Raw genomic sequence first — 57671 nt, 5'->3', positions numbered from 1 at the left:
AGAAGATGACCGAGGTCATGGCTGCGCTGGACCGCGTCACCCTGCACGCACCCGTCCGCACCGGGCAGGTGGTGCTGGCCGACGTGTGCGGCACCGGCGTGGACATTGTGGCAACGCGAAATCTGTGATACACACTCCTGAAACGATACGGAGGGAGCAAAAGCATGAGTACAAAATATGTTCTGGCGCTGGATCAGGGAACCACCAGCAGCCGTGCCATCCTGTTCGACAATGAGCAGAATATCATTGCGGTGCAGCAGCGCGAGTTTGAGCAGATCTATCCGCAGCAGGGCTGGGTGGAGCACAACCCCATGGAGATCTGGTCCACCCAGTATGGAGTCATGAACGAGGTGGTGGCCCAGAGCGGTGTCGATGCCCACGATATCGCCGCCATTGGCATCACCAACCAGCGGGAGACCACCATCCTGTGGGAAAAGGCCACCGGCCGCCCCATCTACAATGCCATCGTCTGGCAGTGCCGCCGCACGGCTCCGCTGGTGGATGAACTGCTGCAGCAGCCCGGCATGGCAGACTACATCCGGGAGAATACCGGCCTGATGCCCGATGCCTATTTCTCCGCAACGAAGATCAAGTGGATCCTGGACAATGTGCCCGGTGCGCGGGAGCGGGCCGAGGCAGGGGAGATCCTGTTCGGCACTGTGGACACATGGCTGGTCTGGAAGCTGACCGGCGGCAGAGTGCACGTCACCGACCGCACCAACGCCAGCCGCACCATGCTGTATAACATCCGCACGCTGGACTGGGACGACACCCTGCTCAAAGCGCTGGATATCCCGCGCTGCATCCTGCCCCGCGTGACCGATTCCAGCGAGGTCTACGGCACCACCGATCTGTGCGGTGTGCAGATCCCGGTGGCCGGCATTGCCGGTGACCAGCAGGCTGCGCTGTTCGGACAGAGCTGCTTTCGCAAGGGCGAGGCCAAGAACACCTACGGCACCGGCTGCTTTTTGCTGATGAACACCGGCGACACCATCTGCCGCAGCCGGAACGGCCTGATCTCTACCATTGCCATCAGCCTGAACGGTAAGGTGGAGTATGCGCTGGAGGGCAGCGTCTTTGTGGGCGGTGCCGTCATCCAGTGGGTGCGCGACGGCCTGCGCATGATCCAGGAGAGCCGCGATGCGGAATACTATGCCCAGAAGGTGCCGGATAACGGCGGCATTTACATCGTGCCGGCCTTTACTGGTCTGGGTGCACCGTACTGGGATATGTACGCCCGCGGTGCCATTGTGGGCATTACCCGCGGCACCACCCAGAACCATATCATCCGCGCGGCAGAGGAGTCCATTGCCTACCAGAGCGCAGACCTCGTGGCTGCTATGGAAAAGGACACCGGCGTGCCCATCACCTCGCTGAAGGTGGACGGCGGTGCATCCCGCGACCAGTTCCTGATGCAGTTCCAGGCCGATATCCTGAACAAGACCGTGCTGCGCCCGGCCATCCGGGAGACGACCGCTCTGGGCGCAGCCTATCTGGCGGGCCTTGCCACCGGCGTATGGAAGGACCGGGACGAGATCCGCAGCCTGTGGCATTGCAATATGACCTTTGCCCCGCAGATGGACGAGGCTGAGCGCACCCGTCTGCTCTCCGGCTGGCACAAGGCTGTGGGCCGCAGCTGCGACTGGGCAGAGCATTGATAGTTTTCGCCCAACTTTATAGTTCGCGCACAAAATATTTTTTAATTGTTTATTTTCTATTGACATTTTGTTACAAAACGCTATACTAGAAGCATCCCAAGAGAAGTGAGATGGGGATGCACTGTATCGTCCAGATGCAGTGTGTCCCCATTTTTATTACGGAAAAATCAGATTCAAAAAGGAGGTCCCAAGCATGTCGCATCAAAAAGGTAGGTTGAAAAACAGCAAATTCTGGTTGTGCCTGTCACTGATTCTTTGCCTTGTAAGTGCCATCGTAGCGTCCGCTGTACAAACTTCTGGTGGGATCAGGATCAAGGAAATGAGCTGGGAAAGTCCCTCTGGACACCAGCTGGCCGCATACCTTTACATTCCACAGAATGCAACCAAAGACACACCGGCGCCGGGTGTTGTTACAATCGAAGGATGGTATAACAACAAAGAAATGCAGGACTTGTATAGTATTGAGCTGGCTCGCCGGGGATATGTGGTGCTGGCACTTGATCTGCACAGTCATGGCGACTCGGAAAGCCTGTCGATTGCAGAACTTTACGATGGTGCTGTGGGCGTCGATGGTGCAGTTCAGCTTATTGCAAGCCTTCCGTACGTTGACACAGCTCGTATTGGCGTTACAGGCCATTCCAGCGGCGGTACAGCTGCTAATATGGCGGTAGAGATCGATAATTCCCGGGAAACTCCTTTGATTGCTGCCGTTCTGCAGCAGGCTGGTGACTGGCAGGATGACACCGGCGGTGATCATAGCGGAGATTACGGCTCACGCAGTGTAGGTATTATTGCCAGTACCCATGATGACTTTTACTTTGGAACCTATGATGACGCTGGAAATATGCTGACCAATCCGGCAGCCTTCATGGAAACAGATGGTGCTAAAAAATTCCTGAATTTTAATGAGGACGGCTTTGCCGGTATCGCAGAAGGCGGCAAATATTATACGCGCGATTTTGATGGAAAGACCGCTTATCGCGTGATTTATCGGCCGAACATGATCCATCCTCTCGTTGCTTTTTCTACTACTTGTGTCGGCTATGCCGTTGATTTTTTTGATACAACGCTCGGCGCTCCAAAGCCCCTGCCTGCCAGCGATCAGATCTGGCCCATTAAAGCGGTGTTCAACAGCCTCGGCGTGATCGGTCTTTTGATCTTCATGGTCAGTTTCACGCTGGTTCTGCTTGATACTCCCGTATTTTCCGCTCTCCGCAGTGGTGAAATTGTACAGCCAGCCCCTGTGCAGGACAACGGAGCCAAGGCATGGTACTGGGTTCTGCTGATTATCGGTGCAGTTTTTTCCGGTGCAAGCTTTTTGTTCTGCATGAATACCGTTTACTCAAAGACAACAAACTTCTTTGTGCAGACCGGCCCCCTGACGATCGGTACATGGGCTGCTCTTTGCGGCGTCTTTGCAATATTCTGCTCTGCTGTTTTTTACGGTGCTTATGGAAAAAAACACGGTTGGAGTGCTCGAAGAGCGGGTCTTTATTTGAATCTGGAGCAGCTGTGGAAGACCATTGCCCTCGCTGTTATCGTGATCGTTGTTTCGTTCGGCCTTGTTTTTGCAGCACACTATTTCTTCCAAGTTGATTATCGGATGTATGTCGTTGCGTTCAAAACCTTCGGCGCTGATAAAGTGCTGATCGCACTTCGCTATCTGCCATTCTTCCTGCTGTTCTACGTTATGAACTCGATCTCGGCAAATTGCTTCAACTACAACACCATTGGCGGAAAAAATGGCAACATCTTGATTTTTGCATTCTTTAATGCGCTTGGTGCTATTTTTGTAGTTGCAAGTCAATATATCTACTTCTATGCAACGGGTTATCAGCTTTATGGTTTGACCGAAGGCCAGCGCATTGGTCCCATTTGGCTGTTCCCCTGTATGGTTCTTCTGTTTGTCACGCCCATCATGTCCCGCATCATCTACAAACGCACCCGCAATCCGTACATTGCAGGTCTGATAAATGCAATGTTTATTGTAATGATCAGCTGTTCCAATACTACTACCATTCTGGGCGGCGGTGAGCTGATTGCAACCACATTCTGATAAAACCTAGATTTTACATTACAGCCGCCGTGTAACTTATTTACATGGCGGCTTTTTTGTAGAATAATATAAATCAAGTAATTGATAAAAAAGGAGTCTTACCCAATGCATCCTCTTGCTGAAACCCTGCTGGACGAACCGGTGATCGCCGCCGTGAAAACGGACGAAGCCCTGACTGCTGCGCTGGCCTCGCCCTGCAGCGCCGTTTTTCTGCTGGCAAGCACCCTGCTCACCGTAGACGGTCTGGTGCACCGCATACATGATGCCGGAAAACTGGCCGTGGTTCACATCGACCTTGTGGACGGTCTTTCGTCGCGGGAGATCGCGGTGGACTCCCTCAACGCCCTATGCCACCCGGACGGCATCATCTCCACCCGCCCGACCCTGATCCGCCGGGCGCGCCACCGCGGCCTGCTGACCGTCCAGCGGGCATTCATCCTGGATTCCCTCTCGCTGACCAGCCTGTCCGGTCAGCTGGAGCAGGGCAAGCCGGATTTTGTCGAGATCCTTCCTGGCATCATGCCCCGGGTCATCGCCGAGATCAGCGCCCGTACACAGGTGCCTGTCATTGCAGGCGGCCTGCTGCGGGACAAAGCCGACGTCATGGCCGCCATGCGCGCAGGTGCCGCCGCAGTTTCCACCTCTGCGCCCTCCCTGTGGGATATCTGAGCCAGAACAAGATCCCAGCTGAAGTACGAAAAGCATAATCGTATCCTGGTGTTTTATTGGATATGCCCGCCCACCGATGGAGCCGGATCTCCACGGTGAGCGGGCATTTTTTCGTTTTCATTCGATTTGAGTGAATCTATTCGGCCTGCGGATTAACTCGATAATTTAAAGCAATCCTACAAGTCGCACTCCCCTTAAAGTCTTTCTGCTTCCTGCATCTTAGCATCATACTGGATGGCAGAGATCGGCACGAGGCCCTCGATCATATCCAGTTTGCTGTTGACAAGGTCATCGTACACATCTTTGATGGACGACGTAATGGAAGGCTCCAGCTGTTCATTTGCAATTACGCTTTCCACCAGTGCTTGTTTGTTTTTCAGTTTCTGCGCCATATCGGGCAGGAAGTAATAATTTTCAATCATGCGCAGAATGATGTTTGCCATAAAATTTCCGCGGATGCTGCTCAACTCGATATAAATCGCTCCGGCATCCTCCACGGAAATTTGTGCGATGCTCATCAGGTAATCAGCCAGAGTCGTTTGCGTATCGTTCAAAATTCCCTGACTTGCCATACTGCGTTGCAGGATATTCATTTTTCGATAGTCCTGAATTATACCGGTTTTTATCAGTACATTCCACCACTTTATGCAGTCACATGGGTGGCATTCTCTTTCACCGAATTGATCGTATCCATCAGTTCACTGCCTGTTTTGCCATCAAACAGGCGGGTAAACAGAATGGGCTGGTCAAAGGGTGGTTTCATCAGAACCGCTTTGCTTTCCACATAACCGTTCTGCTCGATGTAATGAATGACCTTCTGCACGAACGCGATCTGCTTTGCATTCAGCGATTCGTCGTTGATGAACTTGGAAAATGCCTGCATGGCAGCATCGTGGTCCAGCTTTGCCACTTTACGCACCAGCAGACCAAAGGGTGTATCCCGAAACTCCCGTGCATAGTCCTCTTTGCTGCCCAGCTCACAGGTGAAGATATGTTCCAGCTCGGTATAGTCGCCCCGGGAAAGCGGAATGTTCTGGGTCAGCTTGTGGATGGCCAGCGTATCGCTGCGGTGCTCCATGATATAGCGGTTCACACGTTCCCGGTACTCGCCGAAATCGTAGCCGGAATCCAGCGTTTTGCCCTCGGTCTGTTCCAGTACCGGGTCGGCAAGGGCCGTGTAGACAGGCTTTTGCCCCTCGCCGCCCTCCACCAGAAACTTGATGAGTTCCCGCAGTTCCTGCCGCATTTCCTCAAAGCGGAGCAGATCATGCGAGGTCAAAAATTCGTCCGTCTGCACCTCCCGGATGAGCGGCAGCTTTGCCTGCACCTGTGGGATGGTAGCTTTCCCTTCCAGCATTGCCGCCGTGCTGCGCAGCTGTTTCTGGGCGCGGCCCAGCCCCGGCAGACCTTCCAGTTCACAGAGCAGCAAGCCATACACAAAGTTATCGAACCGCTTGGCGGCCTCGTCCTTATCGTCCAGCGAGATGAGCGGTGCCACCTCTTTTATCAGAGTACCCTTGTCCGTTTCGGTCAGGCTGACAAAGGCTTCCGGCTTTTGATAGTGTTCCACAGCCTGTCGGTGCAGCCGCACGGATACCAGCTCCGGATTCAGCGCTCCCACTTCGGCACGGCAGGTCTCCGTTAAGATCTTGCGCCAGTTCTGGTATTTTTCGTCTGTATAGGCTCCATCCTGCAGCGCGGCGGCGATCCGCACCTGCTTGCAGAAAATGCTCTCGGACAGGCTTTTGGTGTCCGCGCTCTCGTAGCCGTTGGGTTTCTGACGGAAAAATTCAAAGTTGCCGCAGTAGTCGAAGATCAGAAACCGCCGTTTGCCCGTATATTCGCCGTCGATGGCATCCACGCAGGCAAGGGATGGGCACAGCCGTGTACCACGGCCGATCATCTGCCAGAACTTCGTTTTGCTGCGTACTTTTTTGAAGAACACCAGATTCGCGCACTCCGGCACATCGATGCCCGTGTCCATCATATCCACCGAGACCGCAATAAACGGCGGCTTGTCCGGCTGCTTGAAGTCGTCAATGATGGACTGTGCATAGGCGTCGTCGCAGACCACCCGCTGGATGAATCCCGGGTACTGGGTCTCCAGCTGCGGGTAGAGCTTGCCAAAGCGTTCCCGGATAAACTCCGCATGGCGCTTGTTCTGGGCAAAGATAATGGTTTTGCCGATGCGGTCGCCGCCCGCCGTCTGGATGCCGCGTTCCATCAGGTCTTGCAGCACCGTGTCCACGGTGTTGGCGTTGAAGATGAACTTGTTCAGCTTTTCGGATGGGATGAAGGTGGGCAGGGTGTCGTCCTCGGCAAAATCGTCCTCGTAGCGGGCCTTATCCTCCGGTGAAAGCTGGTCGTAGTGGATGCCCTCTTCTGTGAATTTCGTCTTGACCTCGTAGTTGTAGTAAGGCACCAACACATGGTCGGTGTAGACCGCCGTGTCGTAATCGTAGGCGTAGGTGGGGATGCCGTGTTCCATCTCGAAAAAGTCGTAGGTGTTGCGGTCTACATCGGTTTTCGGGGTGGCGGTCAGACCCACCAGAACGGCATCGAAATAATCAAAAATGGCGCGGTATTTCTTGAAAATGCTGCGGTGGCTCTCGTCCACGATGATAAGGTCAAAGTGGGCGGGCGAAAACAGCGGCACGCCGTCTTTGGTCTTGGCGTTGTCGATGGCGTTGAGCATGGTGGGATAGGTGGAAAACACGATGCGCGCGGCCTTATCGTCCTTGGAGGAGCACAGATTGCACAGCGACTGGTCCGGCAGATACTTTTTGAAGTCGTCCTTTGCCTGCTTGACCAGCGCAGTGCGGTCCGCCAGAAAGAGCGCGTTGGTCACATGACCGCCCCGGCTCAGCACATCGGTCAGGCTGGATGCTGTACGGGTCTTGCCCGTGCCAGTAGCCATGACCAGCAGATTGCGCCGGAAGCCCTGCGCGATGTGGGCGCAGACAGCCCGGATGGCGTTTTTCTGATAGTAGCGGTCGGTGATTTTATCGTCAATTTCGATGGTGTCCAGCGTTTTTTTCTCGGTGCGGCGGTTCATCAGTTTCTGTAAATCGTCCTTGCAGAACACCCCGCTCACAGCACGCTGCGGGCCGCTCTGCTCATCCCAGAAATAGGTGGTGTAGCCGTTGGTGGTAAACAGCATCGGACGGCGGCCAAACTTCTGCTCCAGACAGTCTGCATAAAGCTGAGCCTGCTTGCGCCCGATGTTGGGGTCTTTTGTGCTGCGCTTGGCTTCAATGACCGCCAGCGGCAAGCCGTCCTTGCCCATCAGCACATAGTCCGCATAGCCCTTCTGCCCCAGCACGCCGTTCATATTGTCCACTTCGTACTCGGTGCGCACATCGGCGTCCGGCCCGGTGAATTTCCAGCCCATGGCCTTGAGGTCGATGTCGATGATCTTCCGCCGCGTCTCGGCCTCGGTCAGGTCGGCGGCGGTGAAACTGCGGCTCTGCTGGTTCTGCTGTTTGCTGGCCGTGTACGCCGCCGAAAGACTCTCCACCTGCTTGCGCAACGCTTCCAGCTCGGCATCTTTCTGGGTCAGCAGGCTTTCCTGTTCCCGGATCTTCTTTTCGTCCAGCGTTACCTTTTCGCCGGGGATGGCTGTTTCATCAAAGGAGCGCTCCACATAGTCCGTGCCGTAGCAGTAATCCACCCACTGGATGAAATCGAACAGCCCCCGCAGGCTGAACACTGCATCCGCCGCCGACACACTATGCCCCGTATGTACCGCCAGATTGCCCGCCTTCACGATGCTGGGCAGCACGCTCCACACATTGCGGTCCACTGCGAACCGGAAGCTCGGCTCATGCAGCAGGGATTGCAGGTTGTCCTTGTAGGGCATCGTGATGGTTTTGTCTGCCGCATACACCCACTTCACCGCCAGCTCCAACGCCTTCCGGCACCCCACCGCGCACATTGCCGGGGAGGTGGAGAACACTTTCTCGGCCTCGATGGCGGCAGAGGCAAAGAGGGAATATTCAGGTTTGGTGGCAAGATAGGAGAAGTTGGACATGGGGAGGGCTCCTTTCAATAGTAAATCGAGCACTTAATTAAAGACTTCATCCAGCATTTCTGACACTTCTGCATCAGTTGCGGTCATTTTTTCTATCTCGGAACGAACCCGTTCGGTTATATCCTTACTATCTTCCATTGTTTGAGGCTGTCCTCCCAACTGTTGCGATTTCACCAGATTCATCGAAAAAATGTCGTGATTTGTTTGAATATGAATTTGACTTTCCAGTGGCTTTTTCTTGTCATCTGAAACTTCTCCATATGTAAAAAGATTTCTCCGAATTCTCTTCACAGTGCGGTTCCATTGAAACACTGTCTGTGAACCAGCCTCATGACTTAACACAATCAAATGCCTCGCTGAATTTTCCTGCAACCACTCCATAATCAATTTCCACCACTTCTTGTCCGTAGAACCAACAGACATTCCATAAATGCAAACAATTGTGCTGTTCTTTATTAGTTTTGTTGCACGTTCATCATAGTTCATCCGAATAATTTGATTTTGTACAGGCTTAATTATTCCCTCAATAACATCCAAATTTTCAGCGAAAGCCTTATTTGCGATTTGTGTCTCATCATTGACACCCATTATGAGATCATCTATATACCCATGGACATGAACAAGCTCGCTAATATATCCGCCACTGAATTTACAGCCACCGGCTTTCTCCTTAACCGCATTGAAACACTTATCTAAGCAATTGGTATAATTAAACGTCACAAAGTTAAAATAGACATCGTTTCTATCAATAACTCTTCTGAGCACCTCTGCGTCAGCAGGCCGAATCTTATAATATGTACTGAATGCCTTACTCATTCCCTCAACTGCATTGTCCAGTTTTGATTCATCAAACCGCTGTTCTTCATTTCTTATATAACTTATAAAAGAGTTGACAAAATTTTCAAACAGTTCCAAGTACACCGCTGTATCATTGAGCTCGCTTGAATATTTGCCAAATGCATTTTCAAAGTCGGACCACGTTTCTGATTTCAACTGAATAGCGGACTTAAAGTTCCTGAGATTCTCGTCATCTTTTTGTGTTTCAGCACAATACACTCTATAAAAATCAGAATAGGCCGTTTTTAGCCCAATTCCTAAATCGAAACCATTTCCGATAAGAAAAGTCACCTGCATGAACGTCCCTCGCAATACACGTTTTTTATATCATATCACCGAAATCTCAAAAAGTTAATATGCTGGATTCTTTCGTCTTGATTTTTCGAGATTTGCGCAGAACTTCTTCCGTCACGGCTGCACCGTGCCACCTCCCTCAAGGAGGGAGGCTTTTGCCTTGCGGTCACGTTAAGGCTCCCTCTTTGAGGGGGCTGGCGCCGTCAGGCGACTGGGGGAGTTACCCAAAATATTCCTGCATCAGCGCCTTTTTCATCAGTTCCAGCTTTTCAAGGCTCTGCTGTACGGTCTGCTTCTGCTGGTCTACACGCTCCACAAAGGCAGCAAAGCGATTTTGGAGGGAAAGCGGCGGTACAATAACATTTAGTTCACTTAAAATTTTAAGATTGATATTTTTCTGTGCAACTTGAGGTGCTTGTTCATCCAAAATCTTTTGAAAAAATGAAAACCAGTAGTGGATGAAAAGCTCATTCGTCATGTTTCTGGAAATAAAACCAACAACACTATCTGGAAAGCACGCATCAAAAGTCAAAATACTTGTCTGTGCTATATTTGCCGCAATGGTGATGCATAGCGTCCCCTTAGGCCACATTTTGCTTTGAGCAAGTCCTTTTTCGGAATAGGTACTGTTAAACGATGTGATATATGTCTTAGCATTGGCAACTTCGCCTGTTTGAATTAACGGATATGGCCCGCCAAGTAACTCAGGAGAATTTCTTGGACGCGCTTTAGATACTCCTCGATTAAGCTCCCCTAACTCCGATAAAGGCTTTATTTCCCAATCCATAGTATTCTTTACTGGGTCTCCAAACATCTCCACAAACCTTGCCTTTACCAGCTCGTCCAGCTTGGCAAGTTGCTGCCTACGAAGAAAAATTAGCTTTGATGCCTTATCCAGCACTTTTACAATTTGCATTTGGTGTTCAAGCTCAGGGAGTTTTATATCCAGTTGACTAACCTGTTTGAGATAAATTCCTTTCTGTGCTACACCACGAGCTTCTTTTTCTAAAAACGGCCGCATATTTTGGAGTTGATACATCAGATAACGATTGTTTACAACTTCTCGCTCGGGCTTGATTACTGCAACACTTCGTTGCAAACAAATGCCCTTCAATTCTTCCGGAACAATTGCAACTCGGCCAATCGTTCCTACAATCGTCATTAGCAAATCGCCTTCGCTAACGGTTGTTCGCTTATTTTCTGCGATGTAGTCACTATGTGAAAGAAATCGTGGCGAATCCAATGTAATAAAGTCATCATCGATATTTTTAGAGCTCAGCATCAGGTACTCGCTCTGTTCAACACCCGATGGCGGGTTATGACTACCATCTGTAATCTGAATGCAAACCTCTCCCAACTTCGCCATCACACCATCTCCTCCAGCTCTGCTAGACCCTTGGTGATCTCCATTTCCAGCTCATGCAGGTCGGCAAGGATCTCCGTGGTCGAGGGATACTCCACCGGCACATACTCCGTCTCTTTGTACTTATTGATGGACAAATCGTACCCATTGGCGGCAATTTCTTCTTTGGGCACAAAGAAACTCTGCTCGGTGCGCTTGCGGTCAGTTTCGGCATCAAGGCTGTGGAACCGGGCGATGATGTCCGGGATGTCGTTTTCCTTCACCTCGGTGCGCTTGTCGTCCAGCGAGAGGCCGTCGGCTTTCATATCGTAGAACCACACCCTGTCGGTGCCGCCCGCGCCGGTCTTGGTGAACACCAGCACCGCCGTGGACACGCCTGCGTAGGGCTTGAACACGCCGGAGGGCATGGAAATGACCGCCCGCAGCTGGTGGTTTTCAATCAGTTCTTTTCGGATGCTCTGGTGCGCCTTGCTGGAACCGAACAAAACGCCGTCCGGCACGATGCAGGCGCAGCGTCCGCCGGTTTTGAGCATCCGCAGGAAGAGCGCAAGAAAAAGCAATTCTGTCTTTTTGGTGTTGGTGACGGCTTTCAGGTCGTCGTTGATGCTCTCGGCATCCACGGTGCCCTTGAACGGCGGGTTCGCAAGGCAAATGGTGTACTTGCTGCAAATGGAGTTTTGCTTCGACACGCTGTCCTTGTAGTCGATATCCGGGTTGGTGATGGAGTGGAGCATCAGGTTCATGGCCGAAATGCGCAGCATGGTGCGGTCCGTGTCAAAGCCGGTGAACATCGGGCCGGCAAAATGCTGCCACTGCTCCGGGGTCATGCTGTCCTCGTAGTGGGCGCGGAGGTACTGCGCGCTGGACACCAGAAAGCCCGCCGTACCGCAGGCGGGGTCGCAGATGAAGTCGTCCGGCGTGGGCTGCACCAGCTCCACCATCATGTCGCGGATGTGTTTGGGCGTGCGGAACTGGCCGTTCTGCCCTGCGGTTGCCAGCTTGCCCAGCATATACTCGTACAGGTCGCCCTGCATATCAAGGTCGGCAATGTCGTGGGTGTAAAGATCTTCCAGCCCGGTGATGATCTTTTGCAGCACCTGCGGCGTGGGGATCAGGAACATGGCATCGTCCATATACCGCGCAAAGGCGGTGTTGCCCTCATCCGGGCGGGTGGGGTCGTCTGCGATTTCCACCAGCTCGCCGTTTGCGTCAAAATCCGGCAGACGGCCATATTTCATCTTTTTGATGGCAGGGAACACCCGCTGCTGCATGGTCAGGAAAATTTCGCGGGAATCTTTATCCTTGAAGCGGCTCCACCGCATAGACTGTCCTGCTTCGCTGGCCGGGAAGATGTGCTCCATCTTTTCGCCCGCCATGTTCTCAAAATCTTCGGTGGCAAGCTCTTTCTCGTCCAGTGACCGGATGAACATGAGATAGGTCAGCTGTTCAATGACGGTCAGCGGATTGGTGATGCCGCCTGCCCAAATGTCCGTCCAGATTTTGTCTACCTTATTTTTAATGGCTCCTGTTACCATGCGTTCCTCCTGAATGTTTGCCAATCGCAAACGCTTTGCATCTCGAATTTTTGGTGATAATATCACAATTTTATTATAGCAGTGTACGATTATATTTTCAATGTAGAGCGTTTAGCAGACGTGCTTTCTTGATCGCAAGGCAAGAAATTAGTGGAACGTTAAAACAGCAATTTGCGATATGCAATTCAACGCTGTTGCTGTTACATGAAGAAGTTGAATTGCTATAAAACGGTAAAGTGAATTTTACCTGCTTTGCCGTTTTTTCTTTACATCTGGACTCCAACATGCTTTTGTGCTATTCAGCGATTCCATCGCGCAGCCTGCGCTCTGCTTATCAACTGATGATCTCCGGCGGTGATGTGAAGGCCGTACAGGAAACAACACCTGTGCAGGCTACCCCGGTTGAAGCAGAACCGACCATCTCCATGTCGGCACTGTTGGAGCTTCTGAAGGACGCAGACCCTGCCGTAAAAGCACAGCTCCGCCTGGCTTTGCTGACCTGAATTGCAAAAAATAGCACGAATTGCAGAGTAATTCACAGACTTACTCCATCTGACACGAAAAATGCGGACCGTGCAGAGGCCGTGCAAATGGCGTATAAAAAGAAAATCCCACGAGGAATCTTACGATTCTTCGTGGGATTTTGGTGCGCTCGAGGGAACTCGAATCCCTGGCCCTCTGATTAAAAGAATCCAAGGCGCATCATTCGTCAAATTTCAAAAGTTCGAAGAAGCGTTATTTTTATCGTATCATCGCAAAACACGCCTTTGCACACACCGCATTGTCTGCATACAGTGTAATGCTTTGCAACCGTTATCCAGATATTCAGGTGTGCAAAAAGTGTGCAAAAATGTGCAGACGGGCAAAACAAAGCCCAATGGACAAATCAATCACCGGTTTTATGGCAGGGTTTAGGACATCCGAACAGACACCGTTTGATATAGAAATGAGGTTCACCATGAACAAACTGCTTTCCTGCCGCTTCAATATGGACACCAACCGGGTGGAAGCCCGGTTCGAGGATGGCACCACTCTTGCCATCGACTGCATCGCCGTGGAGGACGAGTACGGCAGCACCCCGGCACAGCGGGCAGAGCTGGACTGGCTGCTGTATAATAAGCCCTTGGAGTACGCCCAGCTTGTGCTGGGTGGAGAGATAGAGCGTTATCTGTCGCTTGGCTGCGACCATGGCAGACTGGAAGATTGATTACTTCGAAAGGCCATTGCCATTTGAGTACCAATTGAATATACTATAAACAGGAGAGCGGACGTCACTCCGCTGGTGTGGCTGACACCTAAAATCCGATCTGATGCAAGACGTAAGGGCTTGAGGCTGGCGGGCAGCGATAAAACCCGAAAGCGATGCAGGACATAGGAGCCTGAGGTTGGCGGACAACGATAAAATCAGTCACAAGGGACATCGGACAGCACCACGGTGTTGTAGATGCCCCTTTTATTTCTGCTCAACTCGCTACCGATAGCAGACCTATTCCATTATCTTCCATAAATTCAGTTTTTGTCAAGACTATCACAATTTCAAGATTTTTCAGATGTTTTGTTAATTTTTCTGATTTTAGGTGTATAATCAGTACAAACAAGAAACTGCACTCTCATGCATATTTCTGCAATCACCTTATCTGGAGGTCTAATATGGATTCTGAAAAGATTGCTACAAATCATGTTGAACTTGCCATAAGCAAAACGGGTCACTTGGTTTCTCACATCAATTCCAATGATAAAGAGCCCTCATGGGATGGAGATGTAGAAGTCTATAAAAAGTCCGGCCACGTTCATGCAAAAGCTGACTTGATTTTAAAAGTACCTGTTCAGGTCAAAGGTCATATTAAACCAAATCTAAAGAAAAAGAGCATAAAGTATTCTATCCAATATTCTGATTTAAGAAACTATCTTTATGTTGGAGGAACCATCTTTTTTGTCGTGTATTTCGATAAGGAAGATGAGCATTATACTATATACTATGTTGGACTTCTTCCGTTCGACCTCAAAAAAATGCTCAAGGACTATAAAGGAGATTTCTCTAAATGCAAAAGCATTGAATTAAAAGTTTTTCCGACCAAAAAAGAAGATATCGATGATATCTTCCTTAATTTCGCGCATCACATGAATAGGCAACGCGCCGCTATCAATAGCGCGCTCTTATCCTTCGATTCAGACTTACCCACCAACACTATTTCTCTAGGCTATTCTACTAGTGCAGCAAAACATTACGATTTGCCCCTTGATTATTTTTTTGACCACGAAACTTACATTTATGCTGTTCTCCCTCAAAAAGTCGAACTGCCCATTGCTCATCTTGACCGTATTGAGTTATTTTCGTTTACACGAGATGCTCCTATCAGCATTGATTCTAAAGTTTATTTTGAGAGTTATACTGTCACACGTTCTAAATCATCTACGGTCATTCGTTTTGGTAAGGGAATACAGATGAGTTTCAGTACAGCGCAATCCTTGCCTACAAAATTCAATTTTACTTTATCCGGAACACTATCAGAGCGTATCAAAGATGCAGAGTTTATGGTTGCTGCCCTTTCTGCCCATCACTATGAAATCAATGGTGGAAAAATCGCTTTCAGTGAAGCTGATTGTGCCAATCTTCCTACACTTCAAAAAAAGCTTTCCTTTCTTCTAGATGTGAAAAAGACGCTAGAGGCAGTTCATGCAACAGCCGACCTCGACTGTTCTTCCCTTTCTGTCACAGACAATACTAATCTTAGCATCTTGAGAGCTGCACTAATCGACAAAGAACCAATCAAGATGTGTTCAAGCCAATCGCTTCTTCGAAGCTGCCATATTGCTAATCTAGAACTTCTTTTATGGGTTGTTCCGACTGAAGAAAATAGTGAATACCATAACATCTATGATTTTAACTATGTACCACTGATATATCGCGAGTTTGACAAAAATGATAAAGAATATCCATCCACTCACTTCGTCATGTTAAATAAAGATGCAATGTTGAAGTACTGCAATATCGACTATAACGCGCTACTTGATGCCGTTCAGCACGTTCCTTTTTCCGAAGATTATTCTCATTCGCTCAATGCACTTCTTCTTGAAATGCTTAAAGCATACGATGAAAGTAAAAATAGTCGCATTGAGCTACTATCCACTGCGACTACCCTCGCGCTTTGGATTAAGGATTCTGATCCATATACAGAGCATCCGATTGCTATTCTCAACTATCTTCAGTCCGTCAAACGCTCTCGCATATTGACTTCGACTGAACAAGCCGAAATTCTTTCTCTTATTGAAGTAGCCCAAGACAATGAGTCTATTTACGTTGGTGCATATCTACTATTAGATAATCCTGTTGCGGCTAAAATTCACTTTGATAAGCTACCTGAAGAATCACAGAAGTTCTTTGAATCTTGTCCCATCTATCATTTTATGCCAAATGGACAACCTACCATTTCTGCTCTGACAGAAGGGTAACAAGTGATGCCCACCCGCCCATGGTTTTTCCATGAGTGAGTGGGCATCGTTTTGTTAATCGAGATTTTTCGGCAAGCGGTCATACAGAACCACCGTGTCTTGCGTTTCGATATGTACACGCTCTTTCTTCAGGAGCGTTCGAGAACGTTGGTTTGCACGGTAGTCACGGCCGCTTTCTTCAAAAGCAGAACAACACAGAAAGTCACATACCGCATTGCCGGAGGGAGATTCCCGGATAATGAACACAAAGGCAGTTGGTTCGATCTGGCTGGAAATCAGGTAGTCCGCTTTGATTTTGGTCACGAACGGATAGAACTGGGGCATATAGGAAAACAAATCAAACTCCTGTTCCAGTATTTCTTTCAACCGCACCAGTGCCAGCAGACGCGGTTTCACATACTCCTGATAGAGTGTACCCTTCTTTACCTTGTCGTAGGTGATCTTGCCGGATAGAATCATATCCACTGTTTTGCGCGGGCTATACCGGGGAAGGGCAATATCTTTCAGGTAGTGGAACCCAGCAAGGTGAGGGAAGTCCTCTGGTGAAAATGTCAGCTTGATCTCGTGCAGTTCACCCTTATAGCCGTAGGTGAAAACATAGTGGTACTCAGTCAGTTCTTTCCAGACTTCTGCTGCCCGATACAAAATATCTTGCTGTTCGTCCTGCACATTTTCACCTTCCCTCAAAAAAATAGAAGCCCTGCCGAAAGGCAAGGCTCCTATTAAGCGTTTTCTTTCGATTCATCGAATCTATTCGGCTTGTGGTTATCGCTCAACCCACGGTCTGGCTCCACAATCGGCTGATACCGAACCAGTCCACTGCTTCATCGCCACCGATAGCTGGTCAATGCCGCTATCCTCTAGCTTTATTATACCACAAAAGGACGTAAGTTCAAGTGCTTAAATTTAAAAGCACTCAATCATATTATATGCTAAAGGGGTTTGGCCATTGCAATGTTTGCAAACGTCATACACCACCCTTGCCATCGACTGCATCGCCGTCGAGGATGAGTACGGCAACACTCCGGCACAGCGGGCAGAGCTGGACTGGCTGCTCTACAACAAGCCCTTGGAGTACGCTCAGCTTGTGCTGGGTGGAGGGACGGAGCATTATCTTTCCCTTGGCTGTGACCACGGCAGACCGGAAGATTAAGCCCTTATAAAGAACACGATGCCCACCGACCTATGGTTTTCGCCATAAGCTGGTGGGCATCTGTTGTTCTGGCTTATAATTCACTGATGGTTGCAGTAATGGGCTGCATGAGGATTCGCCTGACCGGGGTATATACTGCCAGCACCACAGCCGCCAGCACGACTGCGACAATCACGGCAAGACAGCCCCACGGCACCTGCCACGCTGCACCGAAATAATGGGTGATGAGCCGGGTATACAGCATCCGGTTCAGCACAAGACCCAGTGCAATGCCCACCACAAGACCAGACACCGCATAGGTGCCAGCTTCGGCAGAGATCATGCGTTTCAGCTGTGCATCATCCATCCCGATGGCACGCAGGATGCCATACTGCTTCATTCGTGCCGACACGCTCATGGAAATGCTGTTGATGATGTTCAGAATGGTGATTCCTGCAATCACGATGAGAAACGCATAGACCACCAGATGGAACGCCCAGTAGGTGCTTTGTATCATCCGATTTCCTTCGATTCGATTGGAAAAAACAACCTGCTTGTTTAACGTGTCGCTCAGCAGGGTGTGTATTTGTGCAATGGCTGCGTCTGCTGTGGTATCTTTTAGTTGAATATCGATCACCGCATAGCGGTTTTGCCCGGTCAGCTGATGGAAGGTTTCTTCGGTGCAGATAACAATCGGGGAATCGGTACTACTGAACGGGCTGTCGTTCAATACACCCACGACTGTGAGCTTTGCATCCTCCAGCTGGATGGTATCACCCACGGTCAGGGAGTTGCTTTTGTCGAATACCGTCAGCACAGGATATGTGCCATCCTCCGGCTCCTGCGGAAGGGTTCCGCCAATCAGGTCTTTTTTCGCCCAGCCAAACTGTATCGTATCGTATGAAATCAGGTCGATGGACCCCTGTTTTCCCTGATATTCCGCCGGGAGGGGGCAATACATCCGCCCGAATGCGTGTTTGACTTCCGGCAGAGCTTCCAGCTGCTCCACCAGCACCGGGTCAAGGACATTTTGCCCGGATGTTTCAGCCACCGATAAGTCCGGTGCATAGGACTGCAACGGATTCAGCGCAAATCCAACCCATCGAAGCAAAACCGAAAAGCTCAAAAACAGGAGAATGCTTAACGCAAAGGAACCTGTCATCAGAAGCAAGTTCTTTTTGGACGAGGTTGCATGACTCACGCCCAAAGAAAGCTCTGCACGACTTCCAAACAACCGAGCATGACACGGAGAATCCGCTGCATTCTCCACCGCATTCCCAGTTGCTGCTGTGATCGGAGAAGCTTTTGCCGCCCGCCGTGCCGGAGAAGATGCCGCGAACCAAACCGTGATAAGTCCCAGCGCGGAACCACAGATAATACCGACCGGGCTGATGCCAAGCACTGGTAAAGAGCTGAACTCCTCGCCGATAAATCCACGCAGAAAGGAACACAATCCCCATGTGGAAACGATTCCCAGCGCACATCCTGCTGGAACAGCAGTTTTACACCAGAAAAGAGCTTCCAGCCGGACAAGCATCCGAACCTGATTTTTTTCTGCCCCAAGACAGCGCAGCATTCCATAATAGCTGGTACGCTGAGCTACATTGCTGTTGATGCTGCCTGTGATCATAAAAATTCCGGCAAGGACGACCATGCCAGCCAACACAGCCGCTACCGCATATAAGCCTACAATATAATCGTTGTTGCTGCTTGCGTTCAACGCCATCAGGTAAGTATTTTCGGAGATTTTTTCTTCTGAAATTCCGTACTTGTTTTCGATGTTCACAATGGACTGCCGCAAATTGGTACGTGGCTTGAACTGGATGAAATACTGTGTTTCAAAGGATTCTTCTCCCTGTGCGGCAATCTGAGAAAATGTACTGCGGTTCATCACCAGCACAACAGCATCATACTGGTTCGCATCGGAGGTATCCTCATTGAAACCTGCGACAGTAAGCGAAATGGTCTGTCCATCCGGGAGCGTCAGCGGAATCGCTGTACCGACCGTGACATCCAGCCAATCCCGGATGTTTGCTGTCACGAGCACTTCGCCATCCGCCGGGGCAGTGCTACACTGCATTCCCGGAAAGATTTGAAGGATCGCATCATCTGCTCCTACCAGTGCGGCACGTTTATCTCCGGCAAAGTAGTTTTCCGTAAGGGAAGCGTTGATGTCGCTATACGCCGAAAATGCAGCAACATCCTCCTGTGCGGCAAGCTCTGCGGCTGTTTCAGGGGAGATGTCCTTTACCATGATATGCCAGTTTCCGTTTTTGTTCAGCTGGTTTGAGGTTTCCATACGAATCGCCATATCTGCCATACTGAACACCGCCGTGACCAGAAACACCGCAAGGACGATGCACAAAATCGTCATGCGGTTCTGCCGTCTGCGTACCTTGGCAGAAATCGGGATCAGGCTCAGATAGCTTTTCATTTCTGTACTTCTCATTCCCGGCACCTCCCAAAATCGGTCAGGCAGCCGTCCGATACCTGCAACACCCGGTCTGCCGTCTGCGCAATGCTGCGGTTGTGGGTGATCATCAGGATGGTCTGCTCGTATTTCCGGGATGTTTCTTTTAGCAGGGCAATGACCTCGCTGCTGTTCTGGGTGTCCAGATTGCCGGTCGGCTCATCCGCCAAAATCAGGGAAGGGCGGGTCATCAGGGCGCGGCCGATGGCTACCCGTTGCTGCTGCCCACCGGAAAGCTGGCTTGGCAGATGCTTTCGACGGTCTTTCAGATTCAGCACGGTCAGCAGCTCTTCCAGATATGCCCTGTCCGGCTTTTGGTAGTCCAGCAGCACCGGGAACAGGATGTTCTGTTCTACGGTCAGTTCCGGGATGAGGTTGAATGCCTGAAAGATAAAACCGATATTGCGGCGGCGGAAGATCGTCAGCTCCCGGTCTTTCATGGCAAAAACATCCTTGCCATCAATCAGCACCTTGCCGGAAGTCGGCGTATCCAGTCCGCCAATCAGATTGAGCAGGGTGCTTTTGCCGGAGCCGGATTCGCCAACGACCGCCACATATTCGCCTTTCGGCACTGAAAAGCTAACATCTTTCAGCGCATGGACAGCAGTTTCTCCGCTGCCGTAGGTCTTGCAGAGATGGTTGACTTCTAATAGTTCCATAGTGTATCCCTCACTTTGCAGGTTCCTTCGATTCAGACGGATTATCTCTGTCTGTGCAGAAAAGGATAACACGTCAACCTTACTGCAAGCCTACACGCAGCCTACAATTTTGTAGGAATCGGAAAATTCAGAGTAAAGGTCGTGCCCTTTCCCAGCTCGCTGTCTACTTCAATGGTGCCGTGATGGGCTTCCACAACGGCTTTTGCCAACGGAAGACCCAGCCCGATGCCCTGTGTATCCTGTGAAAAGCGGCTGCGATAAAACCGTTTGAAGATATGGTACAAATCTTCCGGGTGGATACCGCTGCCGTTGTCGCGCACTTTGATCTGAACCATGGACGGCAGTGCATTCCACTCTACCTGAATCGTATCTCCGCTCTTTGTGTGGTCAAGGGCATTCTTTACAAGATTGTCCACAGCTTCCTGCATCCAGTCACGGTCGCACCAAAGTGTAACCGCCTCTGAGCCGGACAGAACAAGCTTTTTCTGTTCCTGCTCTGCACGATAGCTATACTGCCGCGCGATATCCTGCACCATTTCAGCAACATTTTCGTTTTTCTTCTCCAAGACGACCGAACCGGCATCCAGCCGGGTGATTTTGAGCAGATTCTGCACCAGCGTTTCGATGCGGTCCAACTCCTGTTCGGACAGGTCTGCAAACTCTTTGACCTCCGACGGCGAAACAGCTTCGTCCTGAAGCAGACCGTTGTAGATATTCAACGCCGCCAGCGGTGTTTTGAGCTGGTGCGAAATATCTGCAATGGTATTTTTCAAAAAACGCTTCTCCCGTTGCTCGTTGTCTGCGTGTGCGCTCAGAACTGCCGCCAATGCATTAACGGAGTGAAACAGACGGTAAAGTTCTCCCTCCCGGTCGCAGCCCAGTCGTGCATCCGGGTTGCCATCCAGACAGCTTTGGATTTGCTGGACTGCCTGTTCCAGAAGCGCGCTCTGCCTTTGGAAATAGCGAAAAAGCACACCCCAGAGACAGCCGCCCAGCAGAAGAAAAACCAACAGTAACACGAAAGAAAACACATGCGTCGTATGCCATACGATGCCCTGCGTGAGAGCCAATGCCACCGCCCAGACCGCCAGCACGGCTTGGAACAAATTTCGGATCTCCTGGTTTGCGAATACTTTCATACGGCACCTTTACCCATTCCATTTATAGCCCATGCCGCGGACAGTCAGCAACATCTGCGGTTTGCCGGGGTCGTCCTCGATCTTCATCCGCAGCCGCCGGATGTACACTGTTAAGGCACTGCTGTCAATGTAATCCCCATCGCAGTCCCACAGTGCATCCAGAATTTGTTCCTTGGATAGCACGGCATTCGGATGCTGCATAAAGAAGCAGAGCAGCTTGTACTCTGCGCCGGTCAGTTCCAGCAATGCTCCGTTTTTGTATGTCTGCCCCTGCAACAGCCGAACGGTGATGCTGCCCGATTCCAGTACGGGTTCTCCTGCGCTGGACGCATTTGCACGGCGAAGCAGTGCATTGACCCGCGACAACAGGACACCCAGCTTGAACGGCTTGGTCAGGTAATCATCCCCGCCCAGTTCCAGTCCCATGATGATATTCATTTCCTCATCCGAAGCGGTCAGGAACAGAATCGGCACGTTGGATGTGCGCCGCACCTTCTGGCAGAAATCGAAGCCAGAGCCATCCGGCAGAGAAACATCCAGCACCAGCAGGTCATATTTTCTGTCTGACCACAGCACCTCGGCTTCTGCCAGCGTCCGGGCTGTATCCAGTGCAAAGCCCTGTTTCTTGAATGCAAAAGTCAGCCCACTGATCAGGCTCAGATCATCTTCCAAAAGGAACAGTTTTCTCATGATTCCCTCTCTTTTCCGCGTTTTGTGTGTCCTACAGGTTCAAAAGCATTATAAGTTTTTTCTGCGAACATTACAATGTGCGAAACGGAAATTGTTTCTTGCCGTGTGTTAAATATAAGTCCTACTATCACTGCTTTACTGCAATAAAATTTGCAAAACCATCTTGACGTGCCTTGCAATCCATGATACCCTTTATCGCAAATCCCACCAATTTTGTAGAAAAGTACAGAGCGGCGAGGATTTATTCCCCATGAAGATTTTTACCGTCCCGCAACACACCCGATTCATTTTGCCGCCGATTCACCCGACAAAATCCATCGCTGCGCTGCGTGGGCGGTATTTTTCTTTTTCACAAATAAAATCTTATGTAGTTGTTCAATCTTCCAAAATTTGTTTTTAGTTGTTGACTGTACAACCGTAAAGTGTTATTCTTGTGCTTGAAAGAAGCAGGTTGTAGTGTCCGCACTGCGTCCGGCTTTCTTCATACTGTACCTTGAATCTTACATAAGCCGTCTGAACGAGATACTGCGCCATGACCTCACGCTTTCTGTGGGCGAGCCGGACAACGCCGCTGCAAAACAGGGGCAGGAACTGCGTTCGGTGTGAACGGTGACCATGAGCAGGGGCTTTGCCTTTTCACACGTTTTGTTCTGCAAAATTTTCAACGTGCATTGCGGTTCGACTTCTGAAATTTTCAGTGTTGCACGGAAAGGGTGAAAGCAAGTATCGACCTGTGGCCACAAATTTTCAATGCTTGAAAATGTTCTGTCACATGGTCTGCCACTTGTTGGGGAGTGCCTTCCCCAAACCCTGCTCTAGCTTCGCACCGTTGGTGCGAAAGCGGCGTGTCGCATTACATAGCCTTCTCCATCCCGGAGTGGGCATTTATCATTTTCACAGGAGGTCGAATATGGCTGAAATGAAAAGTCCGAACGTACACGCAAAGAAGAACCGCAATGACACGCCGCAAAAACGAAAGACACACATCATCAAAGTCAGGGTGACCGCAGAAGAAAAACTGCGGATCGCATACGCCTGTAAAGAACTCCACCTCACCCAGTCCGAACTCGTCCGCCGCGTCCTGTACGGCGTAAACGTCAAGCACACCGTTGTGGTGGCGCAGGGCGGCGAGGATGCACTGGCGGCGCTTGCCGCCTTGTCTGCCCAGTGCAGCAAGGTGGGAAGCAACCTCAACCAGCTTGCACGGCACTTCAACTCCGGCGGCAAAGACACCGAGCCGCTCCGGGCGCAAATACTGGAGGAACTGTCCGCACTCACGAACTTTCGGCTGAAAGCCGAAGAAACGGTTGGTGAACTGTATGGCAACCATCAAGCATTTAAGCTCGAAGAACTCTAACTATGCCGCCGCCGAAAGCTATCTCACCTTTCAGCACAACGAGTACACTGGTCTGCCCATTCTGGACGAGAAGGGCAGACCCAAGCTGCGGGATTCGTACCTGCTCGACACCCTTGAGTGCGGCGAATCTTCGTTTGCTATGGCCTGCCTGATTGCCAATCGCAAGTACGGCAAGAACGGCGGACGGGAGGACGTGAAGACCCACCATTATATCATCAGCTTCGACCCGAAGGACGCAGTAGAGAACGGCCTGACCATGGAGCGGGCGCAAGCCCTTGGCTTGCAGTTCTGCAAGGAAAATTTCCCCGGTCATCCCGCCATCGTCTGCACCCACCCGGACGGTCACAACAGTGCGGGAAACATCCACGTCCACATCGTCATCGGCAGCTTGCGTGTCCGCACCGTGGAACGGCAGCCCTTCATGGACAAGCCGTGCGACTGGGAAGCGGGCAAGAAGCACCGCTGCACTTCTGCCATGCTCCGGCACCTCCGTGTCGCTGTCATGGAAATGTGCGAGCAAGCCGACCTGAACCAGATCAATCTGCTGGAAGCCCAAGGCGACCATGTTTCGGAGCGCGAGTATTGGGCGCAGCGGCGCGGACAACGCCGCCTCGACTATGCCAACGCCAAACTTGCCGCCGAAGGGCAGCAGCCCACCCAGACCGTCTACCAGACCGAACTGGACAAGCTGCGAAAGCAGATCTACGCTGTGCTGAACAAGACCACCACCTTCGAGGAATTTTCTGCATTGCTCATGCAGGAACACGGCATCGCCGTGAAGGAGAGCCGAGGCCGGTTGAGCTACTGCCCGCCCGGCCGGACAAAGTTCATCACCGCCAAGAAACTGAGCAAGAAGCTGGAAAAAGAGCAGGTGCTGACCGCCCTCTCCCAGAACATCCAGCTTGCCGCCATCATCCAGCCCAGCAGCGAGAAGAAACCGGATAAGATCAGGAAACTGGTTGACATTCAGGCGAACGTTGCTGCGGGCAAGGGCATCGGCTATGAGCGTTGGGCGAAAAAGTTCAACCTCAAACGCTGGTCGCAGACCTTGTGTCTCCTGCAGGAGAAAAAGCTGCTCAGCGAAGATGCCCTAGACCAGCGCATTGCCGAACTGCAAACCCAGCACGACGATGCACTGGCGGTGGTCAAAGACCTGGATGCCCGCATGGTCTCCCTCAAGGAGCTGCGCGGGCATCTTGTGGTCTATCGGCAGTACAAACCTCTTGCACAGAAGCTCCAGACTGTGCGGAACCCCGCCAAGTTCAAGGAGCAGCACCGTGCAGAGTTTGCTGTGTACGAGGCCGCTTGCGCCTATTTCAAGGCCAACGGGCTCAGGACGCTGCCGGACCTCAAAAAGCTGGATGCCGAATACCAGACCCTTTCCTCGGAGAAAAACGGTTTCTACACCCGCTACAAGAAAGCGCAGATCGAACTGCGTGAACTCCGCACCGCACAACAGAACGTGGAAGCCTTCTTCCGCAAGGAAGAGCGCAGCCACGCCGTACCGCAGCAGGAGGTCAAATGAACAACACTCTGACGGATCGATGTGTGAATAAACCCAACCTCACCCACGCCCCTCACCGGGCTTCGTCCTTTCGCCTGTACCCCACCCATTGGGACGGAGGGTAGCACCTCTGTCTTTTCGGACGTAAAGAACGCCATCTCGACCCGGCAGGCAGCGGAGCTATACGGCTTCGCCGTAAACCGGAACGGCATGATGTGCTGTCCCTTCCACGGGGATAAACACCCCAGCATGAAGGTAGACAGCCGTTTCCACTGTTTCGCCTGTCAGGCAGATGGCGATGTGATCGATTTTGTCGGCAGACTTTTTCAACTTTCTCCCTATAAGGCTGTGGAAAAGTTGAAGAACGATTTCGGCATGGCACTTGCCGACGGCAAGGTGCGGCTTGCTCCCCGCAGACCGCCCACCGTCCGGCAGCAGCTGCTGGACTATTACCGCTGTCTGCAGCGTTGGCGGGTCCGATACGCACCGCAGTCACCCACAGAAGAACTTCACCCCTGCTTCCTTGAAGCGATAAAGAACCTTGACATCGTTGAATATTATCTGGACTGTTCGGTGCTCCCGGACCCGCAGACCGAAAACGAGCTACGGAAGTATTGGGAGGGATTGCATGAGCGACTGGAAAAAGAGGAACGACGATTGGCGTGATGAGGACGAACTGGAAGAAGAGGAAGAATGCGAATGCCCTTGGGTAGACAGCAAGGGCAAAGTGCGTGAAACCGCTTACTGCCAGTACCTTTTAGAGAAGCACCCCATGATGTGCCTGAAACAGAAGCTGTTCGACCAGAACGGCGAGGTAGACGAGGACGCACTGCTCTACGAAGTCCACAGCGACCTCCGTGACTTTGTGCTCGACAACCTTGCCAAGAAGGAGAAGCAGGTTCTGGACGCACTCCGTATCGAAACCTATACCCCTGAATGGAAACCCCAGCTTGACCGCATCCATCTCCAGAACGGAACCTACTTTCTGGACGAGCGGAGATTTGTGCCGGAAAAGGAACTCTGCCTGAACCGGCTCCCCGTGGAATACCAGCCCGATGCCCCCGCACCGACCAAGTGGCTGGAATTTCTGGACGGTCTGCTCATCCCGGAGGACATTCTGACCTTGCAGGAATATCTCGGCTATCTTCTGATCCCGTCTACCAAGGCGCAGAAGATGCTGGTCATGACCGGCAAGGGCGGCGAGGGAAAATCCCGCATCGGCTTGCTGCTGAAGAAGCTGTTCGGGGAAGCCTCTCACTCCGAATCCATCCTCCGCATCGAAACGAACCGCTTTGCCAGTGCCAATCTGGAGTACAAGCTGGTCATGGTCGATGACGATCTGAACATGGTGGCTTTGCCCGAAACACGGAACATCAAGTCCATCGTCACCGCAGAGGACCGTTTGTGCATCGAGCGGAAAAACAAGCAGGCTGTCCAAGGCCTGCTGTACGTTCGTTTCATCTGCTTCGGCAACGGCAACCTTGTGGCTGCTCACGATGACAGCGACGGCTTCTGGCGCAGGCAAATCCTCATCACGGTGAAAGACCGTGACCCTGCCCGGGTGGATAACCCGTTCCTTATCGAAGAGTTGTCCGAGGAGCGTCCCGGCATCCTGCTGTGGATGCTGGAGGGGTTACACCGTCTGCTGGCAAACCGCTATCAGTTCACCATCAGCGAGCGCTCCATCCAGAACCTCGAAGCAGCCATGGCGGACAGCGACAACCTGACCCAGTTCATGCAGGCAACAGCGTATGTCCGCTTTAAGCCCGACACCGAGGAACGCTCCACCTATCTCTACCGCGCCTACACCAAGTGGTGCGAGGATAATCTGGAATCGCCTGTTCCGCAAAAGAAGTTCAGCCAGTTCCTGCTGAAAAATGCGGGGAAGTATGGCCTGACCTTTTCCAAGCACATCGAGGGAAAGTACCGCGGCTTCCGGGGCGTATGCGTCCACCCCGCCTTTGCTGCGGCATAAAACACACAAAAAGTGAAATTCTCCCGCCCCACGCGCCCCAAATCAGTGGTTTCGACTTGTTATCGCTGTTTTCCTAGGGCGCGTGTCCGCCCTTTTGGGCGGATACAGGGCGGCAACACGCCCTTCGGGGCGGGAGAGAAGGCAAGATGCGCCCCAAAAGGGCGCATACAATTCAGCCATGCGCCCTGTAAAATCAACACAGAAAGGTACTTTTGTGTGGTTTGGGGCGCGTGGGGCGCGTAAATTCAAGTTCTCGCACTTTTTTAGGCTGCTGCTTCGGGTCAGGAGCGGCAGGCCCTTACATATTTACCAGCCCACAGGGTGCAGCTCAACCGGAGCTGCACCGGGTCTGGAGAAGTGCAAAGGAGACATGCCTATGACGAATGTCCGCAAAAATCCCGCTAAACTGACCCGTGAGGACTTGAAAATCGCGCCCGAATCCCCTACAATGGAATTGTCCGAAACCCCTGCCGTAGAACCTTCTGACCAGACCAGCAAAACCGTCCGACACGCCCCGCTCGTTTACCGGGTGGAGGAGATCGCCCAACTGTTGGCGATCTCCAACCGTGCTGCGTACAATCTGTGCAACACCACGAAAGACTTCAAGGTGATCCGCCTCGGTACCAGCATCCGGGTAAGCAAGCAGAGCTTTGACGATTGGTTTGCTGCGGTCTGAGGGAGGGAATATCTATGGCATCTATTCTCAGGCGCGGAGATTCCTACTCCGTTCGTTTCAAATACAAAGACCATGCTGGCCGGATCTGTGAAGGCTGGGAGAGTTTCAAAACCAAGAAGGAAGCGCAAGACCGCAAGATCTCGGTAGAGAAAGAACTCTTGGACGGTACGTTCCTCATACCCGATGCAATGACGGTAGCGGAAATGCTGTACAAGTGGCTCCCCATCCAGTCCAGCAAGCACAAGTGGGCACCCAAAACCTACACCCACACGGTAGCCATGATTCAGAATCTTGTCGTGCCCTATCTCGGCAAGAAGCAGATTCAGAAGGTTCAGACGTATGACCTCGAACAGTTTTACGCCACGCTGAGCCGGACACCGCGCGGACTGTATAAGCAGGGTGTCAAGCAAACGCTCACCGACAAACAGAAGCGGCAGTTTCTGACGGGTGCTTCCATCCGGGAAGTCCACGCCATGCTCAAGACTGCTTTTTCCTATGCCGTTGAGTGGGGTCTGCTCCTCAAGTCACCGATTCCGAGAGAAGCCCCGAAATCGACCTCGGAAGAACGTGCCATCTGGGACGAAAAGACCATGCTTGCTGCGTTGCAGACCATGACCGACCCTACGCTCCACCTTGCTGTTCATCTGAGCATGATTCTCTCGCTGCGTGTCGGAGAGATCCTTGGCTTGCAGCCGGGAGACATCGACTTCGATGCAGCGGATGGACGTGGGACCATCACGGTCGGCAGGAGCTTACAGCGCACCGAAAAGGCTGCACTGGAAAAGACCGACCCGAATCAGATCTACCACATCTTCCCCGACCAGCGTGAGGGCAGCAGCTCCGCACTGGTGCTGAAGAAGCCGAAAACCAAGAAATCCAGCCGCACCCTTTATCTGACGAGACCCTTGAAAGAGGAACTGCTGGCTTGGCTGGAAAAGCTCCGTCAGGACGAGCTTGCCATGGATGGCAGATATCGCAACTGTGGCCAGCTCTTCCGCCTGCCCAACGGTATGCCTGTTGCCCCGGAAGCCCTTTCTAAATGGTACCGCACTTGGCGTGCAGAGCACCCGGAGTTTGAGAAGATCGTGTTCCACGGTCTGCGCCACTCCAGTGCCACTTACCAGTTGATTGAATCCGGCGGCAACATCAAGGCCGTGCAGGGCAACACCGGCCACGCCACCACGGGCATCCTGATGGACACCTACGCCCACACGCAGGACAAGCCCCGGTTGGAGCTGGCTGAGAAGCTGGAAGCAGACTTCTATTCACAGGACATCAGCTCCCCCAAATCCGGCTCTGTGCCGGTAAAAGAAAATCTGCCGGACAGCATCCAGATCACCCCGGAAGGGCTGCTGAAAGTTGTCCGACAGATGAACCCCGAGCAGCGGCGTGAGTTCACCCGCCTGCTGTTCGCCTGAAAAAAGTATGGAAAAAACGCTCACGATGCACAGAATGCAGACAATGCAAGGAAAAACACGGCTTTCCCGCCGGTGTGCAAAAAGTGTGCAAAAGTGTGCAGAGCCCCAGAAAAAGGAAAATCCCACGAGGAATCTTACGATTCTTCGTGGGATTTTGGTGCGCTCGAGGGAACTCGAATCCCTGGCCCTCTGATTAAAAGTCAGATGCTCTACCGGCTGAGCTACGAGCGCATATTTCCGCAGTGAACATACTGCCGAATAATATTACCACAACTTGCGCAAAAATGCAAGGGTTCCCGGGCAAAAAGGCGCAAAAAGCTCCTGCATCGGTGTGGGCTTCCGCTTTTCATCCGCGCAGCAGATCGAAGATGCTCCGGTGTCGGCAGCGGAAGGGGCTTCATCCCGATAACTTCCTCTTTACAAACCCGGCAAGAATCGTTACAATCAAATCAAATCCGTCTGCAGTGCGCTGCGTTTTACTGCCCGGCAGTGTGCGCCCCGCCGCGCTGCACCCGCAAACTTTTTCCCGGCTTTGGCATTCTGCCGGGCCGCGCCGATACGTTTTTTGCAGGAGGTTTTTCCTATGAAGATCACTCGCCGTACTGTTCTTCGCCTGACCGGTGCCGCTGCCGCTTCGCTGGCGCTTTCCAGCTGCAGTGCTTCCGGCAGTGCCATTCTGGGCAGCAATTTTTCCAGCTGGCTCCAGCAGACACTGGGCATCAGTTCTTCCGGCGCAGCTTCTTCTGCTGCATCCTCGGAGGACATGGCTGCTTCCTCGCTGGCAGCAGGCGAGCAGCCCGCTGCCAGTCTTGCCGCACTGCCCGCTTACGATGCCGACCCGCTGACCGGTGAGGCCAAGCGCAGCAATGGCCGTATCGTGGGCGTGATGGTGAATAACATCTCCAACACCTCTCGTCAGAACGCCCGTCCGCAGCGCGGCCTTTCCTCTGCCGATCTGCTGATCGAGTGCAAGGTGGAGGGCGGCATCACCCGCTTCTGCGCGGTGTTCCACGATGCCGACTCCATCCCGGAGATCGGCCCGCTGCGCTCTGGCCGCGACCAGTTCCTGCAGCTGCTGATGCCCTATCAGGCGCTGTACTACCACGACGGTGAGAGCGCCGCCTGCACCAAATTCATCAACGTATACAACTATTCCGGCCTGAACATCGGCGGCAAGAGCTACTTTAATACTCCCACCCATCCGCATGTGGCTCACCGCGACAGCCGGGGCCGGGATGTGGCCTATGAACACACCGAGTTCACCTCCGGCAAGGAGATCCGGCAGGCCGCTTCCAACGCGGGCATCGGGCTGAAGTACGATTACGACGCCACCTTCTTCCGCTTTGCGGACTACCGCACCGGCGAGGAGAACGCCATGCAGGGTGCTTCCTCCGGCAAGGCGGTCAGCATCACCCACTCGGACCACTACAAGACCAGCTTCCGCTATGATCCGCAGTCCCGCACCTATAAAATGCAGATGTACAGCCGCATCTCCGGCAAATTTGAAAACACCGTGGACGAGCTGAGCGCAAAACAGCTGAGCTTTGACAACCTGCTGGTCTGCTTTGCGCCCATCGAACGCTATTCCGGCGACTCTGGCGATGTGCAGCAGGTAAGCTACATCTCCGGCGGCGATGCCTACTATTTCAGCCGCGGCGCTGTACAGCATGGCCGCTGGGAAAAGGCTTCGCCTGAGCATCCGCTGCTGGTCTACGACAAGACCGGTGCGCAGATGCTTTTCAACCGTGGCAAGACCTATCTTGCCATCGTGGACGACGACGAGTGGTCCAACTTCAGCTATCAGTAACGAGGGAACCGCATGAAACGCATCTGGAATCTGGCCCTTGGCACGGCGGTGCTGTGCACAGCCCTGCTGTGCGGGTGTGCACTGTCCGGCCCCACTGCCCCGGACAGTGCAGCGCCCACCGACCCGCTGACCGGGCAGGAGCTGCAGTATCCCGGCGAACGCACCGCCGCCGTTGTGATCGACAACGCCGCTTCCAGCACCACACAGTGGGGCATTGGCAGCGCATCGGTGGTGCTGGAAGCCCTGACCGAGAGCGGCCAGCCCACCAGCCTGTGCTTGGCTTATCCTTCGGTATCGGCCATGCCAACCGTCGGTCCAGTGACCCTGGGGCAGGATCTTTACTGGCGGCTGCTCAGCGGGCAGGAAGTACTGCCCATCCAGCGGGGTGCAGGGCAGTTTGCCCGCAACTATCTGGATTATTATAACCTGCGGGCCGTGGACGCGCTGGAAGTGGGCCGCAACGCCTTTTCCTGCGATGATGTCTGGAGCGGCGCGCCGCTGTGGCATACCAGCGGCGGGGAGGTCGCTTCCGTGCTGGGCAGCCTGAACCTTTCCGGCGCATTGGGCGACCACGGCAGCAGCGCTTCCTCCTCGGCCAGCACTGCCGAGGACAGTTCTGCCATTTCCGCTCTGCCCGCCCTGCTGCCGCAGGCCAAAGAGCCCCGCCTGCCGGAGCCCGGTTCCCGGGATGCCGAACAGGTGCAGATCAACTTTGCGCCCCAAAGCACCACCGGCTTTGCCTACGATGCGGCCAGCGGCACCTACGGGATGCTCCGTGCCGACGGCACCGCCCAGCTGGATGCCAACACCGGCGCGCAGGCGCAATTCGACAATTTGCTGGTCCTTTACTCCGCTTCCAGCCTGCGGGACGACGGCACCACGCTGGACTACGACCTGTCCCTTGGCGGCGGTGTCTGGCTGAACGGCAGCCAGCTGTGGCACATCACATGGACGCAGGGCACAGGCTCCACCTTTGCCTTTTACGATGCCGACGGCAGGCCGCTGACCATCCGCACCGGACGCAGCTACATTGCGCTGGTCTCCAGCGTGACCGGGCAGGAGCTGACGGTATTGGATTCCGCCGGGCAGAATGTGCTGAATTGACAAAACAAAAAAAGACCATCTGAGGCATTTTTAACTGCATCTCAGATGGTCTTTTATTCCGTTCAGGAACTCCTTCCGTCATCGCTGACGCGATGCCACTGTTCCCCTTTTTGTCACTTGCGTGACATCTGCTCCTCTCTTTGTCACCTGCGGTGACATTTCTCCCCGGCGCGGGGAGAATCTGTCCCGGCCGGGGGAAGTCTTTCTCATGGAGGGAGGCTTTGGCAATACGGCCAAGTTTTCCTTTCGCCAGAGGCTCCCTCTCCGAGGGAGCTGTCGAGCGTATGCGAGACTGAAGGAGTTACAGATCCACCACGCTGCCGACCTCGGCAGGAGAGGTGGGCACCACGCCCAGCACGGCGTGGTCAGTGCTGCGGTTGACCGTAAAGGTCACGCTGCGGCCCGCCGCGAAATCCGGGTGATAGGTCAGCTCCAGCGTCTGCCAGTTGTCCGGCACTGCGCAGAAGCAGTGCAGCAGCGCGCCGCGGCCTGCCGTCAGGTTCAGGGTGAACACCGAAGCATCCGCCGCGTTCTCGCCGTAGAGCGGCGCAGCAAAGCTGCCGCAGCGCACCGGCTTGCCATCGCACACAGCGGTAACGCCGGTGCCCATACTGTACAGGTCGCCAAGCGTGCACACCTCACGGCTCTGCAGATAGCTTGCGCCCACCGGCAGGGTGGATGCGGAGAGGTTCTCCACCGAGAGGTACACCAGCACATTGCCCATTTCCTGCGCAGGGGCATAGCCCAGCAGCTCCACGGCAGCTTTGCCGTCCAGCAGGGCAGGTTCGCCTGCAAGATGCGGCTGCTGTGCCGCTGCAGGTACGCCGGTGAGCAGCGCTGCCGCAAGGCTGACCGCACCGGAGCCGGCACATTTCAGGAATGACCGGCGGGAAATGGACTGGGACATGGAACTTCCTCCTAAAATAATCGTTCCCTTATACAATAAAGGATTGCGCCGCTTCTGTCAAGGGATGGGCCGAAACTGTAACCGAATCCTTATTCAAAGGCTTCGTTCTCCTCGGTCTCAGCCTGACCGCGCAGGGTATCGGCATAGCCAAAGGGCACGATGTCGATGGCTTCCACCAGACGGTCCCGCATCCACAGCTGCACATCGGTCTGCACGGTGTAGCCGCAGCCGGGGTCTGCCATCCACTGCTCCGGGCGGCGGGTGGGCACCGCGCGCTGGCTGAGCATGCTCATGATCACGCCGCCATGGGTCACACAGGCTGCTTCGGTCACATCCATGCGGATCATATACTCAAACAGCTTCATCAGGCTTTCGGCGCAGCGGGCGTGGAACTGGTCGGTAGGCTCTGCGCCTTCGGGCACATAGCCGGAGCCGGGGGTGATCCACTTTTTAAAGTCCTCGTCGTGCACCAGCTCCTTGACCGGCTTGTTCTCAAACTTGCCAAAGCCGGCCTCCCGCAGGTCGTGCACGGTAAAGGTGTGCTTTGCATCCGGGAACAGGATGTTGGCTGTTTCCACCGCGCGCAGCAGCGGGGAGGAGAACACGGTATCCACCTGCGGATACTCGAACCGCTCTTTCAGCTCATTGAGCTGCGCGCGGCCCTCGTCGCACAGAGGGATGTCGGTGCCGCTGCCGATGTACAGGCCCTGCAGGTTGCCTGCAGTCATGCCGTGGCGGATGAGATGAAGCTTGAACGTTTTCATGGATAGTGCCTCTCTTTATCGCTGTGCGGCGGCACGGGAATGGGCGGCAAAACCCGCTGCGGAGAAAAAATCTGGCAGAAAAACGTGTCGTCTGCCAGATTTTTTGCTCTTTGGCGGCAGCTACGGCCCCGCGCACGCCACAAAATGTATGCGTTAATACCTATAGTTTAGCATAGATATGGTGTCCAGAGCAAGTCTTTTGACAAAAATGACGAAAATCAACGAAAAATATCGTCACTTTTCTTGCTTTACAAAAGGTTTTCCGTTGTGTATAATCAACCTGCTGTAAACCAAAAACAAGGATGTCCCCCTATATCGAACTTTGAGGAGCCAAAAATCATGGAATTCAACCGTATCATCAAGCTGCTGCGCAAGGAACGCGGCATCACCCAGAAGCAGGCCGCCGAGGATCTTGGCGTCTCGCAGGCGCTGCTGTCCCACTACGAAAAAGGCATCCGCGAATGCGGCCTGGACTTTGTGGTGCGCGTGGCAGACTATTATAATGTTTCCTGCGATTATCTTCTGGGCCGCAGTGCAGAGCGCAACGGCATGATGCTCTCGGCAGAAGACCTTCCGAACCCGGACAAGATGAAGGACAACATCTACCACGGCAGCGTGCTGCCCACCATGAACAAAAAGCTGATCTCCAACGGCCTGAACGTGCTGTACGCCAAGATCGGCCAGTGCCACAGCAAGGCCCTTACCACCGAGGTGAGCGCCTACCTGATGATGGCCGTAGCCAAAATGTTCCGCCTGCTGTACTCGGCCGAGCCGCACAACGCCGCCAGTATGTTCAGCATCGATCCCATCCGCTGGCGCGGCTGCTCCGATGCCGTGATGCGCATGTCCGAAGCCAACGTGGAAGCCCTGCTGGACGGACAGGATGTGAACGGCGGCGAGGGCGTAAAGGACCCGGCCTGCCTGACCATGACCACAGAAAGCCTGACCCGCGAGTTCCCGCTTTATACGCCCAGCCTGTTAAATCTGGTCAAAACCAGCGAAACACATGTGAAGGGCCTTACCCACGAAGGGTGATATTCCTGTGAAAAAGCTGTAAATTCAGCCCCCAAACCCTTGCATCTTTCGGGCAGAAAGGGTATAAACAGAATAGAACATTCTGGAATACGGTTTTTCCTATCAAAAGGAGGATTTATTTTATGTCCAACTCCATTTCCCGCCGTACCTTCCTCAAGTGCACTGGCGCATCCGTTGCTGCTCTGGGCGCAGCAAGCCTGCTGGGCGGCTGCCAGCAGAATGGCAGCGCCACCATCGTGGATGTCAAGGTCGGTGATAAGGTCAGCAACTGGAACGGCCTTGGCGTTCAGCTGACCAGCCTGTTCAACATTGATACCGCACCTGCACAGGCCGGTTACGAATACATTGCTGTTCTGGTCACCGTGGTCAATCGCACCAAGAACCAGACCTTCAACATCGGCGCACAGAATCTGGCCGAGATCAATGCTGCTTATCCCGTGCCCCCGCAGGAGAACGTGGATGCAAACTTCCACGCACTGGCAGCAGCTTCTACCGATTTCTCTGCTTCCTGCGACGGCCAGAGCGTGGAGTGCGGTGCCAACATCTCGCTGTACAACTCCAACTCTCAGACCTTCTCGGATTCCACCAATCTGCCCCCGCAGGGTACCGGCTATCTGCAGCTGATGCTGATGGTCCCCAAGGGCTGGCAGCAGCTGAGCGTTACTTACATGCCCACCTTTGCAGCGGATAAGACCATGACCTTCGTCATGACCGCTGCAGACGTGACCCGCGCCTGATACGCGGCCCGCACAGGACGAAATTTCGTCGCAAAACAACGTCACAGCTCAAAATTTCATCATTTTATTTTGCCAAAAGGCATTGACATCCGGCCCGGTTTCGCCTATCTTATAGGTAATGCCGCAAGGCCGTACTGATCTGCTTTTTAAAGGAGGAACGAACATGTCCTATACATTCTCCCGCCGTGACTTTATGAAATATACCGCTCTTACCGCTGTTGCCATTGCAGGTTCCGGCATGCTGACCGGCTGCTCCAACCCGAACCGTCCTGTCGGCAAGACCGGTGACACCCTGAAGCCGGGCGACGGCATCTGTGAAGCCACGCTGAAGAGCGCCACCTATAATCGTACTACGCTCACTTGCGAGTTTGAGATCTATACCAAGGTGAGCCTGCAGGTCAACCAGCAGCATTTCCAGGTAAATGTTACCGATGCTGACAATAAGCTGCATACTTATTATCAGGGTGTCTCCGGTGTCACGATTGATTTGGTAGGTGGTTCCAACGCCAGTGTCGATGCGAAGACTACTGTGACTCCTACGCTGAAGGTTTCCGGGATTGAGAACCTTACCAGCGCATCCAAGGTTCAGGTGCTGTACATTCCGAAGATGTACGCAAACGGTAGCATCACTGATTCCTACAGTGATATCTATGCCACTTGGGACATCACCGATGCCATCAAGGTTACGATTGTGGACTGATTTTACTTTTGCATTAAAGGCCCGCACCCTGTGGTGCAGGTCTTTTTGCGTATGCGGGCCATTTGTATCCAAGTTTTGGGCGATATCATGTAAAATGCACAAAGTTTTTTAGTGGATTTATGCCTTGTGCACAGGTTTCTTTTCCGGTACAATAGGGTTATAAAAATGTGCAGGAGCATCGCAGCGATGCGGTGCTTTTTGCATTTGAGGGGCAACCCGGAAAACCTGAAAAGGAGTGTTGTTTCGATGATCAATATGGTAAAGCTTCCCACCAAAAAAAGCAATCTGTTCCTGCGCGTAGCAAAGGGCCACTTTGCTACCAGCCACAGCCATATCAACTATTACATCGATGTCACCACCCAGAAGTCCCGCCTTTCCGAGGCCAAGGCCGTGGCAAAGGAGCTGGTGGCCGCTTACCAGCACAGCACCATTGTGGACACCGTGCTCTGTCTGGACGGCACGCAGGTGATCGGCACCTGCCTTGCCAACGAGCTGACCAAGGACGGCTTTGCCAACATGAACGCCCACCAGACCATTTATGTAATCACCCCGGAGTACACCACCGGCAGCCAGATCATCCTGCGCGACAATCTGGCCCCCATGGTCAAGGGCAAGCATGTGCTCATTCTGTCCGCTTCCATCACCACCGGTTACACCGTGCAGGCCGCTGTGGAGGCCGTGAACTACTACGGCGGCACCGTGGCAGGCCTTTCCGCTATTTTTGCCACCACCCATGAGTGCATGGGCTATGAAGTCACCTCCATCTTTGACCCCGCCAGCCTGCCGGACTACGCCAGCTTTGACAGCCGCGACTGCCCCCTGTGCAAGGCCGGCCAGCACATCGATGCGCTGGTGAACAGCTTTGGCTATTCGGCGCTGTAACCCCTTTCAGTCTGCTCACTTTGTTCGCATCCAGCTCCCCCAAAAGGGGGAGCTTTCTTTGTGCTTCCCGTAAAATGCAAAAAGCTCTCCCTTTCGGGAGAGCTGGCATCGCACAGCGATAACTGAGAGGGTTATTTTTTCGGGAACACAAAGGGCTCGTGCAGGTACACCGCCACCAGATATGCCGTCATGAAGCACCAGATGATGGGCTCGCACAGGATGACCGCATTGTACTGGAATTTCGGGATGAACACCAGCACAAAGATCACCTTGCCCACCAGCTCGATCACGCTGGAGAACAGCGGCAGCACCTTCTGGCCAAGGCTCTGCAGCGCGTAGCGGGTGCACAGCAGCACGCCCAGCACCGCATAGAACGGTGCGTTCCACAGCAGGTACCGCGCACCGTTTTCCAGCACAATGGGTTCCGAAGAGCCGGAGATCAGCTGCACCATCCACTGAGCACCAAAGCTCATCAGCACCACGGCGGCGACCATCACCACCACCGAGTACAGATACATCTGCCGCATTCCCCTGCGCACACGGTCGGGCTGGTTTGCGCCGCGGTTCTGGGAAACGAAGGTGGAACCAGCGTTCGCCATGGAGATGAGCGGCATATCCGTAAAGGCAAACAGCTTGCGGGCAGCGGTGTGCCCCGCAATGGTCAGGGTGCCAAGCCCGTTGATGCCGTACTGCAGCACCACCGAACCCGCAGACACGATGCTGCTCATCAGGCCCATGGAGATGCTCTGGCTGAACAGCTCCCAGTAGAGATGACTGCCCACGGCGAAATGCTTTTTCTCCGGGATGAGGATGCGCACCCTTGCCAGCACGTACAGAACGCACAGCACCACCGAGATGCCCTGTGCAATGACCGTTGCCACCGCTGCGCCCCGCACGCCCATGCCAACCCCGGCAATGAACCACAGGTCCAGCCCCACGTTCAGCACCGAGCTGATGAGCAGGAACACCAGCGGCATTACGCTGTTGCCAATGGCGCGCAGCAGGCCTGCGCACAGGTTATACATAAACATGACCACAACGCCAAGGTCGATCACGATGATGTAGCTGTAGGCATCTTCCAGAATTTCTGCCGGGGTATCCAGCAGCTGCAGCAGGGCACGCAGACCGAAAAAGCCTGCCGTTGTAATGACCAGCGACGCGATCAGGCCAATGACGACCGACCCCACCACCGTGCGCTTGAGCAGGTCTTCGTCCTGCGCGCCGTAGGAGCGCGCTGCAACGATGGCAAGGCCATTGCCGATACCGATGCCAAAGCCGACTAAAAGCTCGTAGATCGAGCCGCAGGAGCCAATGGCAGCAAGGGCTGTATCGCCCAGCACATTGCCCACGATCATGGTATCCACCGTGTTGTAGAGCTGCTGGAACAGGTTGGAAACCAGAATGGGCAGCATGAACAGCAGCAGGCTTTTTAAAATAGGCCCGTGCATCAGGTCTACGTTCATGTTGAAGAAGCTTTTCTTTTGGGGCTGCGCGTGGGTCATAGGGTTCCTCCAAAGTTCTATTTTTACCGCAAAACAACCCTCTCAGTCTCGCTGACGCTCGCCAGCTCCCCCGAAGGGGGGAGCTTTTATGCTGCGTAAAAGAAACAGCAAAACCTCCCCCTTTCGGGGGAGGTGGCAATGCGAAGCATTGACGGAGAGGGTTATCTCCAATTTTTTACAGCTCCTGCGTCTCGAAGCCGTTGCCGGTAAGCACCTGCACGCTGGTAAAGCCTGCAGCCTTGATGGCGGCGGCAGCTTCGTCAAAGCCGTAGGTCAGGCTGTTGATATCATGAGAATCAGAGGTAATGATGACCTTGCCGCCCATCTTCTGCCACTCGCCCAGCAGCCACGGGCCGGGGTAGAAGTCCTTGCGGTAGCCGCGGTACACGCCGCCGGTGTTCACTTCCAGCAAGCAATCGTTTGCCTTTGCGGCCTGCAGGGCCTTGAGGGCAGCGGCCTTGTAGCGGGGCGATTCTTCGTCGAAGAACTCGCCGTTGGCATTCAGCTTCTTGATCAGGTCGATGTGGGCCAGAATATCCGGCTTGAGGGCGGCCACCTTTTCCACCTCGGCAAAGTAGGCTTCCACAGCGGCAAGGGGATCTGCGTCAAAATCATCGTTGATGCAGTCCCACAGGTCCTGCGGGCGGAAATCGATCTCGTAATACTTGCCGGTGTTCTTGCCGTACAGGTGGTGTGCGCTGCCGATCCAGTAATCGTAGCCGGTGCGCTTATCCTCGCTGAGGATGTCCCACTCGATGCCGCACAGGATATCCACCTTGCCCTTGTACTCGGTCTTGAGCTTGGCGATGGTGGCCTTGTACTGGGCGGTGCGGCTGGGGCTCATGCAGTATTCGCGGTCGCGCTGGGTGTAGCTATGGCCGGTGAAGCCCAGCGTGGTCAAGCCCTGCGCACACGCAGCACTTGCCATATCCTGCAAGGTATTTTTGCCATCGCACATGGTGGAGTGGCAATGGACACTGGACTTCTTATAATCTGCCATAGATAATTCACTGCATCCTTTCCTGTTTGACCTTGTGGTCAATGACGTGACGTTTTTCCAGTTCACGGGTCACATCCTCCACCGTGATGCCGGCGCTGACCATCAGCACCAGAACATGGTAGGCAAGATCGCTGATCTCGTAAACGGTCTCTTCCTTATCCTCTTTTTCGCCCGCAATGATGACCTCGGTGCACTCTTCGCCCACCTTTTTCAGGATCTTCTCCTTGCCCTTCTCGAACAGGTAGGTGGTGTAGCTGCCCTCCTTGGGGCTATCCTTGCGGCCCTTGATGAGCTGGTACAGGCCCTGCCAGCTGAACTGCTTCAGCTCCGGCGAGACGTATACTTCGTTGAAGAAGCAGCTCTCGGCGCCGGTGTGGCAGGCGGGGCCGGATTTGACCACTTCCACCACCAGAGCATCGGCGTCGCAGTCGGCGGTGATGGACACCACCCGCTGCACGTTGCCGCTGGTCTCGCCCTTACGCCAGATCTCCTGACGGCTGCGGCTCCAGAACACAGTGCGGCCCTCGGCGATGGTGAGCGCCAGCGTCTCGGCGTTCATGTACGCGAGGGTGAGCACCTCTTTGGTGTAGTGGTCCTGCACGATGGCAGGGATCAGGCCCTTTTCATCAAATTTCAGATTCATAACGGTTCTCCCTCCCCGGATGGGGATATTACTAGTTTAGCGTATTCGGTGCGCAAACGCAAGAGTTTGCGGGTTGTTTTTGCGGAAATCCAGTTTCGCGTTACGGCTTCTCCCCGCGCCGGGGAGAAATACCCCGGCGTTACAGCCGCATCTCCACGCCGTTTGCGTTGAGGTATTCTTTCAGGTCGCGGATGGTCAGCAGCTTCTGGTGGAAGATGCCCGCCGCAAGGCCTGCGTCGATGCCCTTGTGGTGGAACAGCTCCAGAAAGTCTTCCTTTTTGCCTGCGCCGCCGCTGGCAATGATGGGCACGTTCACCCGCGCCGCAACTGCATCCAGCATCTCAAGGTCGAAGCCGCTGCGCACGCCGTCGGTATCGATGCTGTTCAGGCAGATCTCGCCTGCGCCGTGGTCCACGCACCAGCTGATCCAGTCCAGTGCATCCCGGCCGGTGTCCTCGCGCCCGCCCTTGGCGAACACCCGGAACTGGCCGTCCACCCGCTTCACATCGGCAGAGAGCACCACGCACTGGTTGCCGTAGCGCTGTGCCGCCGCCGGGATAAGGCCGGGGTCCTTCAGTGCGCCCGAGTTGACGCTGACCTTGTCCGCACCGCACTTGAGCACCCGGTCGAAGTCTTCCAGCGTATTGATGCCGCCGCCCACCGTGAGCGGGATAAAAATTTCGCTGGCGACGCGGGTCAGGATATCCGTGAACAGCGCCCGGCCCTCGAAGCTGGCGGTGATATCGTAGAACACAAGTTCATCTGCACCGGCAGCGTTGTACATGCGGGCCATTTCCACCGGGTCGGCCACGTCCCGGATGCCTTCAAAGTTCGTGCCCTTGACCACGCGGCCATTGCGCACATCAAGGCAGGGAATAATGCGTTTGGTGATCATGTCGTTTCCCCTCCGTTCACTCCTGCATCAGCTGCACGCAGCGCACAAGGTCCAGTGCGCCGGTGTACAGGCTCTTGCCCAAAATGGCAGCGGCAGTGCCCATTTTTTTCAGTTTCAGAAGCTCTGCTTCGGACGAGATGCCGCCGCTGGCCGTAAAGGCCACGCCGGGCACCTCTTTGGCAAGCGTGCGGTACAGGCCGAGGTTCGTGCCCCTCATGGCACCGTCGCAGGCAATGTCCGTGTAGATGATGGCGGTGCATCCGGCATCTGCCAGCCGCTTGCAGAAGTCCACGCCCGGCTCGGCGCTCACTTCCTTCCAGCCATGGATGGCCACATAGCCGTCCTTTGCGTCCACGCCCACGGCAATTTTATCGCCGTATTTTTTCAGCATCCGGGCGGTAAAGGCAAAATCCGTCACCGCCACGCTGCCAAGGATGCAGCGGCCCACGCCGAGGGAGAGGTATGTTTCAATGCGTTCCTCGGTGCGGATGCCGCCGCCCACCTCAATGTATAAGCCGCCCTGTTTTGCCAGCGCGGCAATGGTATCGTAGTTTGAAAGGGTGCCGTCCTTTGCGCCGTCCAGATCGACGACGTGCAGATTTTTGGCCCCCGCTGCAAGGAACTCCCGCGCCTGTGCACAGGGATCCTCGCCGTAGACGGTCATGCGGCTGTAGTCGCCCTGCGTCAGGCGCACCACCTTGCCGCCCCGCAGGTCAATGGCTGGAAATAATTGCATTTGAATCTCCTTCAGAAACGAACCCTCTCAGGCTCGCATTCGCTCGCCAGCTCTCCCGAAGGGAGAGCTTTTTACATTTTACGGTTCACTCTTTAGAAGCTCCCCCTTCGGGGGAGCTGGCAACGCCGCAGGCGTTGACTGAGAGGGTTATAGCTCCGCAAACGCCTTCAAAATTCGTAGTCCGGTATCCCCGCTCTTTTCCGGGTGGAACTGGGTGCCGTACACCCTGCCCGCCCGCACCGCGCCGGTGACAGGAATGGAATAGTCGCTCACAGCCAGTGTACTCTCCGTACAGTTCTTGCCGTAGTAGCTGTGGACGTAATAGACGTATTCTCCCTCACGGATGTACTTGAACAGCGGGTCGTCCTTTACAATGTGCAAGGCGTTCCAGCCGATCTGCGGCACCTTCAGGCTCTTGTCCGCAAGGTCGGGCTCCAGCGGGCAGACCTCGCCCTTCACAAAGCCGAGGCCTTCGTGCTCACCGTACTCGTAGCTCTTTTCAAACAGCAGCTGCATACCAAGGCAGATGCCCAGCAGCGGCTTCCTTTCGGCTTCTTCTTTCATGACCGGTACAAGGCCCGTCGCCTCCAGCTTGGCCATGGCATCGGCAAAAGCGCCCACGCCCGGCAGGATCAGCCGGTCGGCTTTGCGGATGGTGTCCGCATCCGCAGTCACAACGGCTTCCAGTCCCAGCTGCTTCAGGCTGGACTTCAGGCTGAACAGGTTGCCCACGCCATAATCGATAATTGCGATCATACCAGCAGTCCTTTCGTGGAAGGAATTTCGTCCTTGTGGGCTTCGTCGATCTTCACGGCCGCGCCCAGTGCATGGCCTGCGCCCTTGAAGCAGGCCTCGAGGATGTGGTGGGTATTTTCTCCCGCAAATTGTACAAAGTGGATCGTGGCGGGCACGCTGCGGGCAAAGCCCAGCCAGAATTCCTTGGCGCACTCCACGTCAAAATCGCCCACCTTTTCGGTGCTGCAACGGACATCCCAGTTCAGGGTGCAGCGGCCCGAAAGATCGACGGCGCACAGGATCAGCGCTTCATCCATGGGCAGATAAAAGCTGCCGTAGCGCTGGATGCCGCGCATATCGCCCAGTGCCCGTGCAAAGGCCTGACCCAGTGCAATGCCCACATCCTCGGTGGTGTGGTGGTAGTCCACCTGCACATCGCCGTGGCAGGTGAGCACTAAGTCAAAACGGCCATGGCGGGCGAACAACTCCAGCATGTGGTTCAGAAAGCCGCACCCGGTGTCTACCTCGTAGCGGCCGGTGCCGTCCAGATCAAGGGTAAGGTCGATCTGGGTCTCATTGGTGTTGCGTTCCAGCGAGATCATTCGGTTCGGCATGGTTCATTCCTCCATGATCTTATCCAGCGTTTCCATAAACGTCTGCATCTGTTCCGGCGTGCCAATGGTGATGCGCAGCCAGTTCTGGATGCGGGGCGCGTCGAAATGGCGCACCAGAATGCCGTTTTTCTTCAACTCTTTGTAGAGTGTCTTGCCGTCTTTCCTGTTGGTACTTGCAAACAGGAAGTTGGAACGGCTGTCCAGCACGGCAAATCCGCGCTGTTCCAGCTGTTGTTTTGTCCATGCGCGGGTGTCCACGATGGCGGCGCGGGTCCTGTCAAAATAAGCGGTATCTTCCAGCGCGGCCTGCCCGGCCTTCAGGGTCAGGCGGTTGATGTTGTAGGGGTTCAGGCTGAACTTGACCCGGTTCAGGTCGGCAATGAGCTTTGCATTGCCCATGGCAAGACCCAGACGCGCACCGGCCAGCTGCCGGGACTTGGAAAAGGTCTGCACCACCAGCAGGTTCTCGTACTGGTCGATGAGGGGCACGCAGCTCTCGCCGCCAAAGTCCACATAGGCCTCGTCCACAATGACCACATTGTTCGGGTTTGCCTTTAAGATGCCCTCAATTTCCGCCCGGGGCAGTGCAATGCCGGTGGGGGCGTTGGGGTTTGCAAGGACGATGGTCTGGTTCAGGCCGTAGTAGTCCTTCGGGTCAAGGGTGAAATCCTCTTTCAGCGGGATGATGCGGCTGGGAATGTGCATCAGCCCGCACCACACGCCGTAGCAGCCGTAGGTGATGTCGGCATAGGCCAGCGGGTGGTCTGCGTCGCAGAAGGCACGCAGCGCAAAGAAGAGGTTCTCGTCGCTGCCATTGCCGGGCATGATCTGCTCCGGCTGCAAACCGAAGTGGGCTGCGGCCGCCTTGAGCAGGTCGGCACAGGCGGGGTCGGAGTAAAGGCGCAGCTTTTCCACCTCGTGCTCGCTCACGGCAGCGATCACCGCCGGGGAGGGCAGATAGGGGCTTTCGTTGGTGTTCAGTTTGATGTACTGCTGATCCTGCGGCTGCTCACCCGGGGTGTAGGGAGTGACAGCGGCCAGCGTGGGAGAAAGGAATTTACTCATGGTTCAAATCCTCACTTTTCATACCGGATGGTCACGCTGCGGGCGTGGGCGTGCAGGCCCTCGCGCTCGGCAAAATCGGCGATGCGGGGGGCTACTTCGCCCAGCGCTTCCCGGGTGTAGTAGAGGAAGCTGGACTTCTTTACAAAGTCGTCTACGCCCAAGGGGCTTGAGAAGCGGGCGGTGCCGCTGGTGGGCAGGGTGTGGTTGGGGCCTGCAAAGTAATCGCCCAGCGCTTCCGGCACGTTGCGGCCAAGGAAGATGCTGCCTGCGTTTTTGATCTCGTTCAGCACGCCGAAGGGGTCCTCCACGCACACTTCCAGATGTTCCGGTGCAATGATGTTGCAGGCTTCAATGGCCTTGTGCAGGTCGGTGCAGAGGATGATCTTGCCGTTGTCGTCCACGCTGGCGCGGGCGATGGCGGCACGGGGCAGCTGCGGGATCTGCACCTCCAGCTCCGCCTGCACGGCCTTGGCCAGCTCCGGGCTGTCGGTGACGAGGACCGGGCTTGCCAGTTTGTCGTGCTCGGCCTGACTCAGCAGGTCCGCCGCCACCCATGCAGGGTTGCAGCCGCCGTCGGCCAGCACCAGAATTTCGCTGGGGCCGGCGATCATATCGATGCCCACCTTGCCGAACACCTTGCGCTTGGCGGTGGCAACGTAGATGTTGCCGGGGCCAACGATCTTATCCACCGCAGGGATGCTCTGGGTGCCGTAGGCGAGAGCCGCCACAGCCTGTGCGCCGCCGGTCTTGAAGATCTTGGTCACGCCTGCGGTGGCAGCGGCGGCAAGGATGACCGGGTTCACCCTGCCGTCCTTTCCGGCGGGGGTGGTCATGACGATTTCGGACACGCCTGCCACCTTTGCCGGGATCACGTCCATGAGCACGGTGGAGGGATAGGCCGCCGTGCCGCCGGGCACATAGACACCGGCCTTTTCAATGGGGGTATATTTCTGGCCCAGCACGATGCCGGGCTTGTCGTTCACCACAAAATTCTTGTGCACCTGCTGGCGGTGGAAGCTCTCGATGTTGGCGGCGGCTTCGCGCAGCGTTTCGAGGAAGTAGGGGTCCATGCCCGCAAAGGCTTCGTCGATCTCCTCCTGCGTCACCTGCAGGGCATCGATCTTCGCGCCGTCAAATTTCAGCGCATAATCCTTCAGGGCATCGTCGCCCCGGGCGCGCACATCGGCAATGATGCCGTCCACCACATCCTCTACGTTCTTTTCCGCGCGGATGTCGCGGTTCAGGATCTCTTCGGGCTTCAGCTCGTCAAAGTTATACAGCTTGATCATTTTGCTTCCTCCTTGTTCTGCAGTTCCGCCCGCAGCTTTTCCAGCATGGTGTCCATTTCGGCGTGCTTGAACTGGTAGCTGGCCTTGTTGGCAATGAACCGGGCCGAGATGGGCATGAACTCGGTGACCACCTTCAGGCCGTTCTCCCGCAGGGTGGTGCCGGTCTCCACGATATCCACGATGACGTCCGAAAGGCCCAGAATGGGGGCCAGCTCAATGGAGCCGTTCAGCTTGATGATATCGATGTCCCGCCCCATGGATGCGTAGTAGCTCTTTGCAATGTTGACGAATTTGGTGGCCACCCGCACCGGGCGGCTGGGGTCGTCCTTGTAATCGGCCGAGGCTGCAACGCACATGCGGCATTTGCCAAGGCCGGTGTCCAGCAGCTCGTACACATCGGCAGAAGCCTCTGTGAGGATGTCCTTTCCCACGATGCCCACATCGGCGGCACCGTGCTCCACATAGATGGCAACATCGCTGGGTTTGACGAGGAAGTAGCGGATGCCGGCCTCCGGGTTTTCCACCACCAGCTTGCGGGTGGTGTTGTAGTCCTCCGGGCAGCCGTAGCCGATGCCCGCCAGCAGGTTATACACCTTATCGCCCAGACGGCCCTTGGGCAGAGCCACGTTCAGCATCACCCTGTCGGTGCTGTTCTTCTGCACCGGCGGCAGCGGGGCGCTCAGGCGGTCCAGCTCGTCCAGATAGACCGCAAAGCCGATGGCACCGGCACCGGGGGTGAACTTCTGCATCAACAGGTCGTAGCGGCCGCCCTTGAGCAGGGGACGGGGCAGGGCTTTCAGGTAGCCCTGAAACACAAGGCCGTTGTAGTATTCCATCTCACCGGCCAGCGTCATGTCCAGCCGGATCACGCCGCCCGCCTTTTCCAGCGGCACAGCCAGCGCTTCCAGCTCGGCCACCGCCGCGCGCATGGCGTCGTTGCGGCACAGGGCAGCAGCCTTTGCAAGGGTATCGGCATAGCTGCCGCAGAGGTTCAGCACGCTGCACAGGGTATCGGCGGCATCGGCAAGACCGGCTGCTCCGGCTGCAGCCCGCAGCTCGTGGGCGTTTTTCTCCCGCAGCTTTTCCAGCAGCTTTGCGCGGGCGGCATCCGGCACGCCCAGCGCGTCGAACAGGCCGAACAGGTAGCCCATGTGGCTCACTTCCAGCACCCACTCGGCCCCCAGTGCATCCAGCGACCGCGCCGCCAGACACACCGCCTGCTGCACCTGTGCTTCGCCCACCGCACCCAGCATCTCAAGGCCCATCTGGCTGATTTCTTTAAAGGTGTGGCTCTCGGCGGAAGGGCGGTAGACGTTCTCGTGATAGTAGTAGCACAGGGTCTCGCCGGGGGCGGGCTGCGCCGTCTTGGCAATGGAGAGGGTCACGTCCGGCTTGAGGGCCAGCAGACGGCCATCCAGATCGGTAAAGGTGATGACCTGCTCGGACGACAAAAAGCTGCGGTTCTCCTGATACAGGCCGTACTCCTCAAACCGGCCCATATGATACTTGCGGCAGCCCGCCGCTTCGTACAAGGCGCGCAGCGCAAAGGAGGCGCGCTCCTTGGGCTGCAGGTTTGCAATGCTGAATTCCATTGTCGGTTCCCCCATTTCTTACTTGAGTTTATTTTACTTTATCTAGGTAAAGTTGTAAAGTAGGAAAGTGACGGTGTTTTCAACTCAATGATACGATTTTTCTGTGCGTTTGTACAGGGAAAAGAAGAAAAGGAGCCGTTGCATGGCGCAACAGCTCCTTTTCAGCACGCATATTTACCCAAGCAGGTCCAGCACACTGGCTTTCGGGCGGGCACCCACGGCCTGACGCACCAGCTTGCCCTGCTCAAACACCAGCAGGGTGGGGATGCTCATCACGCCGAACTGGCCGGCCAGCTCCGGCTGCTCGTCCACGTTCACCTTGCCCACCTTCACGTCGGTGCGCTCCTCGGCCACCTCGTCCACAACGGGACTGAGCATCCGGCAGGGGCCGCACCAGCTGGCCCAGAAGTCCAGCAGGACAGGCTTTGCGCTCTGCAGTACCTCCTGCTCAAAATTTTCCTTCGTGATCGTAACAACTGCCATATTTCTACCTCCTGAAAGGGTTCGTTCGTGGTTGTTCTTATGGCATCAGTATACCCAAAACGCCGGGGCTTTTCCGTAACCGGGTCACATTGGGGCGCAAAAAAGCCCGGAGCAGGAAGAAAGAATACTGCTCCGGGCAGAGAAACGCTTATTTCAGTGTTCTGTCAGCAGGGTATCAGACACCGGCCACGCAGTTCTTGCCGGCGATGTAGCCGTAGTAGACGCACAGGCTGTGGCTGATGCCGCGCATGCAGATGGGGTATTCCACTGCGTAGCGGCTGCCCTGCACATTGCCGCAGACATACAGGCCCTTGATGATGTCGCGCTTGGGGCTGGCGGGGTCCTCCTCGGTGAAGGTGTGGCAGTTCTCGTCGCTCTCCAGGCCGCCCACGCACACCAGCATGGAAGTGGTGCCCCACTGGCATGCATAGTACGGGGGATTCTCCAGCGCGAACATCCGGCTTGCGGGCTTGCCGAAGTCATCGTCGGAACCGGCCTTGGCCAGCTCGTTGTAGCGCTCGACGGAAGCCAGTGCATTATCCAGTGCATCGCCCTCAAAGCCGCACTGGGTCAGCAGGTCTTCCAGTGTATCGGCCTTGAACTGGTAAGCCTCGGCCTTTGCGCTGATCTTGGTGTACTGACGGTCGGTGTAGTTGGGGTTGGACTCATCCTCATCCTCGGGGATGATGTAGCACAGGCCGCCGTGGTTTGCGGGCATGTAGGGCACCTCTTCGCCCCACTTGGAGTCGTACAGCTGGAAGGAGGTGCACTCGGGCTGCAGCTCGATCTGGTTTTCCAGCTGCTGGCCGGGGATGCACTCGTTCATGAAACGGTCGCCGCGCTTGTTGATCTGCAGGAAGGGGGTCACGCCCATGCCGCTGCCCATGTGGTGGGTCATCGGTGCGTGGAAATCCTGCACCTTTGCGCCGATCCATGCGCCCATGCGCAGGCCGTCGCCGGTCTCCACGGTCTTGCCCTCCACGTCAACGCCCAGCATACCCATGGCACCCATGTTGGCGATCTTCTTCTCCACGATCTCGGGAGCAAAATGCTTCATGATCTTCTCGTCGCCGGAGTTGTCGCCGGTAGCCAGGATCACGCCCTTGGAAGCGTTGAGCTGGATGTACTTGTTGTCATTCTGTGCGTCGCGGATGATCACGCCGGTCACGCGGCCGTCGCTGTCCTTCAGCAGCTTGGTGCCGAAGCAGCCGAAGAAGGTCTGTGCACCGTTCTCAACGGCCTTGTTCAGGTTGGCTTCCACTATAAAGCCCTGCTGATCCTTGCGGGAAGAGCGGAACTCCATGCTGGAAGGGAAGGTGGGGAACTCTTCGTTGCGGTAATCGTAGTGCTCGGGCTGAGGCCATGCCAGCGGCACCAGAATACCCTTGTCGAACTGCTCCTGGGTCACGGCCTCACGGGTGGAGTCGCAGATGGTCAGCTCGGGGTAAGCCTCGATGAACCAGTCCATGACCTCGTGTGCATGGGAAGCCCACTTTTTCAGGATGGAGCGCTTGTTGCGGTAGGTGCACTCGCGCATCAGGCGGTCGACCACAACATCCTCGTCCACGATGTTCTCACGGCCCCAGCGCTTGTTCAGGCTGCCGTTCAGCAGGGCATACTCGCCGCTGCGGCAGTTGAAGGAAGAGCTCTTTTCCACGATGGCAACTTTTGCGCCCTCCTCGGCAGCCGCACGGGCAGCGCAGACGCCGGACAGACCGGCGCCGATGATGACCACATCAAAGTCCTGGGTCTCACTGGCCTGCACGTCCGGCTCTTCGCCCAGCCAGTCATCGCCGGTATCCCCGGCGGTATCTGCAGCAGGCTCTTCGGAAGCAACGCCCATAGCCTGCTCGATGCAGCTGGCGGCAGCCTTCTTGACCGCGTTGGTGGTGACGGTGGCGCCGGAGATGTTATCGATCTCGGTACCCTGTGCGGCCATGATGGCCTCCTGCAGGGTGGGTGCGGCCACGCCGCCGATGCTCTCGGTCTCGTTGGAAGCATCGATGACCACCTCGGTGATGGCGGTCTCGCTGAAGGTCATGGTCACCTTCACCTCACCGATGCCGGTGGCCGTGCCGGTGTAGGTACCGGCGGTGTAGATGGCATCGCCGGAAGCGGCGGTGCTGGAAGAAGCTGCGGAGTTGCAGGCAGCCAGTGCACCGGCGGTAACACCGCTCATGGCGGCAGCGGCGGCGACCTTCAAAAAGCCTTTGCGGGAGATCTTTTCCATTTGGATTTCCTCTTTCTTCTCATCAATTTCTCTTCGTCTCTGCGGGAGTTTTTCCCGCGCCGCACTTAGTATAAAATATAACGAAGTAAAAGGGAAACAAAAAAATTTTGTCGTCCTAATAAAAAGTGTTTATAACTGTCTCCCACCATGCTATACTGAGAGCAGACGGATCTTCCCCTGCACAGAAAGGAGCTTTTTTCGGATGAACGACCACCAGCTGCTGTGTTTTCTCACCGTGAGCCGGACCCTGAATTTTACCACAGCCGCCCGGGAGCTGTACTGCACCCAGCCCGCCCTCAGCTACCAGATCCGCAGTCTGGAAAAGGAGCTGGATCTGGCCCTGTTTGAGCGCAGCACCACCCGCGTGGCGCTGACCGAAGCAGGCCGGGCCTTTGTGCCGCAGGCGGAGGGGATCTATCGCAGCATCCTGAACGCCCGCACCGCGCTGAAGGGCTTTGCCCGGCGGCGCACGCTGACCCTGCGCCTGCCGCCGGTGCTGCTGCAGCGTGACCCCATTTATCCCATCCTGATGGCACGGCTGCACGCCGCACTGCCGGGATATGAGTTTGCGGTGGACACTCGGCCCGTGTCACGCAACCCCCACGAAATGCTCTGCAGCGAGGCAGACGCAGCCCTCTATCTGCCCTTTGGGCCGTTGCAGCCGGAGATCGAGCGCACCCCCATCCTGCACAACACCTTTTACCTGATCGTATCGCCGGAGCACCCGCTCACAGGGCGCAGCACTCTGGCGCTGGCCGATCTTGCCGGGCAGCAGCTGTTTTATGAGCCGCTGTATCAGGAAATGGTGGATCTTGCCGTTGTTCAGCCCGGCCTGCCGTTTTCCGCACCAAGCTGGCACATGGTGGAAAACTACGAGTGTGTTTACAACGATCTGCTTGCCGGGCGCGGCATGTTTTTGTGCCCGATGAAATACCCGGCCTTTCCGGCGGCATGGTACCTGCCGCTGCAGCTGCCGTTGCCGGACACCTGTCTGCTGACCCTGCGGGACGACCCGCGTCCCGAGATCCAACGGCTGCGGGAGGTATTTACCGCTGTATACGCCAGCCGCGCAAAGCTGCTGGGAGAGGCGTAAAAAGCAGCGCCGGAACGGCAAAATCGTTCCGGCGCTGCTTGTTTCAGAAGAGATCAGGCTTCTTCCGGCACATCATCAAAACCGATGAACCAGAGGATCGCAAAGGTGGCCACAAAGGCGATCGCGGCAGAGATCAGTGCGTTGATCACGTTCATGGGATTTTCACCGACATACAGGCCGATGGCTGCCAGACCGGCACCACCGCCGCCAAAACGGCGCACACCGGTCAAACCGGCATACAGGCCGCCCAGACCACCGCCGATGGTGGTGGCGATGAGAGGCTTACGCAGACGGACGTTGACGCCGAACAGAGCAGGCTCCGTCACGCCCAGCAGAGCGGTCACACCGCCGGAAACGGCCAGCTGACGGAAGTTCTTGTTTTTGGTCTTGATGGCAACGCAGAGGGCTGCGGCACCCTGTGCAATGTTGGAAGGCAGATTACCGGGGCCGATGACCGTCTCATAGCCCAGCATAGACAGAGAGTTGACATAAGCGGGCAGCAGGCTGTAGTGCATACCGGTCATGACCAGGAACGGCATAAAGGCACCGATGACGGTGGGCAGTGCCCAGGGGCAGACCTTTTCAATGGCCAGCAGGACGTTGACCAGACCATCGCCGATGATGCTGCCCAGAGGGCCAAGCACGCACAGGGAGATGGGAGCCATGATGAGGATGGTGAGCACCGGCCGCAGGATGAACTTGACCACAGAGGGCACGACCTTATTGACAAATCGTTCCACGTATGGCAGTACCAGCGTGATAAGGAAGATGGGGATGACTGAGGAAGAATAGGTTACCATCTTCACCGGCAGACCCAGCACATGGACCACATCGGCATCGGCTTTCAGGGCAATGAAGTTCGGGTGCAGCAGGATGGCCCCCAGCAGCATGGCCATCTGCGGGTTGCAGCCGAACTTTTTGGCCGCGGAGTTGGCCAGGAAGATCGGCAGGAAGTAATAGGAAGAGTCTGCGATGAAGTTGAGGAAATAGTACAGATTTCCGCTCTTGTCGATCCAGCCGAAGAGGGTCAGCACAGACAGCAGAGCCTTGATCATACCGGCACCGGCGATCAACGGCATCAGCGGGGTGAACACACCGGCCAGCGTGTCCAGAATGATGCTGACCCTGCTCTTCTTTTCCTCGGCCGGGGCGGCAGGCTGTTTGACTTTCTTACCGCCGAAGTCGCCCAGTTTCATCAGTTCATCGTACACGGCAGCTACTTCGTTGCCGATGATGACCTGATACTGGCCGCCTTTGTTCACGACACCCACCACGCCGGGTACGGCTTTGACCTTGGCCTCGTCCACGCCGTCCATTGACTTGAGGTTGAACCGCAGGCGGGTGACACAGTGGGTCAGAAATGTAACATTTTCTGCGCCGCCGACCTGTTCCAGCACCTGCTGGGCAGTTTTCTTTGCATCCATTTGTTTTGCCTCCTTCAATATCCTAAAAAATGCATTGCTTACAGGGCGGTGTCTGCGCCGTTGCTTGCAATGACTTTTTTGTACCATGCAAACGACTTTTTCTTTTTGCGGGCCAACGTGCCGCTGCCGTCATCCTTCTTGTCTACGTAAATGAAGCCGTACCGTTTGCGCATCTCGCCGGTGCCCACCGAAATAATGTCGATGGGACCCCAGCAGGTGTAGCCGATCACCGGAACGTCATCCAGCTCAATGGCCTGCCGCAGCGCATCAATGTGACTGCCCAGAAAACGGATGCGGTAATCGTCCTGAATGCTGCCATCCGGCTCTACGGTGTCGATGGCACCCAGACCATTTTCCACAACGAACAGCGGCAGTTCATACCGGTCATACAGCTCATTCAGTGCGATGCGCAGGCCGTCCGGATCGATGGGCCAATCCCAGTCGGTACGCTGGAGATACGGATTGCTGCGTTCTACACAGCAATCCGTATCTTCCGTTGCACGGGCAACTGAAGAAAAATAATAGCTGAATGCGATGTAATCCACAGTTCCTGCGGCCAGCAGCTCGGCATCGCCCGGCTGCATCTCTACCGAAGTGCCCATGCGCCGCAGCTGTGCCGTGCACAGGCTGGTGTAGTGTCCGCGGCACATCACATCGGTGTAATAATAGTTCGGCATCATCTGGAATCTCTGTGCCAGCACATCCTTGGGTGCGCAGGTGCGCGGGTAGGTGGTGGGATACTGGATCATGCAGCCGATTTTATTTTCCGGGTCGACCGCATGCCCGATCTGCACGGCCTTTGCACTGGCAAGGAACATGTTGTGGCTGACCAGCGCTTTGACAGCGTTGTGCTCCTCGCCTTCGGCAAAGAGCACGCCTGCCTGATGGTATGGCTCGCTCTGGTTCATGGTCTCGTTGATTTCATTGAAGGTCATCCAGTACCGGACCTTTCCCTTGTAACGCCGGAACACCGTTTCACAGTACCGGGCAAAGAAATCGATCAGGGCTCGGTTACGCCAGGAACCATAGTGCTGCACCAGATACAGCGGCGTTTCGTAATGCGAAAGCGTGACCACCGGTTCGATCCCGTAGCGGTGCAGCTCGTCGAACACACGGTCATAGAAAGCAAGCCCGGCCTCGTTCGGCTGCAATTCATCGCCCTGCGGAAAGATGCGCGGCCAGTTGATGGACATTCGGAAGCACTTGAAGCCCATCTCGGCAAACAACGCGATGTCCTCTTTGTAATGGTGGTAAAAATCCACGGCTTCATGGCTAGGGTAGTAGTTGCCCTCCATGACCTGTGTATGAATCTCGCGCGGGACGCCGTGGCGTGCACCTTTTTCCACGTCGGCAATGCTCAGGCCCTTGCCATCCGTCTGGTAGGCACCTTCGTACTGGTTGGCGGCGGTCGCACCGCCCCACAGGAACTTTTTTGGCATCTCCATAAGCTTGAAAACCTCCTTGCAGGTATAGAATACTTGCAGGGAGGTTTTTGTGCAACATTTTTTAAACTTATTGGTACAGTGTTAATTTTTCTGTTTCTTTTTGCACGATCAAAAACGGAACAGTGTTTCATTCCGCATTTTCTTTGTGCAGATTCAACAAAATAGGATTGGTGGAGGTGCGGTGCTGTTCCAGCTCTCGGGCGCGTTCCAGCTTGTAGGTATAATTCTTCTGGTAGTTCTGCCGGAAGTACTCGGAATACAAGATGTCCAGTAGAAGGGTCATGGACAGATGGGAAGCATAGTCCCCAAGATTCTGATAGATGCTTTCTTTGGTGGAAAGGGTCAGCTTGCAATCCGCATAACAGGTCAGGCTGTTTTCGCCAAAGCTGGTCAGCGCAAGGATGGGTGTTCCGGAGCGTTTGCACTGCCGGGCAATCTCCAGCATCTGCGCCGTTTCGCCGGAATAGGAAATGATCATGGCAAGGTCCCTCTCGGACAGACAGCAGGCCTGATACCGCTGGTAGTTCAGATTGTTGAAAATGACCACCCGCTTGCCGATCTTGAGCATCTTTTCTCGGAAGGATTCGGCCTGATTGATGGCCGTCCCGGCGGAAAAAATGTGGATTTCCTCGTGATATTTGAGCAGGAGCACCGCTTTGTGCAGGTCTTCGTACCGGAGAAGCTGCATAGTGTCCTTGACGGCTTCTTCGTACAGCTCGCCGATGTTCTGCGCCACCCGCATGGGGCTGTCGTTTTCAGCAAAGGGAAAATTGAAATCCACCTTGCCCTGTTGCTGGTCGAGATATTCCAGTTCACGCACAAAATTTTGCTTGAAGTCATCAAAGCCGGTAAAGCCCAGCTTTTTGCAAAGGCGCAGGACGGTCGGCGGAGAGGTGTAGGTCACTTCTGCCAGACTGCGGGTGGAATATTTGGCAATTTCCATCCCATGCGCCAAAATATAGGCGGCCAGCGTTTTTTCCCCTTCCGAAAGTTTTTCCTGAAACGCAAGTTTGTCCACGATCAGCATTGCGATTCTCCCTTCCGCTTTTTCTGTAAGCATATCATATCCTGCAGTATTTGGCAAAAAAATTTGCGGCATGCAAAAACGCCGCCGCGTCAGCAAATGACGCGGCGGCGCAGATACAGTGGGAGAAGCGCTTATTTGCCCAGCATTTCGTGGGCAGTCTTGCAGATGGTGGCAGCATCCAGACCGTAGAACTTCAGCAGGTCCCATGCCGGGCCGGAGCAGCCGAACACGTCCTGCACGCCTACGCGGCGCACAGGGGTGGGCAGCTTCTCGCTCAGCACGGCGCAGACGGCCTCGCCCAGACCGCCGATGACATTGTGCTCCTCGGCGGTGATGACCTTGCCGCACTCCTTTGCAGCCTTGAGGACGATCTCCTCATCCAGAGGCTTGATGGTGTGGATGTTGATGACCCGGGCGTGGATGCCCTCAGCGGCCAGCTGTTCCGCAGCCATGCGGGCTTCGTTGACCATCAGGCCGGTGGCGATGATGGCAATGTCGCTGCCCTCGGTGATCTGCTCGCCCTTGCCGATCTCGAAGTGATAGTTCTCGGCATCGTGGAACACAGGCACAGCCAAACGGCCAAAGCGCAGATAGACGGGGCCTTCCATTGCGTAGGCAGCACGCACAGCGGCGCGGGCCTCCACATCGTCGGCGGGGCAGATCACGGTCATGCCGGGAATGCTGCGCATGAGGGCAAAGTCCTCGCAGCACTGATGGGAAGCGCCGTCCTCGCCCACCGAGATGCCGCCGTGGGTGGCACCGATCTTCACGTTCAGGTGGGGATAGCCAATGGAGTTGCGCACCTGCTCAAAGGCACGGCCGGCGGCGAACATGGCAAAGCTGGAAACAAAGGGCACGTAGCCCATGGTGGACAGGCCCGCAGCCACGCCCATCATGTTGCCCTCGGCAATGCCGCAGTCAAAGTGGCGGTCCGGGTAAGCCTTGCGGAACATGCCGGTCTTGGTGGCAGCAGCAAGGTCTGCGTCCAGCACCACCAGATCCTCGTGGCCTTCGGCGGCCAGCTCCTTCAGGGTGTTGCCGTAGCTTTCACGGGTAGCAATCTTCTTCACATCTGCCATCTTAGTTTTCCTCCTGCTCCAGCGCGGCGTATGCGGCGTTCAGTTCCTCAATTGCGATCTTGTACTCGTCATCGTTGGGGCCCTTGCCGTGCCAGTCCACAGAGTTGGTCATATAGGAAACGCCCTTGCCCTTTGTGGTGTCCATGATGATGCAGGTGGGCTTTGCAGTCTCTGCATGGAATGCCTGCATGGCGGCTTCGATCTGGTCGTAGTCGTGGCCGTCGATGGTGACGACATTGAAGTTGAAGGCCTTCATCTTCTCTTCCAGCGGGGCGCTGTTCATCACGGTCTCGGTGGTGCCGTCGATCTGCAGGTGGTTGCGGTCCAGCACAACGCACAGGTTGGAAAGGCCGTAGTGTGCGGCAAACATGAAGGCTTCCCAGCACTCGCCCTCTTCCACCTCGCCGTCGCCCAGGATGGTGTAGACGTTGATGGGCTTACCGGCGTGCTTGGCACCCAGTGCCATGCCGCAGGCGGCAGACACGCCCTGACCCAGACTGCCGGTGGACATATCCACGCCCGGGGTCTCGTTCATGTTGGGGTGGCCCTGCAGATAGCTGCCGATCTTACGCAGGGTCTTAAGGTCTTCCACCGGGAAATAGCCGCGCTCTGCCAGCGCTGCATACAGTGCCGGTGCAGCATGGCCCTTGGACAGCACCAGACGGTCGCGGTCGGCCTTCTTGGGGTCCTTCGGGTCAATGTTCATTTCCACAAAATAGAGGTAGCTCAGCAGCTCGGCGATATCCAGACTGCCGCCCGGATGGCCGCACTTTGCGCTGTGCGTGCCCTCGATCACGCCCATGCGGATGTGGCAGGCGTGCTTGGCCAGAGTAAGTTTTTCTGCATTTGTCATGATGGTCCTCCCGTATGAACCTCAGATTTGCACATGTTCAAAAAAGCCTTTCGTCAGCGCCGGTGCAGTCCTGCTGCCCGCAGCGCGCTCTTTTTCAAGTTTATATTAGCTATTCTATGCAAAAAGGTCAAGCTTCTTCATGCAAAATGTACACACGCGGGGAAATATTCATTGAAATTTGCCGCTTTTTGGTTAAATTGCAGGCTTTTTGCCGTATCTTGACAAAGCCAGAGGCATCTGCTATATTTTTCACAGATTCCGGCACGAAGCCGGGTGTGCGGACAGAAGCCCGTGTTCTCCATCCTGATGGAGCATTTTATCCACCGCTGCGCTTACGCAGCGGTGCAGCGCAAAGCCCACAGGGGGCCTTTGCGTTCTGCCATCTTATTTTTGCTGCTATAGACACCACGAAGGGGTCTGCCGTTGGCTTGTAAGCCGGGCAGACCCCTTTTTTGTCTGGCCAAAGGAGGAAGCTTTTTATGAAAACGAACCCCCATTCCACCACCCGCAGCCTCGTGCTGGCTGCACTGTTCCTTGCACTGGCCTTTGTGCTGCCCATGATCACCGGCCATGTGCCGCAGGTGGGCAACATGCTGTGCCCGATGCACTTTCCCATTCTGCTGTGCGGCTTTGTGCTGGGCGGCCCATGGGGCCTTGCCGTGGGCTTCATTGCTCCGCTGGTGCGGTCGGTGCTGTTCGGCATGCCGCCGATGTTCCCCATCGCCATTGCCATGGCCTTTGAGCTGGCCGCCTACGGCCTTGTGTCCGGCGTGCTCTGGCACAAGGTGAAGCACACCGTGCCCATGATGTACGCTTCTCTTGTCACCGCCATGGTGGCAGGCCGTTTGGTCTGGGGTGCAGTACGCTTTGTGCTGGCCGGCCTGACCGGTTCCAGCTTCCCATTCAGCGCGTTTTTGTCCGGTGCGCTGCTCACCGCTGTGCCGGGCATCGTGGCTCAGCTGGTGCTCATCCCGCTGATTCTGATTGCTCTGCAGAAGGCAAAGTTTATGGATTGACTTACTATTTAGGCTGCCCTCCGCTTTGCTCTGGGCATAAACAGCGGAAATTTTATTTTTATTATTACAGAAGAGGGGGGGGGGGGGGGGCCGGGGGGG

At 55.1% G+C, this 57671-nt stretch carries 52 protein-coding genes and 1 tRNA gene (1 of these 53 running past the window's edge); 23 read left to right on the top strand and 30 right to left on the bottom strand.

Annotated features, from left to right (window positions below; genetic code table 11):
* From WMO17_RS05645 to WMO17_RS05630, 4 genes are all read left to right on the top strand, one after another.
* A protein-coding gene (locus WMO17_RS05645) for a DUF1667 domain-containing protein (protein WP_349137623.1) crosses the window boundary here: on the top strand, positions 1-128 show its 3' end. Its footprint begins 226 nt before the window's first position; the window shows 128 of its 354 coding nt (coding positions 227-354); its start codon lies beyond the left edge, outside the window; it ends in the stop codon at positions 126-128.
* A gap of 36 nt (positions 129-164) precedes the next feature.
* Entirely contained in the window at positions 165-1658 is a 1494-nt protein-coding gene (gene glpK, locus WMO17_RS05640; protein WP_294647334.1) for a glycerol kinase GlpK, read from the top strand.
* Between the two features lie 193 nt (positions 1659-1851).
* Positions 1852-3714, top strand: a complete 1863-nt coding sequence (locus WMO17_RS05635; RefSeq protein WP_349137622.1) for an alpha/beta hydrolase family protein — start codon at positions 1852-1854, stop codon at positions 3712-3714.
* 105 nt (positions 3715-3819) lie between these two features.
* A complete protein-coding gene (locus WMO17_RS05630; protein WP_005943598.1) occupies positions 3820-4383 on the top strand; it encodes a glycerol-3-phosphate responsive antiterminator in 564 nt (187 codons plus the stop codon).
* Positions 4384-4577: 194 nt separating this feature from the next.
* Here the strand turns inward: WMO17_RS05630 and WMO17_RS05625 are convergent, their stop codons facing one another.
* From WMO17_RS05625 to WMO17_RS05605, 5 genes are all read right to left on the bottom strand, one after another.
* Positions 4578-4976, bottom strand: coding sequence for a hypothetical protein (locus tag WMO17_RS05625; protein WP_097781175.1), 399 nt, complete (start codon positions 4974-4976; stop codon positions 4578-4580).
* Between the two features lie 50 nt (positions 4977-5026).
* Positions 5027-8413, bottom strand: coding sequence for a DEAD/DEAH box helicase family protein (locus WMO17_RS05620; RefSeq protein WP_349137621.1), 3387 nt, complete (start codon positions 8411-8413; stop codon positions 5027-5029).
* Between the two features lie 33 nt (positions 8414-8446).
* The gene (locus WMO17_RS05615) at positions 8447-9547 is read right to left on the bottom strand and encodes an AbiH family protein (protein ID WP_291013460.1); all 1101 of its coding nucleotides are present in this window, start codon (positions 9545-9547) and stop codon (positions 8447-8449) included.
* Positions 9548-9764: 217 nt separating this feature from the next.
* Positions 9765-10910 carry a restriction endonuclease subunit S gene (locus tag WMO17_RS05610; protein WP_349137620.1) on the bottom strand — a complete coding sequence of 382 codons (1146 nt, stop codon included), beginning with the start codon at positions 10908-10910 and terminating at the stop codon, positions 9765-9767.
* A complete protein-coding gene (locus WMO17_RS05605) occupies positions 10910-12442 on the bottom strand; it encodes a type I restriction-modification system subunit M (RefSeq protein ID WP_349137651.1) in 1533 nt (510 codons plus the stop codon). Before WMO17_RS05605 ends, WMO17_RS05610 begins: the two co-directional genes overlap by 1 nt.
* 284 nt (positions 12443-12726) lie before the next feature.
* Here WMO17_RS05605 and WMO17_RS05600 point away from each other — a divergent pair, with 284 nt between their 5' ends.
* The 3 genes from WMO17_RS05600 (at position 12727) to WMO17_RS05590 (ending at position 15895) form a co-directional block, all read left to right on the top strand.
* Positions 12727-12945 carry a hypothetical protein gene (locus WMO17_RS05600; protein WP_349137619.1) on the top strand — a complete coding sequence of 73 codons (219 nt, stop codon included), beginning with the start codon at positions 12727-12729 and terminating at the stop codon, positions 12943-12945.
* A gap of 455 nt (positions 12946-13400) precedes the next feature.
* Complete coding sequence (locus tag WMO17_RS05595; protein ID WP_097780442.1) at positions 13401-13649, top strand: DUF6061 family protein; 249 nt, start codon at positions 13401-13403, stop codon at positions 13647-13649.
* A gap of 443 nt (positions 13650-14092) precedes the next feature.
* Positions 14093-15895: a DUF4365 domain-containing protein gene (locus tag WMO17_RS05590; RefSeq protein ID WP_113991776.1), complete on the top strand. Its 1803-nt coding sequence runs from the start codon at positions 14093-14095 to the stop codon at positions 15893-15895.
* A gap of 54 nt (positions 15896-15949) precedes the next feature.
* Here the strand turns inward: WMO17_RS05590 and WMO17_RS05585 are convergent, their stop codons facing one another.
* A complete protein-coding gene (locus WMO17_RS05585; protein ID WP_242958688.1) occupies positions 15950-16564 on the bottom strand; it encodes a PBECR4 domain-containing protein in 615 nt (204 codons plus the stop codon).
* A gap of 280 nt (positions 16565-16844) precedes the next feature.
* Between WMO17_RS05585 and WMO17_RS05580 the strand changes: the two genes are divergently transcribed.
* Complete coding sequence (locus WMO17_RS05580; protein WP_097780445.1) at positions 16845-17048, top strand: DUF6061 family protein; 204 nt, start codon at positions 16845-16847, stop codon at positions 17046-17048.
* A 73-nt stretch (positions 17049-17121) separates the two neighbouring features.
* Here WMO17_RS05580 and WMO17_RS05575 read toward each other — a convergent pair whose 3' ends face one another.
* The 4 genes from WMO17_RS05575 to WMO17_RS05560 all read right to left on the bottom strand — a co-directional run bounded on the left by WMO17_RS05575 (position 17122) and on the right by WMO17_RS05560 (position 21985).
* Positions 17122-19476, bottom strand: coding sequence for an ABC transporter permease (locus WMO17_RS05575; RefSeq protein ID WP_154256070.1), 2355 nt, complete (start codon positions 19474-19476; stop codon positions 17122-17124).
* Positions 19473-20156 (bottom strand): ABC transporter ATP-binding protein, encoded by a 684-nt coding sequence (locus tag WMO17_RS05570; RefSeq protein ID WP_097793055.1) that lies wholly within the window; start codon positions 20154-20156, stop codon positions 19473-19475. The genes WMO17_RS05575 and WMO17_RS05570 overlap by 4 nt, the downstream gene beginning before the upstream one ends.
* Before the next feature lie 101 nt (positions 20157-20257).
* Positions 20258-21295: a sensor histidine kinase gene (locus WMO17_RS05565; protein WP_154256069.1), complete on the bottom strand. Its 1038-nt coding sequence runs from the start codon at positions 21293-21295 to the stop codon at positions 20258-20260.
* 9 nt (positions 21296-21304) lie between these two features.
* Positions 21305-21985, bottom strand: coding sequence for a response regulator transcription factor (locus WMO17_RS05560; RefSeq protein WP_154256068.1), 681 nt, complete (start codon positions 21983-21985; stop codon positions 21305-21307).
* Positions 21986-22895: 910 nt separating this feature from the next.
* Between WMO17_RS05560 and WMO17_RS05555 the strand changes: the two genes are divergently transcribed.
* The 6 genes from WMO17_RS05555 (at position 22896) to WMO17_RS05530 (ending at position 28915) form a co-directional block, all read left to right on the top strand.
* Positions 22896-23342 carry a plasmid mobilization protein gene (locus tag WMO17_RS05555; protein WP_349137618.1) on the top strand — a complete coding sequence of 149 codons (447 nt, stop codon included), beginning with the start codon at positions 22896-22898 and terminating at the stop codon, positions 23340-23342.
* Positions 23305-24867 carry a relaxase/mobilization nuclease domain-containing protein gene (locus WMO17_RS05550; protein WP_349137617.1) on the top strand — a complete coding sequence of 521 codons (1563 nt, stop codon included), beginning with the start codon at positions 23305-23307 and terminating at the stop codon, positions 24865-24867. Before WMO17_RS05555 ends, WMO17_RS05550 begins: the two co-directional genes overlap by 38 nt.
* A 189-nt stretch (positions 24868-25056) precedes the next feature.
* Positions 25057-25512 carry a CHC2 zinc finger domain-containing protein gene (locus tag WMO17_RS05545; protein ID WP_005937055.1) on the top strand — a complete coding sequence of 152 codons (456 nt, stop codon included), beginning with the start codon at positions 25057-25059 and terminating at the stop codon, positions 25510-25512.
* Positions 25475-26821 (top strand): DNA primase family protein, encoded by a 1347-nt coding sequence (locus tag WMO17_RS05540; protein ID WP_349137616.1) that lies wholly within the window; start codon positions 25475-25477, stop codon positions 26819-26821. Before WMO17_RS05545 ends, WMO17_RS05540 begins: the two co-directional genes overlap by 38 nt.
* A gap of 370 nt (positions 26822-27191) precedes the next feature.
* On the top strand, positions 27192-27497 hold the full coding sequence (locus WMO17_RS05535) for a helix-turn-helix domain-containing protein (protein WP_154255733.1): 306 nt from the start codon (positions 27192-27194) through the stop codon (positions 27495-27497).
* Between the two features lie 14 nt (positions 27498-27511).
* Positions 27512-28915 carry a site-specific integrase gene (locus WMO17_RS05530; protein WP_112143829.1) on the top strand — a complete coding sequence of 468 codons (1404 nt, stop codon included), beginning with the start codon at positions 27512-27514 and terminating at the stop codon, positions 28913-28915.
* Positions 28916-29070: 155 nt separating this feature from the next.
* Here WMO17_RS05530 and WMO17_RS05525 read toward each other — a convergent pair.
* A tRNA-Lys gene (locus tag WMO17_RS05525) sits at positions 29071-29146 on the bottom strand.
* A gap of 352 nt (positions 29147-29498) precedes the next feature.
* Here WMO17_RS05525 and WMO17_RS05520 point away from each other — a divergent pair.
* A complete protein-coding gene (locus tag WMO17_RS05520; RefSeq protein WP_349137615.1) occupies positions 29499-30722 on the top strand; it encodes a DUF3048 domain-containing protein in 1224 nt (407 codons plus the stop codon).
* 12 nt (positions 30723-30734) lie between these two features.
* Positions 30735-31826: a DUF3048 domain-containing protein gene (locus tag WMO17_RS05515; RefSeq protein WP_207698783.1), complete on the top strand. Its 1092-nt coding sequence runs from the start codon at positions 30735-30737 to the stop codon at positions 31824-31826.
* Between the two features lie 301 nt (positions 31827-32127).
* Here WMO17_RS05515 and WMO17_RS05510 read toward each other — a convergent pair whose 3' ends face one another.
* Together WMO17_RS05510 and WMO17_RS05505 are read right to left on the bottom strand one after the other, a co-directional pair.
* Positions 32128-32733 (bottom strand): Tat pathway signal sequence, encoded by a 606-nt coding sequence (locus WMO17_RS05510; protein WP_349137614.1) that lies wholly within the window; start codon positions 32731-32733, stop codon positions 32128-32130.
* An 89-nt stretch (positions 32734-32822) separates the two neighbouring features.
* The gene (locus tag WMO17_RS05505) at positions 32823-33497 is read right to left on the bottom strand and encodes a histidine phosphatase family protein (protein WP_005943629.1); all 675 of its coding nucleotides are present in this window, start codon (positions 33495-33497) and stop codon (positions 32823-32825) included.
* Between the two features lie 339 nt (positions 33498-33836).
* Here WMO17_RS05505 and WMO17_RS05500 point away from each other — a divergent pair, with 339 nt between their 5' ends.
* From WMO17_RS05500 to WMO17_RS05485, 4 genes are all read left to right on the top strand, one after another.
* Positions 33837-34532 carry a helix-turn-helix domain-containing protein gene (locus WMO17_RS05500; protein WP_005943631.1) on the top strand — a complete coding sequence of 232 codons (696 nt, stop codon included), beginning with the start codon at positions 33837-33839 and terminating at the stop codon, positions 34530-34532.
* Positions 34533-34654: 122 nt separating this feature from the next.
* Entirely contained in the window at positions 34655-35269 is a 615-nt protein-coding gene (locus tag WMO17_RS05495; protein WP_005943633.1) for a twin-arginine translocation signal domain-containing protein, read from the top strand.
* Positions 35270-35432: 163 nt separating this feature from the next.
* A complete protein-coding gene (locus WMO17_RS05490; RefSeq protein ID WP_180806687.1) occupies positions 35433-35969 on the top strand; it encodes a twin-arginine translocation signal domain-containing protein in 537 nt (178 codons plus the stop codon).
* A gap of 246 nt (positions 35970-36215) precedes the next feature.
* On the top strand, positions 36216-36851 hold the full coding sequence (locus WMO17_RS05485; protein WP_044953901.1) for a phosphoribosyltransferase: 636 nt from the start codon (positions 36216-36218) through the stop codon (positions 36849-36851).
* 131 nt (positions 36852-36982) lie between these two features.
* Here the strand turns inward: WMO17_RS05485 and WMO17_RS05480 are convergent, their stop codons facing one another.
* The 12 genes from WMO17_RS05480 to WMO17_RS05425 form a co-directional block, all read right to left on the bottom strand.
* Positions 36983-38353: an MATE family efflux transporter gene (locus tag WMO17_RS05480; protein ID WP_349137613.1), complete on the bottom strand. Its 1371-nt coding sequence runs from the start codon at positions 38351-38353 to the stop codon at positions 36983-36985.
* 175 nt (positions 38354-38528) lie between these two features.
* The gene (locus WMO17_RS05475) at positions 38529-39353 is read right to left on the bottom strand and encodes a histidinol-phosphatase HisJ family protein (protein WP_349137612.1); all 825 of its coding nucleotides are present in this window, start codon (positions 39351-39353) and stop codon (positions 38529-38531) included.
* A gap of 7 nt (positions 39354-39360) precedes the next feature.
* Positions 39361-39996: a bifunctional phosphoribosyl-AMP cyclohydrolase/phosphoribosyl-ATP diphosphatase HisIE gene (gene hisIE / locus WMO17_RS05470; RefSeq protein WP_005943640.1), complete on the bottom strand. Its 636-nt coding sequence runs from the start codon at positions 39994-39996 to the stop codon at positions 39361-39363.
* Between the two features lie 139 nt (positions 39997-40135).
* Positions 40136-40891 carry an imidazole glycerol phosphate synthase subunit HisF gene (gene hisF / locus WMO17_RS05465; protein WP_154260055.1) on the bottom strand — a complete coding sequence of 252 codons (756 nt, stop codon included), beginning with the start codon at positions 40889-40891 and terminating at the stop codon, positions 40136-40138.
* A 16-nt stretch (positions 40892-40907) separates the two neighbouring features.
* A complete protein-coding gene (gene hisA, locus WMO17_RS05460; RefSeq protein WP_005943644.1) occupies positions 40908-41627 on the bottom strand; it encodes a 1-(5-phosphoribosyl)-5-[(5-phosphoribosylamino)methylideneamino]imidazole-4-carboxamide isomerase in 720 nt (239 codons plus the stop codon).
* A 147-nt stretch (positions 41628-41774) separates the two neighbouring features.
* The gene (gene hisH / locus WMO17_RS05455; RefSeq protein ID WP_005943646.1) at positions 41775-42383 is read right to left on the bottom strand and encodes an imidazole glycerol phosphate synthase subunit HisH; all 609 of its coding nucleotides are present in this window, start codon (positions 42381-42383) and stop codon (positions 41775-41777) included.
* Entirely contained in the window at positions 42380-42976 is a 597-nt protein-coding gene (gene hisB / locus WMO17_RS05450; RefSeq protein WP_097774580.1) for an imidazoleglycerol-phosphate dehydratase HisB, read from the bottom strand. The genes hisH and hisB overlap by 4 nt, the downstream gene beginning before the upstream one ends.
* 3 nt (positions 42977-42979) lie before the next feature.
* Entirely contained in the window at positions 42980-44041 is a 1062-nt protein-coding gene (hisC, locus tag WMO17_RS05445) for a histidinol-phosphate transaminase (RefSeq protein ID WP_349137611.1), read from the bottom strand.
* Positions 44042-44052: 11 nt separating this feature from the next.
* Positions 44053-45330, bottom strand: a complete 1278-nt coding sequence (hisD, locus tag WMO17_RS05440) for a histidinol dehydrogenase (protein WP_097774578.1) — start codon at positions 45328-45330, stop codon at positions 44053-44055.
* Positions 45327-46922 (bottom strand): ATP phosphoribosyltransferase, encoded by a 1596-nt coding sequence (gene hisG, locus WMO17_RS05435; protein ID WP_349137610.1) that lies wholly within the window; start codon positions 46920-46922, stop codon positions 45327-45329. The genes hisD and hisG overlap by 4 nt, the downstream gene beginning before the upstream one ends.
* Positions 46923-47096: 174 nt before the next feature.
* A complete protein-coding gene (gene trxA / locus WMO17_RS05430) occupies positions 47097-47405 on the bottom strand; it encodes a thioredoxin (protein WP_005943661.1) in 309 nt (102 codons plus the stop codon).
* A 175-nt stretch (positions 47406-47580) separates the two neighbouring features.
* A complete protein-coding gene (locus WMO17_RS05425) occupies positions 47581-49635 on the bottom strand; it encodes an FAD-dependent oxidoreductase (protein WP_338427739.1) in 2055 nt (684 codons plus the stop codon).
* Positions 49636-49837: 202 nt separating this feature from the next.
* Between WMO17_RS05425 and WMO17_RS05420 the strand changes: the two genes are divergently transcribed.
* On the top strand, positions 49838-50728 hold the full coding sequence (locus tag WMO17_RS05420; RefSeq protein ID WP_347070431.1) for a LysR family transcriptional regulator: 891 nt from the start codon (positions 49838-49840) through the stop codon (positions 50726-50728).
* Positions 50729-50781: 53 nt separating this feature from the next.
* Here the strand turns inward: WMO17_RS05420 and WMO17_RS05415 are convergent, their stop codons facing one another.
* The 5 genes from WMO17_RS05415 to WMO17_RS05395 form a co-directional block, all read right to left on the bottom strand.
* Complete coding sequence (locus tag WMO17_RS05415) at positions 50782-52152, bottom strand: PTS transporter subunit EIIC (RefSeq protein ID WP_349137609.1); 1371 nt, start codon at positions 52150-52152, stop codon at positions 50782-50784.
* A gap of 38 nt (positions 52153-52190) precedes the next feature.
* Entirely contained in the window at positions 52191-53597 is a 1407-nt protein-coding gene (locus WMO17_RS05410; RefSeq protein ID WP_005943672.1) for a 6-phospho-beta-glucosidase, read from the bottom strand.
* Between the two features lie 127 nt (positions 53598-53724).
* The gene (locus tag WMO17_RS05405; RefSeq protein WP_044953908.1) at positions 53725-54624 is read right to left on the bottom strand and encodes a MurR/RpiR family transcriptional regulator; all 900 of its coding nucleotides are present in this window, start codon (positions 54622-54624) and stop codon (positions 53725-53727) included.
* Between the two features lie 131 nt (positions 54625-54755).
* Entirely contained in the window at positions 54756-55703 is a 948-nt protein-coding gene (locus tag WMO17_RS05400; RefSeq protein WP_005943680.1) for a transketolase family protein, read from the bottom strand.
* Position 55704: 1 nt separating this feature from the next.
* Complete coding sequence (locus tag WMO17_RS05395; protein ID WP_349137608.1) at positions 55705-56556, bottom strand: transketolase; 852 nt, start codon at positions 56554-56556, stop codon at positions 55705-55707.
* 14 nt (positions 56557-56570) lie between these two features.
* On the opposite strand from WMO17_RS05395, the gene WMO17_RS05390 reads away from it, so the two are divergent.
* Positions 56571-56990, top strand: a complete 420-nt coding sequence (locus WMO17_RS05390) for a hypothetical protein (protein ID WP_145945761.1) — start codon at positions 56571-56573, stop codon at positions 56988-56990.
* A 45-nt stretch (positions 56991-57035) separates the two neighbouring features.
* Positions 57036-57572, top strand: a complete 537-nt coding sequence (locus WMO17_RS05385) for an ECF transporter S component (RefSeq protein ID WP_154255740.1) — start codon at positions 57036-57038, stop codon at positions 57570-57572.
* Positions 57573-57671: the final 99 nt, after the last annotated feature.

Source organism: Faecalibacterium faecis (assembly GCF_040096475.1).
In the GTDB taxonomy this organism is placed as follows: domain Bacteria; phylum Bacillota; class Clostridia; order Oscillospirales; family Ruminococcaceae; genus Faecalibacterium; species Faecalibacterium taiwanense.
The sequence above is the reverse complement of the archived record's forward strand: the minus strand, read 5'-3'. Positions and strand labels throughout refer to the sequence as shown.

Excerpts from the sequence above, each read along its gene's own strand:
- glpK (WP_294647334.1), top strand. The coding sequence starts at position 165 with ATGAGTACAAAATATGTTCTGGCGCTGGATCAGGGAACCACCAGCAGC.
- WMO17_RS05635 (WP_349137622.1), top strand. The coding sequence starts at position 1,852 with ATGTCGCATCAAAAAGGTAGGTTGAAAAACAGCAAATTCTGGTTGTGC.
- WMO17_RS05630 (WP_005943598.1), top strand. The coding sequence starts at position 3,820 with ATGCATCCTCTTGCTGAAACCCTGCTGGACGAACCGGTGATCGCCGCC.
- WMO17_RS05625 (WP_097781175.1), bottom strand. The coding sequence starts at position 4,976 with ATGAATATCCTGCAACGCAGTATGGCAAGTCAGGGAATTTTGAACGAT.
- WMO17_RS05620 (WP_349137621.1), bottom strand. The coding sequence starts at position 8,413 with ATGTCCAACTTCTCCTATCTTGCCACCAAACCTGAATATTCCCTCTTT.
- WMO17_RS05615 (WP_291013460.1), bottom strand. The coding sequence starts at position 9,547 with ATGCAGGTGACTTTTCTTATCGGAAATGGTTTCGATTTAGGAATTGGG.
- WMO17_RS05610 (WP_349137620.1), bottom strand. The coding sequence starts at position 10,910 with ATGGCGAAGTTGGGAGAGGTTTGCATTCAGATTACAGATGGTAGTCAT.
- WMO17_RS05605 (WP_349137651.1), bottom strand. The coding sequence starts at position 12,442 with ATGGTAACAGGAGCCATTAAAAATAAGGTAGACAAAATCTGGACGGAC.
- WMO17_RS05600 (WP_349137619.1), top strand. The coding sequence starts at position 12,727 with ATGCTTTTGTGCTATTCAGCGATTCCATCGCGCAGCCTGCGCTCTGCT.
- WMO17_RS05595 (WP_097780442.1), top strand. The coding sequence starts at position 13,401 with ATGAACAAACTGCTTTCCTGCCGCTTCAATATGGACACCAACCGGGTG.
- WMO17_RS05590 (WP_113991776.1), top strand. The coding sequence starts at position 14,093 with ATGGATTCTGAAAAGATTGCTACAAATCATGTTGAACTTGCCATAAGC.
- WMO17_RS05575 (WP_154256070.1), bottom strand. The coding sequence starts at position 19,476 with ATGAGAAGTACAGAAATGAAAAGCTATCTGAGCCTGATCCCGATTTCT.
- WMO17_RS05570 (WP_097793055.1), bottom strand. The coding sequence starts at position 20,156 with ATGGAACTATTAGAAGTCAACCATCTCTGCAAGACCTACGGCAGCGGA.
- WMO17_RS05565 (WP_154256069.1), bottom strand. The coding sequence starts at position 21,295 with ATGAAAGTATTCGCAAACCAGGAGATCCGAAATTTGTTCCAAGCCGTG.
- WMO17_RS05560 (WP_154256068.1), bottom strand. The coding sequence starts at position 21,985 with ATGAGAAAACTGTTCCTTTTGGAAGATGATCTGAGCCTGATCAGTGGG.
- WMO17_RS05555 (WP_349137618.1), top strand. The coding sequence starts at position 22,896 with ATGGCTGAAATGAAAAGTCCGAACGTACACGCAAAGAAGAACCGCAAT.
- WMO17_RS05550 (WP_349137617.1), top strand. The coding sequence starts at position 23,305 with ATGGCAACCATCAAGCATTTAAGCTCGAAGAACTCTAACTATGCCGCC.
- WMO17_RS05545 (WP_005937055.1), top strand. The coding sequence starts at position 25,057 with ATGATGTGCTGTCCCTTCCACGGGGATAAACACCCCAGCATGAAGGTA.
- WMO17_RS05540 (WP_349137616.1), top strand. The coding sequence starts at position 25,475 with ATGAGCGACTGGAAAAAGAGGAACGACGATTGGCGTGATGAGGACGAA.
- WMO17_RS05535 (WP_154255733.1), top strand. The coding sequence starts at position 27,192 with ATGCCTATGACGAATGTCCGCAAAAATCCCGCTAAACTGACCCGTGAG.
- WMO17_RS05530 (WP_112143829.1), top strand. The coding sequence starts at position 27,512 with ATGGCATCTATTCTCAGGCGCGGAGATTCCTACTCCGTTCGTTTCAAA.
- WMO17_RS05520 (WP_349137615.1), top strand. The coding sequence starts at position 29,499 with ATGAAGATCACTCGCCGTACTGTTCTTCGCCTGACCGGTGCCGCTGCC.
- WMO17_RS05515 (WP_207698783.1), top strand. The coding sequence starts at position 30,735 with ATGAAACGCATCTGGAATCTGGCCCTTGGCACGGCGGTGCTGTGCACA.
- WMO17_RS05510 (WP_349137614.1), bottom strand. The coding sequence starts at position 32,733 with ATGTCCCAGTCCATTTCCCGCCGGTCATTCCTGAAATGTGCCGGCTCC.
- WMO17_RS05505 (WP_005943629.1), bottom strand. The coding sequence starts at position 33,497 with ATGAAAACGTTCAAGCTTCATCTCATCCGCCACGGCATGACTGCAGGC.
- WMO17_RS05500 (WP_005943631.1), top strand. The coding sequence starts at position 33,837 with ATGGAATTCAACCGTATCATCAAGCTGCTGCGCAAGGAACGCGGCATC.
- WMO17_RS05495 (WP_005943633.1), top strand. The coding sequence starts at position 34,655 with ATGTCCAACTCCATTTCCCGCCGTACCTTCCTCAAGTGCACTGGCGCA.
- WMO17_RS05490 (WP_180806687.1), top strand. The coding sequence starts at position 35,433 with ATGTCCTATACATTCTCCCGCCGTGACTTTATGAAATATACCGCTCTT.
- WMO17_RS05485 (WP_044953901.1), top strand. The coding sequence starts at position 36,216 with ATGATCAATATGGTAAAGCTTCCCACCAAAAAAAGCAATCTGTTCCTG.
- WMO17_RS05480 (WP_349137613.1), bottom strand. The coding sequence starts at position 38,353 with ATGACCCACGCGCAGCCCCAAAAGAAAAGCTTCTTCAACATGAACGTA.
- WMO17_RS05475 (WP_349137612.1), bottom strand. The coding sequence starts at position 39,353 with ATGGCAGATTATAAGAAGTCCAGTGTCCATTGCCACTCCACCATGTGC.
- hisIE (WP_005943640.1), bottom strand. The coding sequence starts at position 39,996 with ATGAATCTGAAATTTGATGAAAAGGGCCTGATCCCTGCCATCGTGCAG.
- hisF (WP_154260055.1), bottom strand. The coding sequence starts at position 40,891 with ATGATCACCAAACGCATTATTCCCTGCCTTGATGTGCGCAATGGCCGC.
- hisA (WP_005943644.1), bottom strand. The coding sequence starts at position 41,627 with ATGCAATTATTTCCAGCCATTGACCTGCGGGGCGGCAAGGTGGTGCGC.
- hisH (WP_005943646.1), bottom strand. The coding sequence starts at position 42,383 with ATGATCGCAATTATCGATTATGGCGTGGGCAACCTGTTCAGCCTGAAG.
- hisB (WP_097774580.1), bottom strand. The coding sequence starts at position 42,976 with ATGCCGAACCGAATGATCTCGCTGGAACGCAACACCAATGAGACCCAG.
- hisC (WP_349137611.1), bottom strand. The coding sequence starts at position 44,041 with ATGAGTAAATTCCTTTCTCCCACGCTGGCCGCTGTCACTCCCTACACC.
- hisD (WP_097774578.1), bottom strand. The coding sequence starts at position 45,330 with ATGATCAAGCTGTATAACTTTGACGAGCTGAAGCCCGAAGAGATCCTG.
- hisG (WP_349137610.1), bottom strand. The coding sequence starts at position 46,922 with ATGGAATTCAGCATTGCAAACCTGCAGCCCAAGGAGCGCGCCTCCTTT.
- trxA (WP_005943661.1), bottom strand. The coding sequence starts at position 47,405 with ATGGCAGTTGTTACGATCACGAAGGAAAATTTTGAGCAGGAGGTACTG.
- WMO17_RS05425 (WP_338427739.1), bottom strand. The coding sequence starts at position 49,635 with ATGGAAAAGATCTCCCGCAAAGGCTTTTTGAAGGTCGCCGCCGCTGCC.
- WMO17_RS05420 (WP_347070431.1), top strand. The coding sequence starts at position 49,838 with ATGAACGACCACCAGCTGCTGTGTTTTCTCACCGTGAGCCGGACCCTG.
- WMO17_RS05415 (WP_349137609.1), bottom strand. The coding sequence starts at position 52,152 with ATGGATGCAAAGAAAACTGCCCAGCAGGTGCTGGAACAGGTCGGCGGC.
- WMO17_RS05410 (WP_005943672.1), bottom strand. The coding sequence starts at position 53,597 with ATGGAGATGCCAAAAAAGTTCCTGTGGGGCGGTGCGACCGCCGCCAAC.
- WMO17_RS05405 (WP_044953908.1), bottom strand. The coding sequence starts at position 54,624 with ATGCTGATCGTGGACAAACTTGCGTTTCAGGAAAAACTTTCGGAAGGG.
- WMO17_RS05400 (WP_005943680.1), bottom strand. The coding sequence starts at position 55,703 with ATGGCAGATGTGAAGAAGATTGCTACCCGTGAAAGCTACGGCAACACC.
- WMO17_RS05395 (WP_349137608.1), bottom strand. The coding sequence starts at position 56,556 with ATGACAAATGCAGAAAAACTTACTCTGGCCAAGCACGCCTGCCACATC.
- WMO17_RS05390 (WP_145945761.1), top strand. The coding sequence starts at position 56,571 with ATGAACCTCAGATTTGCACATGTTCAAAAAAGCCTTTCGTCAGCGCCG.
- WMO17_RS05385 (WP_154255740.1), top strand. The coding sequence starts at position 57,036 with ATGAAAACGAACCCCCATTCCACCACCCGCAGCCTCGTGCTGGCTGCA.